A 55,733-nucleotide genomic window follows, 5' to 3' on the forward strand; every position below is an offset into this window, starting at 1 on the left:
CGGGCCAGCATGAGCCGGCGGGGTAACTGCTGGGACAATGCGGTGGCCGAACGCTTCTTCCTAAACCTGAAGATGGAGCGCGTCTGGCGACGGGACTATGCCAATCACGGCGAGGCCACCCGGGACATCACCGACTACATCGTCGGCTTCTACAACGAGCGCCGAAGGCACTCGACCCTGGGCTACCTGTCGCCCAACGCCTACGAGCGAAAATGGACAGCCGAAACACCGATCGAGGTGTCCGAAATCACTTGACCACTACAATGCCGATAATTATCCGGCATTCTTTTATCCGTGACCCTAGGATTAATGAAGCCAGATTCATGAAGCAAGGATAGAATCTTTATCGCATCATCTTCATCCGATGGCTTCATCGCTCGCCCAAATACCACAAGGCTAAACCGAGACGGAAGAGCCTTTAGGTGGTCGCGCAGTTGGTCGAACTCCAGTTCGAAATCAAGGTCGACAAAGCTTCTCAAGACATCCAAGAACGAGGCACAGTCAAACCCCATCTCAATCGCCAGATCCTCCGCTCGCTCCTTAGAAAAAGATTGCATCGCGTATTCTGCATCAGTCGAGGCAATCCTATCAGCACCCCTGGCTTTTGCTGCTGAAGCTAGATGATGAACCAGCTGAATCATGTCTCGTGGACGCTCTCTGGAGGATTTCAATAGAAATTGCTCCCAGCTACGTCTTTCGGTGCTCGTCGGCAGGTTCATCCAGTCTTCTTCAAAGAAATGAAGAAACGGCGGGCGTCCACTGCAGCCACCTGAGTATGCGGCTTTCTCGATCCTCTTATTTAGTATTGTTTTCATTAGGCGCTCGGGCGCTCTCATCGAAAGCACTAATGGACGGAAATGATCAATTTGGTCTCGCTGGCCTTTTTCATTTCTAAGTAATCGCATCCACACCTCCGTCCGAAGGGTGACAATGCATTTGATGTTTGGGCTCGTTGATGTCAGTTTTCGAACCGCAAGAAGTAGGCCCCAAATCCTATTCAAATGATTGGGATCGTCTAATGTCGCCACTTGGTCGGTATCGTCGAGAAGTAACAGAAAAACTTTTTCTTCATCCAGAAGATGATTTTGGATAGTCTGAGCAAGTTCACTCTCTGAGGATGAGGTTTTAGCAAGATCCGCAGCAAGTGACTTTGCGTCGATCCTTCCGGCTGAGGTTGATATTTTGCTTAGAACCGAAAGAAGCTTGCCTACCCAGTCCGCTTCACGAGAACCTTTTGCCACAGATTCGTTATATAGTTTGGCCGCCGGCCCCTTAAGGTACCCCGATAGATTCTGCGCAATTCCCGTCGCCACGGCGTCCAAGAAGCACGAGTACATGTTTCTTTTAATGGTTGCGACATCGCTAACTCCTTGCATTACGCTAAGCTCGATGTCGTCGGGTCGCAAGAAAAGCGTAGGAATCCTCTTCTTCTTGGCGGCGTTGAACAGCCACTCCAAAATGGCCGTCTTCCCTATACCCTTGTTGCCGACGATTATGCGTGGGCTTCCAGAAGGAATAGCCAACACTTCGGGGAGTTGTTCGGGAGACACGAAAATATCTTTCAGAATATTCCTGTCTCCCTCGGTTGTCCCGGTAGGGAAGTACTTAATCAGTGAATCTAACTGGCTCATTGATAGATCCTTAATAGTCGGCCCAACAGTGATTAGATAGCGCGCACTCATATTTGTTGAACGAGCTCGCTATATATCCAGAATTATGCGCCTTCAGAAATGATCGTAGTTTCAGGTTCTTGGGGCGCTTGGGGTGCATGGGTGGCGTTAAATCCTGGATAGGCTGCAGCGAAGACATGTTGTGCGAGGCGGTAGGGTGGATCTGCGCCGGCTTACATGGCAGTGTGGTTGATTCTGGCACGGGCGTTGTGGGTTTGAGAACCGCTCGGTGGATGGTCCGATTCGCGGCGTATGTGGAGCCGGTCAGTCGAGAAAGGCGACGGATTTGACTAGCGCGTGGGCACGAGCGCCGGGCTGGAGCTTAAGGCGGTCGGTCGATAGCCGCGTCAGCTCCGCCATCAAAGTCTGCCCATCGTCCTGCCGGCACACGGCAAGCACGCGGGCCGGCCCGTGGTGCCCAGGCGCCTCATCCAACGACTCGATCGTGACGGGGATGATGTTGAGGATGGAGACGTCCTGGGGCGGGGACAGGGCGATGGAGACGTCGCGGGCGTCGATGCGCAGACGGGCCCGGCGTCCGGCGCCGTTGGTGGCGCCTGGTGTGGACGGTACGCGGTATTGCGCTTCGGGCGGGCCGAAGGGGTGCAGGCCGTGGGCGTCGGCCGGGCCGAGCTCGCCTTGCAGGACGGAGACGGCGCCGTCGTCGCGGAACAGGGGGGAGTCGGCGCGGGCCAGTGCGTCGCGCAGGGGTTCCAGGCGTTCGAGCTGGCCGTCGTGCATGAAGGCGACGCGCGTGGCGAGGCGTTCGACCTCGTCGGGGGCGTGGGTGACGAGCAGGCTGGGGATGCCGGTCTCCTCGGAGAGGCGGGCGAGGAAGGGCATGATCTCGCGCTTGGTCTGGGTGTCCAGGGCGTTTAGCGGTTCGTCGAGCAGCAGCAGGTCGGGGCTGGTGAGCAGGGCGCGGCCGAGGGCGACGCGCTGGCGCTGGCCGCCGGAGAGCTGGTCGGCGCGGCGCTCCAGCAGGTCGTCGATGCCGAGCAGGCGGGCGACCTCGTCCAGGTGCAGGCGGCGCAGGGGCTCCGGCGTGCGCTTGTAGCCGTAGAGCAGGTTGCCGCGCACGGACAGGTGCGGGAGCAGGGTGGATTCCTGGAACACGAGGCCGACGCGGCGGCGGTGCAGCGGGATGAAGGTCTTGCCGGACTGCCAGGCGGTATCGCGAAAGTGCACCTCGCCGCCGGGCGGGTGTTCCAGCCCGGCGATGATGCGCAGCAGCGTCGTCTTGCCGCAGCCGGAGCGGCCGAACAGGGCGGTGACGCCCTCCAGCGGGAAGGCGGTGTCCACGTCCAGCGCGAAGCCGGGGCGTTCCAGCAGGGCCATTATGCGCAGGGTGTCGGGCTCGGGCCGGGTCACAGGCGCACCGTGTCGAAGCGGCGGTTGATCGCGTAGACGATGAACAGCACGGCGAAGGCGAAGATCAGCAGGCCGAAGGAGAGGCGGTGCGCGGAGTCGAAGTCCATCGCCTCGGCGTGGTCGTAGATCAGGATGGACAGCACCTGGGTCTCGCCGGGGATCGCGCCGCCCAGCATCAGGATCACGCCGAACTCGCCGAGGGTGTGGGCGAAGGCGAGCGTGGCGGCGACGATGAAGCCGCCGCGGGTCATCGGCAGGATCACGGTCACGAAGCGGTCGATGCGTCCGGCGCCCAGCGAGCCGGCGATCTCCACCGGCCGGCGGCCGAGGTTGGCGAAGGCCTGCTGCAGCGGCTGCACCGCGAACGGCAGGGAGTAGATCACCGAGCCGATCAGGATGCCCTGAAAGGTAAAGGCCAGGTGGTTCAGGCCCCAGCTCTCCAGCGTACTGCCGACCGGCCCGGCCGGGCCGAGCAGCACCAGCAGGTAGAAGCCGAGCACGGTGGGCGGCAGCACCAGCGGCAGGGCGACGAGGGCCTGCACCGCGGTGCGCACGCCGGGGGAGCCGCGCCCGTTGGCCAGCCACCAGGCGATCGGCGTGGCGATCACCAGCAGGATCAGCGTGGTGTAGAGCGCGAGCTTGAGGGTGACCTCGATCGCCATCCAGTCCGTGGGGCTCAGGTCCAGCATTCTGCTATTCGCTCCCGGGCATCTCGAAGCCGTAGCGCTGCATGATCTCGCGGGCGGTGTCGCGGCCCATGAACCCGGCGAAGCGGTGCGCGGTGTCCTTGTCCGCGCCGCGCCGGGTGATCACGAAGCCCTGAGTCAGGGGTTCGTGCAGCGCGTCGTCGATCAGGTGGTGTGGGTGCTCGGCGAGATCGGGAAACTCCGCGAGCGACAGCGCGATGATGCCGATGTCCGCGCCGCCGGCCTGCACCATGCGGGCGGTCTGGGCGATGTTGTCGCCGTTGACGATCTTCGGCTGCAGCTCCTCCCAGACGCCGGCGGCCTTCAGCGCCTCCTTCGCGCGCACGCCGTAGGGGGCGTGCGTGGGCGAGGCGATGGCCACGCGGCGGATGTCGTCGCGCGTCAGGTCTTCCAGCGTCAGCTCGGAGGCATCCATGCGATTGCTCCACAGCACGATGCGGCCGATGGCGTAGACGGATGGCTCGGTGACGGCGGCGCCCTCCGCGTAGAGCCGCTTCGGGTAGGCGATGTCGGCGGAGAAGAAGATGTCGTAGGGTGCGCCGTTCAGGATCTGCGTGGTCATGCGCCCGGAGGAGCCGTAGGTCACACGCACGCGGTCATCCGGATAGGCCTCGCGGTAGGCCTCCAGGATCTCGTCCAGCGCAAAGCGCAGGTCGGAGGCGGCGGCGATGGTCAGCGGGCCGGAGGCGTGCGCCAGGCCGGGCAGCAGCAGGGCGAGCGTCAGGAGCAGGGCGCGCAGGTGCATGGTTGGGTTCTTCCCTGTGGTTCGGTCCTGGTGGCGTCGGGCCCTTGCGCGCAGCACTCGCCCTGCGGTCCTTGTGCATCGTCGCTGCGCCGCGCGCCGTGACGGGGCCCGAGGATATGCATCTCGTTATGTTTGTGTTTGCATATCGACGGGCGCAATGATGCGGCGGCCGGGCGGGGGCCGTCAAGACCCGCCCGGGGTCAGGGTTCGTAGTCGTCGGCGAGGAAGTCGGCGAAGGCGTGCAGTTCGTCGCGCAGAGCCTCGCAGGCCTTGCGTTCCATGTCGCGGTAGCGCGCCAGCACGGTCTCGCCGAAGTCGGTGATCTGCGCGCCGCCGCCGCCGGAGCCGCCCTTGGCGGTGGCGATCACGGGTTCGCGGAAGCTCTGGTTCATGGTCTCGACCAGGTCCCAGGCGCGGCGATAGGACATGCCGACATGACGGGCTGCCGCGGAGATCGAACCCTGCTCGCGGATCGCCTCCAGCAGCATGGCCTTGCCCGGCCCCATGGCGGTGACCTCGCCCAGCAGCACGCGCAGGCGCGGGGTCTGTGCGGGGTCTTTTGGGTCGCCGGAATGGTGGGTGCTCATGCGGACTGGCCTGGGGTTTGCGTGCAGGGGGTGCGGATACAGGGTGGTTACGAAATGATACCCCGGAATTGCAGGAGGCCAGCACTCTGGCCGATGGGTGCCGATCCGGCGCCCTATCGGCCAGGTGCTGGCCTCCTGCGGGGATATTGAGGGCCGGGGTGCGATACCCCGGCCTCCGGTTCAGGCCTTGCCCTGGAGCTGCGGGATCACGGCCTCGTTCTCCAGCGTGGAGGTGTCGGATGTGATCTCCTCGCCCTTGGCGATGGAACGCAGCAGGCGGCGCATGATCTTGCCGGAGCGGGTCTTCGGCAGGCCGTCGGCAAAGCGGATGTCGTCCGGCTTGGCAATCGGGCCGATCTGGTCGGCGACCCAGTTGCGCAGGTCCTTCACCATCGCCTCGGCCTCGTCGCCGGTCAGGCGGTCGCCCTTCAGGATCACGAAGGCGACGATGGCCTCGCCCTTTACGTCGTGCGGGCGCCCGACCACGGCGGCCTCGGCCACCGCCTCGTGCGCGACCAGGGCGGATTCCACCTCCATGGTGCCGAGGCGGTGGCCGGAGACGTTCAGCACGTCGTCGATGCGGCCCATGATCCAGAAGTTGCCTTCGGCATCGCGGCGCGCGGAGTCGCCGGCCAGGTAGTACTTGCCGTCGAACTTGGGCCAGTAGGTGTCCTTGTAGCGCTGGTCGTCGCCCCAGACGGTGCGCAGCATGTGCGGCCAGGGCTTCTTGATGACCAGGTAGCCGCCCTGGTCCGCCGGCAGGCTGTTGCCCTGCTCGTCGACCACGTCGGCGTCGATGCCGGGCAGGGCCTGGGTGCAGGAGCCGGGCACCAGGGTGGTCGCGCCCGGGATCGGGGCGATCATGTTGGCGCCGGTTTCGGTCTGCCACCAGGTATCCACCACCGGGCAGCGTTCGCCGCCGATCACGCGGTAGTACCACATCCAGGCCTCGGGGTTGATCGGCTCGCCGACCGTGCCCAGCAGGCGCAGCTTGGACAGGTCGTACTGCGCGGGGATGTCGTCGCCGGCCTTCATCAGCGCGCGGATCGCGGTGGGCGCGGTGTAGAACACGGTGACCCCGTGGGCCTGGCACATCTTCCACCAGCGCCCGGCGTCGGGCACGGTCGGCACGCCCTCGTAGATCACCTGGGTGGCGCCGACCGCCAGCGGGCCATAGGCGACGTAGGTATGGCCGGTGATCCAGCCGACATCCGCGGTGCACCAGTAGACGTCGTCGCCCTGCAGGTCGAACACCCACTGGTTGGTGACGATCGCGCCCAGCAGGTAGCCGGCGCTGGAATGCTGGATGCCCTTGGGCTTGCCGGTGGAGCCGGAGGTGTAGAGCAGGAACAGCGGGTGTTCGGACTCGACCCATTCCGGTTCGCAGTCCACGGATTCGCCGTCCACGGCGTCCTCCCACCAGACGTCGCGGCCTTCTTGCATGGTCACGTCGTTGCCGGCGCGCTTGCACACCACGACCTTCTCGACATCGCCCGGGTTGGAGTCCAGGGCCTTGTCCACGTTGGCCTTGAGCGCCACGGTCTTGCCGCCGCGCGCGCCGCCATCGGCGGTGATGACCAGCCGCGCCCCGGAGTCCACGATGCGGTCGCGCAGGGCATCCGCGGAGAAGCCGCCGAACACCACCGAGTGGATCGCGCCGATGCGGGCGCAGGCCTGCATGGCGATCACGGCCTCGGCGTTCATTGGCATGTAGATGACGACGCGGTCGCCCTTCTCCACGCCCATGCCCTTGAGGGCGTTGGCCAGCTTGCCGACCTCGTTGTAGAGATCGCGGTAGGTCAGGTGGCGGGTCTCGCCGTTCTCGGCCTCGAAGATGATCGCGGTCTTGTTGCCGCGCACCTCGAGGTGCCGGTCGATACAGTTGTAGGAGACGTTCATACGCCCGTCGGCGAACCACTCGTAATGTGGCGCGCGGGAGTCATCCAGGCCCTGGGTGAACTCGGTCTTCCAGTCGATCTTTTCGCGCGCGAGATCGCACCAGAAGCCCTCATGGTCGGCCGCCGCCTTCTGGTTCAGGGCCTCGAGATCCTCCGGTTTCAGGCGCGCTTTTTCGGTGAACGCCGCCGGGGGCGCGAAGTGGCGCGTCTCGGTAAGGGTGGACTCGATGTTGTCACTCATCAGGGCCTCCGGAAAGGTTTTGCGGATTCGGTTGAGTAGGGGGCGGCACGGCCCCCCGTTGGTGGGTGCGAGGATAGCATGCGAACCGCCCGCTGGCCGCGCCTACCAGAGCCACGCGGGGCGGAACAGCACACGCCCGAGCGGCAGCTGGCCGTCCGGTGACTGCCGGCTGAGCAGGGCGGCGAACAGCTCGCCCGCGGCGATGGCGTCGAACAGGGCGTCATGCGCGCGGTAGGCCGGCAGGTTGTAGCGCGTGCGCAGGGTGTGCAGGCGCAGCCCGTGCGCCGGGATCGGCTGGCCGGCGCGGCGCAGGGCGGTCTCCGCCAGGCGCAGGGTATCGACAATGGGCAGCGGCGGGCGCACCCCGTACAGCCGCTGGCAGGCGCGTTCCAGAAAGCCGATCTCCAGGGCGGCGTGGTGCGCCACCATGATGCGCCCGGCGAGCGCGCGGAACAGGGCCTCAAGGGCGGCCTCCAGCGCGATGCCGCCGGCGGCGCGCTGATCGGTGATGTGGTGGATGACCGCGCTCGCCTCGGGGACCGGGCCCTCGGCGCGGACCAGGCGCTGATCGGCGGTGGCGAGGTCGATGCACGGGCCGTCCATGGCCACCCAGCCGATGCTGAGGATGCGGTCGCGCTCCGGGTCCAGTCCGGTGGTCTCGAGGTCCACGGCGAGGAAGCGGCTGTGGGCGACGGCCTGCCCGGCGGTGGGCAGCGGGGTCTCCAGGGCCGCGCGCAGCGGGCCGGGCGGGCAGCGCCGCGCAGCCTGGCGGCGGCGCCGGCAGAAGCGCCAGTGGCCCGGGGGGCGGCGCCAGTCGGAGGGCTCGACCGGGCAGACCATCAGCGCGTAGCGGCCGTCATCCGCGCACCCGTTCGGCGTTGGCCAGGGCGGACTTGCGGGTATCGCTGACCAGGCGGAACGCGGTCTTCAGGTGGTTGCGCTCCAGGGTGGACAGCGTGCTCGGGTCGAGGGCGTTGTCGGGGGCCTGGCCGTTGCGGATCTGTCCGGCCTGGTGGCGTGCGCGCAGGCCGGCGATGTACAGCCAGGCATCGACCAGGTTGGCGGCCGTGTTTTCGCTGATCACGCCGGCCTGGGCGGCGGCGTGCAGCCGCTCTACCGTGCCGCGGGCCTCGCTGCCCGCGTTCAGGGCGAATACGCGGGCCATGGCCACGAGCGGCAGCAGGCCGCGCATCTTCAGGTCCAGGGTGTCGGCGTGTTCGCCGCTGGCCTCCAGCACGAACTGGCGGAAGAAGCCGAGCGGGGCGGGCAGGTCGCGGGCCTGATCGGCGAGGGCGGAAAGCAGGGCCTCGTGGCGCCGGGCGGTGGTCAGGGCGTGCTGGCGCAGGGGCTCGAACAGGCTGGCATCGCCGTGGATCACGCGCAGGTCCAGGTAGTGGCTGGCCAGCATGGCGTCGCGCGGGGCCGGGTGGTGCAGTACGCGTTCGAGCTCGCGCGCCCAGTCTGCGGCGCTGCGGCGCCAGTCGGGGTGGGTGGGGTCGACATCGCCCGGGCAGGCGCGGATGCCGCAGGCGTCCAGCCCGGCGCGGATCTGCTGCGCGAGCCGTTCGAACCAGGTGTCGGCGTCTGTCGGCGCGCTGTCGGCGATGATCAGGGCGGTGTCCTGATCGGTGAACACCGTCTGCTCGTGGCGGCCCTGACTGCCGCTGGCCAGCCAGGCAAACGCGCACGGGGCGCTGCCGTGGTCGCGCTCGTACAGCTCGATAAGGCGCTGGGTCAGGGTGTCGATCACGGTGGTGAGCGTCTGCGTGATCTGCACGGCATCGGCGCCGGTGTCCACCAGCTGTACCTGCAGCCGGGGCAGGGCCTGCATGATCCCCTGCAGGGCGGTCAGGTCGTCGGCCCGGCGCAGGTCGCGTACCAGGTACACGGCGCTGGTGCCCTGGTGGCGGATCAGGTCGGTGCTGGAGAGGATGCCGGTCAGTGCGCCGTCGTGCTCCTGCACCACCGGCAGGTGGTGGATGTCGTGGCGGGCCATCCGCAGCAGGGCCTCGAACGCGGGCGTACTGCCAGTCACGGTGGTCAGCGGCGTGGCCATGAATTCGGCCACTGGCTGTTCCGGGTCCTGTTCGCGGGCCAGGGCCCGGCGCAGGTCGGTATCGGTGAGGATGCCGGCCGGCTCCTGCGGCCGTTCCGGGGGGTGCAGCAGCAGGGCCGAGATGTCGGACCGGTCCATCAGCCGTGCCGCCTCGCGCAGGCTCAGGGTTGTCAGGCCCCGCACCGGGTCGGGTGTCATCAACGCGCGCACCGGGGTGGTCAGCAGGCCCTGGGTGGCGTCACCGGCCGCGCCGCGGGGCGCGCCCAGGGGGCGCGGGGCGTCGCCGGCGAGGAACTCGGCAATGGCGCCATCCCGTGCCGACAGGGCCTGCGCGCGGTCCAGCGGCAGGTGGTAGACCAGGCTGTCCTCGGTGACCGGGCCGAGCCGGTGCCCCGGTGCTGCGGGCACATGGAAGGCATCGCCTTCGCCGAGGCGGTCCTGCAGGGTGTCGTTCGCGTCGCGGATCTCCACGCTGCCGGTGCGCAGGATCCACAGCCCCGCCTCGGCGGCGGGCGGAAAGTCGCTGCCGGCGCGCAGGTAGCGCAGGGTCAGCTGGCGCACGAGTGCGCTGCGGCTGGCCGCCGGAAGCGTGGCCAGGTCCGGGCACTGGTCGAGGAATTCGCGGATCTCTTCAAGTTCGCCGTTCATCTGCGAGTCCGTGCGGGGCGGGCTGGCCGGGGCAACCGGCAATCGACCCGCGTGGGGTCGATTGCCGCTTGGCCCGTAAGGTTGGACAGGGCATTAAGGGAACGGCCCGGGGAGCCCAGGCCGATCCTTTCGTGCGTGATGTGAAATGACCATCCAGTCATCACATGGGTGACCCCGCCATGCCGGTCGGACCGGGCATGACGGGGCCTTCCATCAGGCTTCCGAGCGCGGTACGCGCACGCTCTCCACCAGGTCCTGGATGTCCTTCGGCGGCTCGGCGGTGAACTTCATCACGATGTAGGCGGTGATGAAGTTGAAGGCCGCGCCAATCGCGCCGAAGCCGGTCGGGTTCACGCCCAGCAGCCAGCCGTCCGGGTTGTCCGGGAGCATCGCGGTGCCGGAGAAGAAGAACCAGCCCTTGTACGTGAAAATGTACAGCAGGGTGGTCCCGAGACCGACCAGCATGCCGGCGATCGCGCCTTCCTTGTTCATCTTCTTCATGAAGATGCCCATCATCAGGGTCGGGAACAGCGAGGCCGCGGCCAGACCGAAGGCCAGTGCCACCACCTCGGCCGCGAAGCCGGGTGGATTAAGCCCCAGATACCCCGCAAACAGGATGGCGACCGCCATGGCGATACGTCCTGCCATCAGCTCGTTCTTCTCGCTGATTTTTGGCATGAATACGCCCTTCAGCAAGTCGTGCGAGATGGCCGACGATATGGCGAGCAGGAGCCCCGCCGCGGTCGACAGTGCGGCGGCGATACCGCCCGCTGCCACCAGTGCGATCACCCAGCTTGGCAGACCGGCTATCTCGGGGTTGGCCAGCACCATGATGTCGCGGTCGAGGGTCACGATCTCGGAGCCTTCCCAGCCGTATTCCTCTTCCGCCATCGCGGCGAACTCTTCGTTGGCGTCGTTGTAGTACTGGATCACGCCGTCTTCGTTCTTGTCCTCGAACGCCAGCAGACCGGTCTGCTCCCAGCGCTCCATCCAGGCTGGCTTGTCCGCGTGGGCCAGGTGGCCTTCCTCGGTACCGATCTCGCCCGGATGCACGGTGTTGACCAGGTTCCAGATGGCCATCGCACCGACCGCCGGGGCGGTGGTGTAGAGGATGCCGATGAACACCAGCGCCCAGCCGGCGGACTTACGCGCATCGCGCACACGCGGAACGGTGAAGAAGCGGATGATCACGTGCGGCAGACCCGCGGTACCGATCATCAGCGCCAGGGTCAGCAGGAACATGTTCATCAGGCTCATGCCGCCCACCGCTGTGTAGGCATGGAAGCCCAGATCCACCATGGTCTTGTCCAGCGCATCCAGCAGGTAGGTATCGGAGCCCTGCAGGGTGGAGCCGAGACCCAGCTGCGGGATCGGGTTGCCGGTCAGGGTGATGGCAATGAAGATCGCCGGCACCGTGTAGGCAAAGATCATGATCACGTACTGCGCGATCTGGGTGTAGGTGATGCCCTTCATCCCGCCGAGCACGGCGTAGATGAACACCACCGCCATCCCGGCGATCAGGCCGGTGGCCAGCGGCACCTCCAGGATGTTGGAGAAGGCGATGCCGACCCCGCGCATCTGCCCGATCACGTAGGTGACGGACATCACGATCAGGGAGATCACCGCGATGATGCGCGCGGCCTTCGAGTAGAAACGATCACCGATGAATTCCGGCACCGTGAACTTCCCGAACTTGCGCAGGTACGGGGCCAGCAGCAGCGCCATCAGCACGTAGCCGCCGGTCCAGCCCATCAGGTAGGCGCCCCCGGTAAAGCCGAGGAACGCGATCAGGCCGGCCATGGAGATGAACGACGCGGCCGACATCCAGTCCGCGGCGGTGGCCATGCCGTTGGCGATCGGGTTGATGCCGCGCCCGGCAACGTAGAACTCGCTGGTGGAACCGGCGCGCGCCCAGATGGCGATGCCGATGTACAGGGCGAAGGTCGCCCCGACCACGAGCAGGCTTAGAGTCTGTTGATCCATGACAGGCTTACTCCTCGTGGACGTTGAACTTGCGATCCAGCACGTTCATGCGCCAGGCATAAACGAAGATCAGGATGATGAAGGTGTAGATCGACCCCTGTTGTGCGAACCAGAAGCCCAGCGGATAGCCCCCCAGCTGGAACGCGTTCAGGGGCTGGGCGACCAGGATGCCCAGCACGAACGACACCAGGAACCAGATAGCCAGGCAGATGCCCAGCAGACGCAGGTGCGCCCGCCAGTACGCCTGCCGGCTCAGGTCTTCTTGTGACATGACGATGCTCCTCTCGTAAGGTTTTGTTGTTTGCCGTGGTCCTTCACAGCTGGTACTGCACCTCAAGCTGTCCCTGCAGCTTGCGGGCCTGCCGGAAACTCTCCTTGAGCACCCGTCCCTCCAGGGCGCCCAGTTCTTCCGGCCGGATTCGGTTGTCGTCTTCGCGCCCCTCGCGCAGGGCCTTCTGCTGTGCGCGCAGGCGCAGCATCTGCAGGTAGCGCAGCGCCGCGTGGTAGTCGCGGGCATCGGTTTCGCGCATCACCTCCGCGGTAACCGCCTGGTCCAGGCGGTCGTGGGTGCGCGTCGCCGGCAGTTCGGCGGCCAGTGCGATGACGCGCGCGGCGTCGACAAAGGGCGTGAGCCCCTGCTTCTTGATGTCGATGCCCTCGGCGCCGCTCTTGATCTCGCCGAACAGGCCCAGCGGCGGCCGGAACATCTGCTGGTTGGCCGCCATCTGCCGGCGGAAGCGGCTGTTGAACGCGGTCTTCTGCAGCAGCCGGGTGCGCAGGGCCTCAACCGGGCCGGCTTCGCCGTCCACCGCGCGCAGGTCGAAGAAGATCGTGCTCTTGAGCAGGTGCTCCGGGGTGCCCTGCTCGATCCAGCGGGTGAAACGCTGGTCCCACTCCGGAGCGCTCAGGCAGCACTCCGGATTGCCGGCCATGATGTTGCCGGGGCACAGGGTGAAGCCGCATTCCGCCAGGGCCTGGTTCACGGCCTTCGCGTAGGGCAGCAGGCGCTCGCGGATGGCGTCCGCATCACCGGCCTCGGCATCGAACAGGATGCCGTTGTCCTGGTCGGTGACCAGGGCCTGTTCCTCGCGAGCCTGGGAGCCAAACGCCAGCCAGGTGAAGTCGATGCCCTCGATGCTCGGGTGTTCGCCGCGCAGCAAGGCCAGCACGCGGCGGGTGGCGTGCTCGTTGAGGCGGGTGATCAGGCGCAGCACCTGGTCGGCCTCCGCGCCCTGGCCAACCACGGCCTCGATCAGGCGCGGCACCTGGCGCAGGCGTTCGGCGATCGCGGCGACCGAGTCGGCGCGGCGGATCTCGCGCACCAGGCCATCCAGGGTCAGCGGCTGGCTGGTCAGCAGGTCGCGCTCGCCGAGCACGCCGACCAGGCGGCCGTCGCGTACCACGCACAGGTGGGTCATGCCGTGCTCGGTCATCGCCTCGATGCCCTCGAAGCCGGGGGCGCTTTCCTCCAGCGCGACCGGGTCGGGCGTCATCACCGCGTGCAGCGGGGTATCCAGGTCGACGTCGGCTAGGGCCACGCGCGAGAGCAGGTCGTGCAGGGTGAAGATGCCGACCGGGCGCTGCGCGTCGTCCGTGGCCACGATGGAGCCCACGCGTTCGTCGCGCATGGTGGTCAGTACCGCGCGCAGCGGGGTGTCCGGGCGGCAGGTGATCGGGCCGCGCGGAATGCGCAGGGCCAGCGGGGTGTTCAGCTGGCCGGCGCCGGCGTCACGGGCGGCCAGCGTGTCCATGCCCTGCTGCAGGCGGTCCAGCAGGTTGGCCAGGCGGCGCGTGCAGAAGTCGTTGAAGACGCGCGAACGGGCGCGCAGGCGGTCGAAGTCCTCAAGGCCCAGTTCCAGGCAGACGGTGTCCTCGGCGGCGCGATGCACGGTGTGGACCGCGCGCCGGCCGAGCAGGGCGCCGATCGGGAAGCATTCGCCGGGGATCAGCTCCCAGGCCTTGCCGGAGAGCTGTTCGTCCTCGCTCGGGGTTTCGCCGCGAATACGGCCCTGGCGGATGATGTGAAAGCGCTGGGCGGGGCCGGCCTCGGGATCGGTGATGCGGGCCCCGCGGGGGTAGAAGCGGCTCTCCAGGCGCGGGATCAGGAAATCCAGCGCATCCGCCTCGAGCTGATCGAATGGCGCATGGGTGCCCAGAAACTCGCGGGTGCTGTCGAGCGCATCGGACATGGCGTGGACGGTATCCCCTGAGTGATGGTGGTCACGGTTTGGGGTGCCGATGCAAGTTGTACGCCAATCTTTTGGGGGCCTGGAATCAGGTGCTTGGCGGGGGTGTCGTGGGGCGTGACGTTACGTTGCGTAACGGGGTGTTACACAAGGAAACAGCCCCCGACGGAGGAACCGCCAGGGGCTGTTGTGTGGGGGCTGGTGCGGGCTCAGGCCGCCTGCGCCAGGCCTTCCTGGCGGCCCGGCCGCGACTGCTTCAGGGTGACCAGTTCCTCGGCGCTGGTCGGGTGCAGCGGGATGGTCAGGTCGAAGTCGCGCTTGGTCGCGCCCATACGCACCGCGACCGCGAAGCCCTGCAGCATCTCGTCCACGTTCGGCCCGATCATGTGGATGCCGACGACCTTCTCGTCATCCCCGGCGCAGACCAGCTTCATCGCCACCGGCGGCAGCTCGCCCTCGGCGAAGGCACGGTCCAGGCCACCGAACTCGGTTTCGTAGATGCGCACCGAGTCGCCGTGCTGGTCCACTGCCTGCGGTTCGGTCAGGCCGACCATGCCGGCGGTGGGGTGGGTGAAGGTGACGGTCGGAATCTGGTCGTAGTCCACCGGCACCGGGTTCGTCTCCGGTGCGTACCAGTGGTCCGCCAGGCGCCGGCCGGCCGCGATCGCCACCGGGGTCAGCGGACCCTTGCCGATGATGTCGCCCAGCGCATAGAGGCCCTCGACGTTGGTGGCCTGCCATTCATCGACCGGGATGATGCCGCCGCGGGCCATCTCCAGTCCGACCTCTTCCAGGCCCATGTCCGCCGTGGCGGGCTTGCGGCCTACCGCCCACAGTACCTTCTGGTACGGACCCAGTTCCTGACCGCCTTCCAGCTTCACGGTCACGGCGCCGGGCTTGCCGCCCAGGCCGGCGACCTTCACACCCAGGTGGCGCCCGATGCCCTGATGCGCCATATGGCGATCCAGGGTGTGGGAGATCAGCGGGTCGAACATCTCCAGCACGCGGTCCTCCATCGCGACCACGTCGGTCTTTACGCCCATCGAGCGCAGCATCCCGGCCATCTCCAGGCCAATGTAGCCGGCGCCAATCACGGCGATGGATTCCGGCAGTTCGGTCCACTCGAAGAAGTCATCGGAGGTGGCGCCCAGTTCGGCACCCTCCAGCGGCGGCACGATCGGCGCCCCGCCCATCGCCAGCACGATGCGCTCGGCGCTGTATTCGGTGCCGCTGTCGCTGACCACCCGGCCCTTGCCGGCCATGCGGGCGCGTTCCGGGATGTGGGTCACGCCGAGCTTCTCCAGGTGCCCGGCCCAGAAGGTGTTCAGGTTCTTCAGCATGGCCTGGCGACGTTCGGCCAAGTCGCCGTAGCGGATCCCCTGAACCTCGATATCGACCGCGAATTCACCGGCCTGACGGGCGTGGCTCATGTGCTCGGCCGCGTACCAGGTGAGTTTCTTGGGTACGCAGCCCTCGTTCACGCAGGTGCCGCCCAGCGGCTTGGGATCGAACACGGCGACGCGCGCGCCGTGCGGGGCGGCACGTTCCGCCACGGCCAGGCCGCCGCTGCCGCCGCCAATCACGATGATGTCGTAGTGTTCCATGTCGGTTCCTCGAAGGGTTCGGTGAAAATGGTACATAACGACCGCATTCCGTGCGGTCGCCAAGATCTGCCATCCGTGTCCGGACGTCCGGGTGTGACGGCATCCGGACACGGATGGCCACCCAGTGATCGGGTGACCACCCGGGGCGGGACAGAACCCGCCCCGAGGGGCAGACGACTTACGCCGCCTTCTTCTCGCGGGAGATCCACTCCTGCAGATCGTCCGAGCCGCCGATGCGGTGGCCGCCCACGAACACCTGCGGGACGGTCATCGCGCCGGTGGCGGCGCGCAGGCTGCGCAGGCTGGCGTCGCGGCCCAGCACGATCTCTTCATAATCGAGACCGGCGTTCTCCAGCATCTCCTTGGCGCTGGCGCAGTACGGGCAGCCCGGCTTGGTGAAGACGACCACGTCTTCGGGGCAGGCCGCATCCGGCGCGACGTGGGCGAGCATGGTGTCGGCGTCGGAGACCACGAAGGGGTCGCCCGGCTCGTCCGGCTCGATGAACTGCTTCTCGATCACGCCGTCACGCACCAGCATGGAGTAGCGCCAGGAGCGGTGGCCAAAGCCGAGGTCGCTCTTGTCGACCAGCATGCCCATCTGCTCGGTGAACTCGCCGTTGCCGTCGGCGATGAAGGTCACGCGGTCGGCCTGCTGGTCGGCCTGCCAGGCCTCCATCACGAAGCCGTCGTTGACCGAGATGCAGACGATCTCGTCGATGCCGTGCTGCTTGAGCACCGGCGCCAGTTCGTTGTAGCGCGGCACGTGGGCGGAGGAGCAGGTCGGGGTGAACGCGCCCGGCAGGGCGAACACGACCACGTTGCGGCCGTTGAACAGGTCTTCCGAGCGGACGTCGTTCCAGTCGTTGTCCTTGCGGCAGCGGAAGGTGACTTCCGGGACGCGCTGGCCTTCGCGATTTTCCAGTTCCATTTCGATGATCTCCTTAGTCGATCGTGAACAAACGGTTGTATTACGAGAGAGAAGTCTTTTTTCGGGCGGGTGATTCCCGACCACGAGGCTCAAGATAAGGGTCTTCTTATGATTGATCCAGTTTTTGTTCTCTATCTACTCGTTAGTTTCTTTCTATGGAGTGTGCCGGTTGCGGAGAGCGGCTACCGCTTTTGTCGGCCCCGGCGTTCGGGGGTGCCCGCGTGATGCGAGGTTGACGCGTTCGCCGGAAATGCGGAAGCTTGCCGCCCGGATTCGGGAACCGCCCGAATCTCGGACCGCGTTATGGTGGTCCGTATCAGTCCCCTCGCGACGACAGGTTGTGAACCCCGCCAGGCCCGGAAGGGAGCAACGGTAGCAGCTGCGTCGGGCGCCGGGGTGTGGCGGGTGCGGGCCACCACCCTATTCCCTGCGGCCCAGACCCCTGCGGTGACGACGCCGCATCCGGGCCCGCGGCAGACTCGATTGACGGGGGATGCATGAGTCACCAGGTTCTGGCCCGCAAGTGGCGTCCCGCGCGCTTCGAGGACCTGGTCGGGCAGCCGCATGTCGTGCGCGCCCTGTCCAACGCCCTGAGCGGCGACCGTCTCCATCACGCCTATCTGTTCTCCGGCACGCGCGGGGTCGGCAAGACCACGCTGGCGCGCATCCTGGCCCGCTGCCTGAACTGCGAGACCGGGGTGACCCCCACGCCCTGCGGTGAATGCCGTTCCTGTGTCGAGATTGCCGAGGGCCGCCACCTGGACCTGATCGAGGTGGATGCCGCCTCGCGCACCCGGGTGGACGACACCCGCGAGCTGCTGGACAACGTCTCCTACGCGCCGACCACCGGGCGCTTCAAGGTGTACCTGATCGACGAGGTACACATGCTCTCCGAGAAGAGCTTCAACGCCCTGTTGAAGACGCTGGAAGAGCCGCCGGACCATGTGAAGTTCCTGCTCGCGACCACGGACCCGCAGAAGCTGCCGGTGACCGTCCTGTCGCGCTGCCTGCAGTTCAACCTCAAGCCGATGCCGCCGGCCATGATTGCCGAGCACCTGGCGCGCGTACTCGCCGCCGAGGGGGTGGAGGCGGAGCCGGGCGCGCTGCTGCGCCTCGGCGAGGCGGCCGAGGGCTCGATGCGCGACGCGCTGAGCCTGACCGACCAGGCCATTGCCTACGGCGGCGAGCGCCTGAGCGAGGCGGATGCCTGCGACATGCTCGGGTTGCTGCCGCGAACCCGCCTCGCCGGGCTGCTGGATGCCGTATTCGCCGGGGACGGACCCGGCCTGCTGCAGGGGCTTGCCGAACTGGATGCGCTGGGGCCGGACTGGTCGCGGCTGCTGGACGAGCTGGCCGCGCTGGTGCATCAGGTCGCGGTGCGGCAGGTGGCGGGCGGCGAGCCGGAGGCCGGCGAGGAGGCCGAGGCCTGGGCGCATGCGGTGGCCGGCCGGGTGGATCCGGAGACGGTCCAGCTGGCCTACCAGATCCTGGTCCACGGGGTCCGTGATCTGCCGTATGCACCGGATGCGCGCATGGGGGTGGAGATGACCCTGCTGCGCCTGCTGGCGTTTCGTCCGGAGCCGCCCCCGGCGGCGGGCGAGACCGCCCGACCGGCGCCGGTTAAAACGGACGCGGCGCGTGGCCCCGGGTCTGCGCCAGCGGCGCCTCGTCCGCAGGCGCCTGCATCGGCGAACCCGGCGCCGCCCGCGGCCCCCGCGCGCGCGCCGAAGACCAGCCCGAGTGCCGGCCCGGAACCTGATCCAGTCGCCGACCCGGCACCCGCGGCCGCAGCCCCGACCGCGGTGCGCGAGCCTGGAGCGGAGCCGCCCGCGGCGGTGGAGCATGCGCCCGCCCCTGCAGCGGCCCCGCTGGCGCCCGGCGCGGCCTTCGACTGGAACCGCTTTGCCCTCGGGCTGCCCGCGGGCACGGTGCGCGAACTCGCAAAGCACGCGGAGCTGCTCCAGCATGACGCCGAGCGTGTGGTCCTGGCGCTGGCGCAGGGCACGCCCTGTACCGATCGTGCCAAGACCCGCCTGAAGGAGGCGCTGGAACAGGCTCTGGGGCACTCGTTGCGCCTGGAGATTGTCGACCGGTCGGGGCCTTCCGATACGACGCCGGCGGCCCAGCTGGCCGCAGCCTCGGCCCGGCGTCAGGCGGGGGCCGAGGCGAGCATGCGCGAGGACCCGGTGGTGCAGGCCCTGGGGCAGGAGTTCGGGGCCGAGCTGGGCGCGGTGCGTATCCGAGAAGACCGGGCGGGCGACACGGTGGACGGCGACGCGCCGCTGCCTGCGCGCCAGCAAGACGCGGATTGATCGGCAAGTTCGGGGTGTGCGCGGTGCGGCATCATCCAGTGCAGCGTTGCCCCGAAAATTGAATCACAACCCCTGCGCGTGGGCGTGGGGCAGGAGAGCGAAATCATGATGAAAGGTGGCATGGGTGGCCTGATGAAACAGGCCCAGAAGATGCAGGAAGACATGCAGAAGGTGCAGGCGGAACTGGCCGAGATGGAGATCGAGGGTCAGTCCGGCGGCGGCCTGGTCAGCGTGGTGATGACCGGCAAGTACGCGGTGCGCCGGGTCAAGATCGACCCCAGCCTGTTCGACGACGACCGCGACATGATCGAGGACCTGGTGGCGGCCGCGATCAACGATGCGGTGCAGAAGGTGGAATCCACCACCCAGGAACGCATGGGCAGCCTGACCCAGGGCCTGGGTCTGCCGGCCGGCATGAAGCTGCCGTTCTGACGCGCATGCCAGGGGTTCGCTGATGGATGCGGAACTGGACGAGCTGGTCCAGGCGCTGCGCTGCCTGCCCGGGGTGGGTGCGAAATCGGCGCGGCGCATGGCGCTGCATCTGCTGGAGCGCGACCGCGAGGGCGCCCGCCGGCTGGCGCGGGCCGTGGATGACGCGGTGGCGCGCATCGGCCACTGCTCGGTCTGCCGCACCCTGACCTCGGCGGAGACCTGCAGCCGCTGTGCAGATCCGGAGCGCGATGCGCGCGTGGTCTGTGTGGTGGAAAGCCCCGGTGACGTGCTGGCGATCGAGTCTGCCACGGATTTCGGGGGGCGCTTTCATGTCCTGCTCGGGCGGCTCTCGCCGCTGGACGGCATCGGGCCGGAGGAGCTCGGACTGGATCGACTCGAGGCGCGCCTGCAGGCCGAGGGGGTGGAGGAGCTGATCCTGGCCACCAACACCTCGGTCGAGGGCGAGGTCACAGCGCACTACCTGGCCGAGATGGCGGCCCGCCACGGGGTGCGCACCACGCGCATCGCCCAGGGCATCCCGAGCGGTGGCGAGCTGGAATACATCGATGCGGGGACCTTGGCGCACGCCCTGTCGGGTCGGCGCGAATATTGATACATGGTAATATTGGATAGTGGGAGTGACGGCATGAGCGACTGTGTGTTCTGCAAGATCGTGGCGGGGGAGATCCCGGCCCGGGTGGTATTCGAGGACGACACAGTACTGGCGTTTGAGGACCTCAACCCGCAGGCGCCCACGCACGTGCTGGTGATCCCGAAAAAGCACATCGCCACGCTGAACGATCTGAGCGCGGAGGATGCGCCGGTCATCGGGGCCATGGCCCGTGCCGCGGCCGGGATCGCACGCGATCGCGGATTTGCGGAAAACGGTTATCGAACCGTGATGAACTGCAACCAAGACGGTGGGCAGACGGTCTACCATATACATATGCATGTCCTCGCGGGACGTGCGCTGAATTGGCCCCCGGGATAGGGCAACTCAAACCGGGCCAGGGCAACAAAAACAGGGACCAGCGGTGTGACGCGACTTCGATCGATCGGTGCAGCCAAGCAAGGGCCGCAGGCGAACTGCCTGCGGTCTTTGTGTGTGCGTGCGGTCGGGTCGCTGGCGGCGCTGCTGGTTGCGGGGCTGGCGCTGGGCGCCGCCACGGCCTCGGCCGATGAGCGCTACTCGTTGCTGGTGCCCCCCGAGGCCGGGGAGGCACCGGAGGTGGCGGCGCTGAGCGACGCCTCCGGCGCCGCCCAGCGCGAGTCGCAGTCGCGCTATCACCTCTCGGTACGCAGCACGCACGATACCGCGGCGCTGGACCAGATCGACAACACCTTCGGCGGTTCGCGCCTGTTCGAGGCCGTGGGTGGCTACCGCCAGGAAATTGGTGGTGGCTTCGGCTATGGGCTGAACGTCGGGGTGGGCGTGGAGACCCGTTCGGACTGGAGCGATCTCGGCCCGGCCAGTGAATCCACCGCCTATTTCACCGACTTCAGCTTCGGGCCCACGTTTGCATCCGGTCGATTCGACAGCCAGTTCCGCGTGGGGCTGCGCCAGTCGCTGTCCGGCGAGTCCGACGGGCTTGGTTTCGGCTACGGTGATCGCTCCCGCGACGTGGGCCGGACCATGGGCTATCTGAGCCTGGACGGGCGCATGCGCCTGCAAAACCGGTCCGAGCTTTCCCTGAGTCTGTATTACGACGACTACTCCCTGAACGCCGCCGACGACTGGATGGCGGATCGCCTGGAGTTCGAGGGGGCCAGCCGCGATCGCGCCTCCTCCGTGATCGGCCTGGAGATGGGCCTGACCTTCTGATCCCGGCCCCCGCCGCGACACCTTCCACTGCTAGTCCGAAAAAACACTTCAAGAGTGTTAACAGGAAGCTGGGAAGGCTGGAAGAAATGCCCGTTTTAATGCGCTGAGCCGCGCCGGGGTCGTTCGCAGGGCTTACTCGAACAAGCGGTTTTTAGTCCCTTTCCCTTCCAGTCTTCCCTGCTTCCTGTAAACCGATTTTTTGGTTTTCTTGTGCGTTACGTGGTGGAACCGTTACCCGCGGGCGCGGGTCTGGGCGGGGATCTCGGTGGCGAGCTCGTGCCAGGCCTGCAGCCGCTCCGCGGGGAGCTCGCCGGCCTCGATGGCGGCGCGAACGGCACAGGCCGGTTCGGTCTGGTGGCGACAGTCGCGGAAGCGGCAGGCCACGGCCCGTTCCGCGATGTCCGGGAAGCCGCGCTCCAGGGTGTCCAGGGACGGGATCTCGGGCGTGAAGTCGCGCACGCCGGGCGAGTCGATCCAGGCCCCTCCGTTGGCGAGCGGGTACCACTGCGCGGTGACCGTGGTATGGCGGCCCTCGCCGGAGGCGGCGAGATCGCCGGTGGCCGGCGCAATAGCGTCCGCGATCCCGTATTGATCGAGCAGGGCCGCCACCAGCGAGGACTTTCCGACGCCGGACTGACCGACCAGGATATTGGTGTGTCCGGCCGCGGCCGCGGCCAGCTCGTCCAGCCCAAATCCGGTTCTGGCGGAGACGTACAGCGGATCGAGGTCCAGTTCGCGATAGGCGGCCAGCCAGTCGAGGGGCGCGGCGGGGCCGGTATCCTGCTTGTTCACCAGCAGGCGCGGGCGTGCGGGGAGGTTCAGGACCGCGACCAGAAAGCGGTCGATCAGGTTACGTGACGGGGCGGGTTCCGGGGCGATCACGATCCATACGCAGTCGATGTTGGCGGCGATCACCTTGCGCCGTCCGAAGCCGTCCCGCCGAACCAGGACGTTGTCGCGGTCGAGCTGACGCGCGACCTCTTCGCCCGCTGCGTCCAGCTCCACGCGGTCGCCACAGGCGAGGTCGCGGAAGCGCCGGTGCAGCCGCAGGCGTCGCGGTGGCTGGTGCTCCACCGCGATGTCGGCCATCTGGTTGTGGCGGGCGAAGACCCGGGCGACCCGGCTCAAGCCGGGGCTCCGGGACGGGGGTTAGTCGAACAGGGCATCGATACGCGCGGCACAGATGAAGTCGTTCTCGCTGAGACCGCCAATGGCGTGGGTGGAGAACTCGACGGCGCAGCGGTTGTAGCCAACCGCCAGATCGGGGTGGTGGTCTTCGGTGTGCGCGATCCAGGCGACCGCGTTCACGAACGCCATGGTCTCGTGATAGTCCTTGAACTTGAAGCAGCGCTGGATGCTCCTGGCGGCTTCGTCCAGGCCCCAGCCGTCGTCAAGCTGGCTCAGGGCGCGCTCGGCGTCCGACCGCGGCAGGGGGTCGGTGAAGCCCTCGCAGGACTGACAGTGGCGGGTCTTCAGGTCACTCATCGAACTGGTAGTACTCGGCGTTGAGATAGGCGACCACGGCGTCCACCTCGTCGTCGAACCAGTTGGTGCCGAGGTTGACGTTGCAGTTGTTCACCTGGGCGACGAGTTCGTCATGCGAGCCGACCATGCGGTTCTCGCGGGTGTACAGCCCGGAGCCGTCCCCGCCGACCATGTCGGCATGGCAGCTGATGCAGTTGTCGCCGTGCAGTTCCTGCCCGGCACGAATGTCGTCGGCCAGCGCGGCGTTGGCGCCGGCCAGGCTCAGGGCCAGCGCGGCGGCGCCGGCGGCTATGGGTGCATGGGTGCGTCGCATGATTCCCTCCTTGTGGCGGGGGTTGGGTTTCGGGGCCACAGGCCTCGCATCCATGATGATAGACTCCCGGCGCAGATGAAAGGTCCGGGCCCGCGCGCGAGGACCGGTGCCGAAGGAGTACGTGACATGGCCGTGAATGCCGAAAACCTGATCTGGATCGATCTCGAGATGACCGGTCTGGAGCCCCAGACCGACCGCATCCTGGAGGTGGCGACCATCGTCACCGACAAGTATCTGAATATCCTCGCGGAAGGCCCGGTGGTCGCGGTCTACCAGCCGGCCGGTGTGCTGGAGGCCATGGACGAATGGAACCAGCGCACCCACGGGACCTCGGGGCTGATCGAGCGTGTGCGCAACAGCTCCGCGGAGACCCGCGATGCGGAGCAGGCCACGCTGGAGTTCCTGGCGCAGTACGTGCCGAAGGGGGCGTCGCCGATGTGTGGCAATTCGATTTGCCAGGACCGGCGGTTCATGGCGCGTCTGATGCCCGAGCTGGAGCAGTATTTTCACTACCGCAACCTGGATGTCTCGACGCTGAAGGAGCTGGCGCGACGCTGGGCGCCGGATGTGATTGCGCAGTTGCGCAAGAATGCCTCGCACCAGGCGCTGCAGGATATTCGTGACTCGATCGACGAGCTGCGGCTGTATCGCGAGCGCTTTATCCAGCTGCCGCCCGCCTCCCAGAACTGACCCGGCCCTCGGGCACCCGTAGTGCCCGCACTCGACTTTCGACCCTCCTTCGTTCGCCGTTGGGTGTTCCGCGTGGCATTGATTTGCCGCCAGCCACAGCAGCGCAGGCGGTGGACCGTGGACATGCAAGCACCCGATGTCCAAGCAGGCCAAGCCACAACAAGGCAGACGGCGGGCCGGGGCGCCACGAAGCCCGCGTGCCGGGCTCGCGGCTAGTCCAGGCGCAGGGAGTAGTCGATCGCGTGCAGGTGCTTGGTCAGCGCACCCACCGAGATGTAGTCCACACCAGTGGTCGCCACCTGCACCAGGGTATCCGGGGTGATGCCACCGGAGGCCTCGGAAACGGCCCGCCCGCGGATGCGCCGGACCGCCTCGATCAGGTCCGCATGTGCGAGTTCGTCGAGCATGATCACGTCGGCGCCGGCCTCCAGGGCCTGATCCACCTCGTCGAGGTTCTCGGTTTCCACCTCGACCCAGCGCCCGGCACCCAGCTCGCGGGCACGCGCAACGGCCGCGGCGATGGAGCCGCAGGCGGCGATGTGGTTTTCCTTGATCAGCACCGCATCCCAGAGCGCCAGGCGGTGGTTGTAGCCGCCGCCGCAACGCACCGCGTATTTCTGCCCGTGGCGTAGGCCCGGCAGGGTCTTGCGCGTATCCAGGATGCGACTTTGCGTGCCTTCCAGGCGCGCGACCCAGCGCGCCGTCTCGGTCGCGGTGCCGGAAAGCGTCTGCAGCAGGTTGAGCGCGCTGCGCTCGGCGGCCAGCACCGCGCGGGCGGGGCCTTCCAGGGTGGCGATTACCACGGGTTCGCGCGCCACCGGGACGCGGGTACCCTCGCTCACCTGCCAGTGGATTCGGGTTTCGGGCGCGAGCTGGCTGAAGGCACGTTCGAACCAGGCCTGTCCGCAGACGACTGCGGTCTCCTTCAGCAACAGGGTCGCGCGGGCCACGCGTTCGGCCGGGACCAGGGAGGCGGTCAGGTCGCCGGCGAGGCCGTCCGGTCCAAGGTCCTCCGCGAGCGCGGCCTCCACTTCGCGCACCAGCATGGCGGTATCCGGCCGCGCGGGGCCCTGGGCGAACGGGTCCCGTGGTGCCGTCACGGGCTGCGGTTTATCCGCCATGGTGGTCCGGCATCGGGCGCCGGTGCACGTAGTCGTCGCGCAGCTTTTTCACCAGCCCGGCGAGCAGGATCAGCGCGATCAGGTTGGGCGCGGCCATCAGGATGTTGGCGATGTCGGAGAAGTTCCAGACCATGCCCAGCGGGATGGTGGCGCCGATCACGATCAGGATCACGAACACGATGCGGTAGGGCATCACCGCGCCCTCGCCGAACAGGAAGTACGCCGAGCGGTCGCCATAGTAGGACCAGGCGATCATGGTGGAGAAGGCGAACAGCATCAGGCTGATGCCCACCAGCATGGCGCCGAACGGGCCCAGCGTGGAGCTGAAGGCGGTGGCTGTCAGCGAGGCACCGACCACGTCGTCGGCGCGGTCGATGTAGGCGCCGGTCACGACAATGGCCAGGCCGGTGAGGGTGCAGACCACGATGGTGTCGATGAACGGCTCCAGCATGGCCACCGAGCCCTCGCGCGGCGGATCGCCGTTCTTGGCCGCGGCGTGGGCCATGGCGGAGGAGCCGAGGCCTGCCTCGTTGGAGAACATGCCGCGCGCGACGCCGTACTGGATCGCCAGGCCAATCGCGCCGCCGCCGGCCGCCCACGGGTTCAGGGCCAGGTTCAGGATGGTGCCGACCGCCGCGGGCACGGCCTCGATGTTGGCGACGATGACCACGAAGGCCCCGAGCATGTACACCACGGCCATGAACGGGACGATGGCCGATGCGATCATCGCGATGCGCTTGACCCCGCCGATGATCACCAGCGCCACCAGAATGGCCATGGTCAGGCCGATGATCAGCGCCATCCAGCCCATGATCTCATCGTTGGCGCGCAGGTCGGGCACGATGAAGGTCAGGCCGTCGACCACCGAGTTGGCCTGCACCATGTTGCCGATGCCGAACGAGGCGATCAGCGTGAAGGCGGCAAACAGGATCGCCATCTTCTTCATGTTCAGCCCGTGCAGCAGCGTGAACATCGGGCCGCCGGCGATGCTGCCATCCGGGGCGATCTCGCGGTAGCGCACGGCCAGGGTGGTCTCGGCAAACTTGGTGGCCATGCCGAAAAAGGCGGTGACCCACATCCAGAACAGGGCCCCGGGGCCGCCGAGCGCGATGGCCGTGGCCACGCCGGCGATGTTCCCGGTGCCGATGGTGCCGGAAAGGGCGGTGGAAAGCGCCTGGAACGGCGAGATCTGACCGGCACCGCCACTGCGGCCGTCGGTGCCGCGCAGCGCGCGCCAGCCCTCGCGGAACGCGACCACCTGCACCAGGCCGAGACGAATGGTGAGGTAGAGCCCGGTCCCCAGCAGCAGGATCAGCGTGATGGGGTTGCCCCAGAGCAGGCCGGCGGTGTTGCCGAGGAACTGGTCGATGGTGTCGAGCATCGGAGGGTCCTTGTGGTCTGGGATAAGCGGGTGCGGCGCTGGTTGAAAACTCTACCGCGCGCAGGCGGGGTTTACGATAGGTTCGACCGAACGCGGCGATAGTGCGCGTCTGTGGAACGCGGCGCAGCGGCGTGGCTCAATAGGGCGGAGCGACAATCAAGGACGACACATGAGCCAGTCTTCATCTGAGGCAGTCGAACACGATCACGGCAAGCCCGTACCCCGGATCTTCCTGTTTGGGTCGCTGGTCGCGCTGGCGGCCTTTATCTGGCTGGTCAGCCTGCTGTGGCCCGCACTGGAAGCCCGCATCGCCGGCCTGAGCACCCTGCAGATCGGTGTGCTGGCCAGCCTGGTGGCCGGCCTGATGACCGCGGTCGGTGCGCTCCCGATCTTCTTCCTGCGGCGGATCAGCGCGTCGGTCGAGGACGCGATGATGGGCTTCGGGGCCGGGGTGATGCTGTCCGCCACCGCGTTCGAGCTGGTGCTGCCTTCGGTGGAGCAGGCCGAGGCCCAGTACGGCGGCGTCGGCATGGCAATCCTGGTGCTGTCGGTAGGCATGGCACTCGGCGGCGGGGCGTTGCTGGCGCTGCACAAGCTGGTCCCGCACGAGCACTTTCATATCGGTCCGCAGAGCGGGGCCGACCCGGCGAAGATCCGGCGGGTGTGGCTGTTCATCTTTGCGATTGCGCTGCACAACCTGCCGGAGGGGCTGGCGGTCGGGGTCGGCTTCGGCGGCGAAGAGGTCAGCGATGGCGTGACCCTGGCGATCGCGATCGGTCTGCAGAACATGCCGGAGGGGCTGGTGGTGGCGATTGCGCTGCTGTCGCTGGGCTACAGCAAGTGGGCCGCGTTCGGCGTGACGCTGCTGACCGGGCTGGTGCAGCCCATCGGCGGGCTGATCGGGGCCGGTGCGATCACCCTGATGGAGTTCCTGCTGCCCTGGGGGCTGGCCTTCGCGGCGGGGGCGATGCTGTTCGTCATCAGCCACGAGATCATCCCTGAATCGCACCGCAAGGGTCACGAGGCGCAGGCGACTGTTGGCGTGCTGGTCGGCTTCGTCGCGCTGCTTGCGATCGATCTCGCCCTGTAGCGCATCGCGTGGTAACGGCACCCGCAATGGGTGCTCGGGGCGGGTGGCGGAAAGCCGCCGCTGCACGTCCGGGCTTTCGCTCGGGAGATATTTTGGTCTACAATTAAATCTGTCTGCGGGTGGCTGATTCGGCCCGCACACCGTTCTGGAAGAGTTCTGCGATCGCTTAGCGATTGGCAGACGCCGAAGGCGCAACATCCGCCCGGAATCGCTCAGGCTACCGGACCGGAACGGTGCAGAAGACACACTCTGGAGAGCGGCCGGCGACGGCCCACCGAAGGGGGCGGCCCTGCAGCGAGTAATCGCTGGCACGGCGCAAACTCTCAGGTTTCAGGACAGAGGGGCGGCCAGCAGATAATCCCTGCTGGCCGCCCCTTTTTTTATGCCCGGCGCGCGGCGCCCGGGCCTCGCGGTTCCACCGGCACGGCCGGGGGCCGACCACGACACGGACGCAAGGCGGGAACACGATGACGACGTTGAAGACAACTCCCCTCCATGCCGCGCATCAGCGTGCGGGGGCCAAGCTGGTCGACTTCGCCGGCTGGGAGATGCCGCTGCACTACGGCTCCCAGATGGAGGAGCACAAGATGGTGCGCGCCGGGGCCGGCATGTTCGATGTCTCGCACATGCAGGTCGTGGATATCCATGGCCCGCAGGCGCAGGCCTTCCTGCGCTACCTGCTGGCCAACGACGTCGCCAAGCTGAAGACCGAGGGCCGCGCCCTGTACAGCTGCATGCTGAATGAGGCCGGTGGTGTGATCGACGACCTGATCATCTACTGGACCGGGGGCGCCAGTTACCGCGCGGTGGTCAATGCCGCGACTGCCGAGGGCGATATCGCCCACATGCAGCAGGTGGCCAAGGACTTCGACGTGAACGTCGAGCCGCGCCCGGAGTTCGCGCTGATCGCGATCCAGGGCCCGCAGGCGGTGGAGAAGACCCTGCCGCTGTTGCCGGATGACCTGCGTAGTGCCGGGGATCTCAAGCCGTTCTCCGCGGTCTGGAATGACACCTGGTTCGTCGCCCGCACCGGCTACACCGGCGAGGACGGCTTCGAGGTGATGCTGCCGGCGGCCGAGGCCGATGGCTTCTGGGAACAGCTGAAGGCTGCCGGCGTGAATCCGATTGGCCTGGGCGCGCGGGATACGCTGCGCCTGGAGGCCGGCATGAATCTCTACGGTACGGACATGGACGACCAGACCAATCCGCTGACCGCAAATCTCGGCTGGACCATCGCCCTGAAGGACGCCGAACGCGACTTTATTGGTCGCAAGGCCATCGAACAGTCAAAGGCCGCGGGCGTGCCGGAGCGCATGGTCGGTCTGGTGCTGGAGGGGCGCGGCGTGCTGCGCGGCGGCACCCGCATCGAGACCGAGGCCGGCGACGGCGTGGTGACCTCCGGCAGCTTTTCGCCCAGCCTCGGGGTGTCGGTCGCCTTCGCGCGGATCCCGGCCGGGGTTGAGGCCGAGGAGCTGCACGCGGACATCCGCGGACGCAAGCTGCCGGTGCGCGTGGTGAAGCCGGTGTTCGTCCGCAATGGCGAGCCGCAGATCGAACTGAATCGCTAACGAATTATTGCCTCATGCCGCGTGTGCCGGACTACACTGCGCAGGCGGGATCCAATCGAAAAAGGAAGACGTCATGAGCGAAGCACCGAAGGACCTGAAGTACACCAAAAGCCACGAATGGGTACGCCAGGAGGCCGATGGCAGCGTGACCGTGGGCATCACCGATCACGCGCAGGAACTGCTGGGTGATCTGGTGTTTGTCGAGGCCCCGGAGACCGGCAGCAGCGTCGAGGCCGGCAGTGCCTGCGCGACCGTCGAATCGGTCAAGGCCGCCTCGGACATCTATGCGCCGATCTCCGGCGAGGTGACCGAGATCAACGAAGAGCTGGCCGACAGCCCGGAGAAGGTGAACGAGTCGCCATTCGCCGATGGCTGGTTGTTCAAGGTTCAGCCCTCCGACGCCGGCGAGCTGGACGCGCTGATGGATGCCGACGCCTACGCCGCGCACGTCGAGGCCGAGTCCTGAGGCAGACCTGGCCGGATCGGCCCCGGTCGCGTCTGGCCGGGGCCCTAACGAACTTCGCCACCGCAGGCGAGAGCGAGACCTGATATGCCGTTTATCCCGCATACCGAAGAAGATATCCGCGCCATGCTCGACAGTATTGGCGCCGATTCCGTCGAGGACCTGTTCGACGAGATCCCTGCCGATCTGCGTTCGCCGCCGCTCACGGGGATCCCCGAGGGCGAGAACGAGATGGGGATCACCCGCCTGATGCAGGAGCGGGCGGCGAAGGACGGCATGCCATCGAATTTCATCGGGGCCGGTGCCTACGAGCACCATATCCCGGCCGCCGTGTGGCAGATCGCCACCCGTGGCGAGTTCTACAGCGCCTATACGCCGTACCAGGCGGAGGCCAGCCAGGGCACGCTGCAGCTGATCTACGAATACCAGACTATGATCAGCCGCCTGACCGGCATGGAGGTCTCCAACGCCTCCCTCTATGACGGCGCCTCCGCCCTGGCCGAGGCCGTGCTGATGGCGGTGCGGGTGAACCGCCGCTCCAAGGCCAAGCGCGTGCTGCTGCCGGGCGCCCTGCACCCGGACTACCGCAAGGTGGTCAGGACGCTGATCGGCAACCAGGGCATCGAGCTGGTGGAGCTGCCGTTTGACGAGACCTCCGGCCAGACCCCGGTGGACGCGCTGGCGCCGTATGCCGACGAGGACGTCACCGCCATGGTGATCAGCCAGCCGAATTTCTTCGGCATCCTCGAGGATGTGGACGCCCTGACCGGCTGGGCCGAGGAACGCGGCATCCCGGTAATCGCCGTGGTGAATCCGGTCTCGCTGGCGCTGCTGAAGCCGCCGGGCGAGTGGGGCACCAACGGCGTCGACATCGTGGTCGGCGAGGGCCAGCCGCTGGGCGCGCCGCTGTCCTCCGGTGGGCCGTACTTCGGTTTCATGACCACGTTGAAGAAGCACATCCGGCAGATGCCGGGGCGCATCGTCGGTCGTGCCGAGGACGCCGATGGCAAGCCCGGCTTTGTACTGACCCTGCAGGCGCGCGAGCAGCATATCCGCCGCTCCAAGGCGACCTCGAACATCTGCACCAACCAGGGCCTGGTGGTGACGGCCGCGACCATCCACATGTCCATGCTGGGTGACGAGGGTCTGACCCGCGTGGCCGAGGCCTGCTATGCCAACACCCACGCACTGGTGGAAAAGCTGGCGGCCAAGGGCATCAAGCCACGCTTTACCGGCGATTACTTCCACGAGGTCGCGCTGGACTTCGGCGGTGACGCCGCCGGCCGCGTGCAGGCCATGGCCGACGCCGGTGTGCTCGCGGGCTTCGAGCTGGGCCGTGACTACACGCAGCTGGACGGCTGCGTGCTGGCCTGCGCCACCGAGACCAAGACCGAATCCGACCTCGAGCAGTACGTGACCACGTGGGAGCAGGCCGCCTGAGGCGGTTCGATTCCCCGGGTCAACGACACCACGCGCCATACAACCAACGCCGGGAGGCAACCATGGCCGAAATCAAGCTGCAAGGTAACCCGATCAACACCAACGGCGACCTGCCGCATGTGGGCTCGCCGGCCCCGGACTTCAAGCTGACCAACAAGGATCTGCAGGATGTCTCGCTGGCCGACTTCGCCGACAAGCGCAAGCTGATCTCCATCGTGCCCAGCCTGGACACGCCGGTCTGCGCCGATTCCACGAAGAAGTTCAACGAGATGGTGGCCAGCCGTCCGGATCTCGAGATCCTGATCGTCTCCGCCGACCTGCCGTTCGCGATGAGCCGCTTCTGCGCCGCCGAGAACCTCGAGCGCGTGACCGTCCTGTCGATGATGCGCGACCGCAACTTCGCCAAGGACTACGGCGTGCTGATCCAGGACGGCCCGCTGGCCGGGATCACCGCCCGCGGCGTGGTCGTGCTGGATACCGACAACCTGGTGATGCACGCCGAGCTGGTCTCCGAGATCGGCGACGAACCGGACTACGACGCCGCGTTCGCGGCCCTGGATGACCGGGCCAACCTGAGCCCGACCCAGTAACCGGCGCGGAGAACCACTGCGCCGCCGGCGGCCGGGCCCGAGCTCGGCCGTCGTCACCCGAATACGCAAGCGAGAAACCGCTATGAGCACCACAGACGCCCATCTGATCTTCGAACGTTCCCGTGCCGGCCGCTCGGCTGTCGCCCAGGCACCGCGCGACCACGCCGCGACCCGCATCCCCGCGAATCTGCAGCGCAAGTCCGCGCCGGGTCTGCCGGCCGCCTCGGAACTGGACGTGGTGCGCCATTACACGCGGTTGTCGCAGAAGAATTTCTCCATCGACACCCAGTTCTACCCGCTGGGCTCGTGCACGATGAAGTACAACCCGCGTGCCTGTAACAGCCTGGCCATGCTGCCCGGCTTCCTGAACCGGCATCCGCATGCCCCGGCCAGCCACAGCCAGGGCTTCCTGCACACCATGTTCGAGCTGCAGGAGATGCTGAAGGAAGTCACCGGCATGAAGGCGGTGTCGCTGGCGCCGATGGCCGGTGCCCAGGGCGAATTCACCGGCGTGGCCATGATCCGTGCCTACCACGACGCCCGCGGCGATACCGAGCGCCGCGAGATCATCGTCCCGGATGCCGCGCACGGCACCAACCCGGCGACCGCGATCATGTGCGGCTACGAGGTGCGCGAGATCCCCACCGATGCCAGCGGCGACGTGAATATCGAGGCGCTGAAGGAGGCCGTGGGCCCGCAGACCGCCGGGATCATGCTGACCAACCCGTCCACCGTGGGCGTGTTCGAGCGCCGTATCTCGGAGATCGCGAAGATCGTGCACGACGCCGGCGGCCTGCTGTACTACGACGGCGCCAACCTGAACGCGATCCTCGGCAAGGTACGCCCGGGCGACATGGGCTTCGACGTGATCCACATGAACCTGCACAAGACCTTTTCCACGCCGCATGGCGGGGGCGGTCCGGGTTCCGGGGCGGTGGGTGTGGGCGAGCGCCTGCTGCCGCACCTGCCGGTGCCGCACGTGATCGAGGACGGCGCCGAGGGTTATCGCTTCGCGACCGAGGCGGACTACCCACAGACCATTGGTCGTCTGGCCGGGTTTGCCGGCAATGCCGGGGTGCTGCTGCGGGCCTATGTGTACATGCGCATGCTGGGGCGCGAGGGCATGCAGCGCGTGTCCGAATTCGCCACGCTGAACGCCAACTACCTGGCGCGCGAACTGGAACGGGTCGGGTTCGATCTGGCCTATCCCGAGCGCCGTGCGACCCACGAGTTCATCGTCACGCTGAAGAAGCAGGCGAAGGAACGCGGTCTGACCGCAGGCGATGTCGCCAAACGCCTGCTGGACCATGGCTACCATGCGCCGACGACGTACTTCCCGCTGCTGGTGCCGGAATGTCTGCTGGTGGAGCCCACCGAGACGGAATCCAAGGAAAGTCTGGACGGTTTTGTCGAGGCGATGGCCTGCATCCTGGCCGAGTCGGAGAACGACATGGAGACGATCAAGGGCGCACCGCACACGCTGCCCAATCGGCGCTTCAACGAGGTCGCCGCTGCCAAGGCGCTGGATGTGGTGTTCGAGCCGCAGGAGAGCACGGGCGACAGCGCGCCGCGCACCGGTACGCACGGCTGACCGGGTCGTTCCAGCCCTGAGGCCCGCAGTGGGCCTGGTGCCCCAGCGCCCCCGTTGTTCGGGGGCGCTGGCGTTTCTGCGCGGGATGGACGCCGTTTTGTGGGGTTGAACGGGAAACCAGACTCGTTATCTGGTAGTTTCTGGATTCATTCTATTACTGTCCTGCCAGGCCCGAGGGCAGGGGACCGTTCCGGCGTGTCCAGCGAATAGCTCCCGCAAGAGGGGCAAAGACGGGCAAGGAACGCGAGACAATGAGCGAAATTTGTGCCATCCACGGCTATGCGGCGCTGTTCGACTATGCGCCGGTGGGACTGGCCGAGATGGACACCGAGGGCCGCATCCTGCGCGCGAATGCGAGCCTGGCGGCGCTGCTGGGCTGTGCCACGGCAGACCTGGTCGATGCCCCGCTGCAGGCGCATGTATTCCCCGAAGACCGCGCGTACTGTCAGTCCCGGCGCCAGGTGCTGCTGCAGGGTGGCTGCGATCACTGTCATTTCGAGCTGCGCCTGCTGGATCCGGACGGACAGCCGCGCTGGGTGGAGATCACCAGCAGCCGCATCCCGGCGACCGCGGACTGTGCCGAGGCCATTCTGGTCGTGATCGCCGATATCGCCGCACGCAAGGCGGCCGAACAGCGCGCCGAGACGCTGTTGCGGGCCAGCCCGGCGGTGATCTACACCATGAGCCCCGACAACCTCGGGGTCATGACCTGGATGAGCCCCAACGCCGAGACCGTGACCGGCTGGACGCCGGACCAGGTCACCGGCGAGCCGGACTGGCTGGCCACCCATGTGCCGGCCGAGGATTATCGCCGCAGTTTCGCGCAGATCCAGCGCTGGCTGGCCGAGGGCGGGCAGGGCGTCTGTCACCTGAGCTATCGCCAGCGCAGGTCCGATGGCCGCTGGCAGTGGCTGGAAGACCAGGTGACCGCGATCCGCGATGCCCAGGGGGCCGTCGTGGAACTGGTCGGGGCGTTCCAGGATGTGGGGGCGCGCCTGGAGACCGAACGCCATCTGGAGAAGATCGCGCACAACCTGCCGGGCGTGATCTACCAGTATCAGCAGTATCCGGACGGGCGTGGCCTCTTCCCGTATGCCAGCGAGGGCATGACCGAGGTCTACGGGGTTACCCCGGAGGCGGTGATGCGTGATGCCAGCAGCGTGTTCGAGGTGATCCACCCGGACGACGTTGACCTGGTGGTCGCGAGTATCGAGGCCTCGATGCGGAGCCTTGAGCCGTGGCGCCAGCGCTACCGCGTGCGTCACCCCGAGCGTGGCGAGATCTGGCTGGAAGGCCACGCCAGCCCGGAGGCCATGGACGATGGCAGTGTGCTCTGGCACGGCGTGCTCCTGGACATCACCGAGCGCGTGCGCGCCGAGGAGGCCCTGCACCAGCGCGAGCAGGAACTGGCGGAGGCCCAGCGCATCGCGCATGTGGGCAACTGGGTATCGGATTTTGTCCGCAACGAGATTCGAGGGTCGGACGAGGTGTTCCGGATCTTCGGTATTCGGCGGGGCGAATGGCCTGGGACCCACGAGGCGTTCCTGCAGACCGTGCATCCCGAGGATCGCGAGCGGGTGCAGGGCGAGATCAATGCGGCGCTGGCGGGCAACGGCTGTTTCGACAGTGTGCATCGCGTGCTGCGGCCCGATGGCCGGGAACGCGTGGTCCACGAACGTGGCTATGTGGAGTTCGATGACCACGGGCGTGCCCTGCGCATGGCGGGGACCGTTCAGGACATCACCGACCGCCACCGCATGGAGCAGGAGCAGCGCCTGCTCGCGGCGACCTTCGACAGCAGCCAGGCGATCTTCATCACCGATGCCGAGGGGACCATCCAGCGGGTCAACGCCACCTTTACCGAGCTGACCGGCTTTACCGATGCCGATGCCGTTGGCAGCAACCCGCGCATCATGAACTCCGGGTGCCAGGAACCGGCCTTTTACGAAGAGATGTTCCGGACCGTGCGCGAGCGTGGCCACTGGTCGGGCGAGGTCTGGAATCGGCGCAAGGATGGCAGGATCTTCCCGCTGCACGAGATCGTCACCGCGATCCGCGATACCGAGGGCGCGATCGACTACTACATTGCCGTGTTCCACGACATCTCGCGGCAGAAGGAGCTGGAGGCGGCGCTGGAGCACCAGGCCTTCTACGACCCCCTGACCGATGCCGCGAACCGTGGCCACTTCGAGGCCGTGCTGGAACAGGAGGCGCAACGCGCCCAGCGGTACCAGCAGCCCTGCTCGCTGGTGATGCTCGACCTCGACCACTTCAAGCGGATCAACGACACCCACGGCCACGATGTGGGTGACGAGGTACTGCGGCGCGTTGTCCACGCCAGTCGCGAGCGCCTGCGCGGTACGGACGTGCTGGGACGCTGGGGCGGGGAGGAGTTCATGGTGCTGCTCCCGGGCACCGACGCTGAGGCGGCCGCTCGGGTGGCGGAAGACCTGCGGCGGCAGGTGGCGGCGCTCGATTTCGAACGGGTGGGGCGTGTGACCATCAGTCTTGGCGTGGCGCAGTGCCAGCGCGGCGAGGCCATCAAGGACTGGATCAAGCGTGCCGACGACGCGATGTATGCGGCCAAGCGTGAAGGGCGGAACCAGGTGCAGCCCGCGCCGGCACCCGATGCCCCGGACGCCCATGGCATCTAGTCAGCTGGGCGGCCCCGCCCGCGTGCTCCGCGCCTTTGTCTATTCCTGGCGCGGGCTGCGCGCGGCATTTCGTCACGAGGCCGCGTTTCGTCAGGAGCTGGCGCTGGCGGTGGTGCTGCTGCCGCTGGCGCTGTGGCTGGGTCAGGACGGCGTGGAACGGGCCCTGCTGGCGGCCAGCGTGCTGCTCATCCTGGTGGTGGAGCTGCTCAATTCGGCGGTCGAGGCGGCGATCGACCGCTTTGGTGACGGTCACCACCCGCTCTCGGCGCGGGCCAAGGACATCGCCTCGGCCGCGGTGCTGGTCAGCTTTCTGCTCGCCGCGCTGGTCTGGGCCCTGATCCTGCTCTGATCGCCGCAGGGCATGCATGCCCTTCTCCTCGGGCATCCCGGCCGCCGCGTTCCCCTTGTTCATGTCATCGTGGCCGCTGCGGCACCCGCGTCTGTGTCATCCCGGCCGGAGCGAAGCGTAGAGCCGGGATCTCCGGCGCCGGGGGCGCCACGAGGCGTAAGATCCCGGGTCACCGCTTCGCGGTGCCCGGGATGACAGGGCTTAGGGGGTGGCACCCGGCCAGGAAACGGCAGGGCGGCGCATTCAGGGCCGTGTGGCGGTCAGCGCGCGTCCGGTGCCATGCAGTCGGTGAAACCGTCGGCCATGCCCTGCATCAGCTCGAACCAGGCGTCCGGGCCGGGCTCCAGGTCCGCGCCGATGGGGTCGAGCATGCCGAGTCGGGTAGCGGTCCCGGCGGCCACGGTCTCGGCCAGGGCCGGCCGGAATTGTGGCTCGGTAAACAGGCAGGCGACATCGCCCTCGGCCAGGCGCGTGCGCAGTTCGGCCAGGCGCCGTGCGCCCGGCATGCGCGAGGGGTCGATGCTGATGGAGCCGGCCGCGTTCAGGCCGTAGTGGCGCTCGAAATACTGGTAGGCGTCGTGGAACACCATGAACGGCTGGTCGCGTACCGGCTCCAGCTGTTCTGCCAGCGTGGCATCCAGCGTATCGATACGTTCCAGCAGACGCTCGCGGTTTTCCCTGATCGCCGCGGCATGTTCCGGGCTGTGCTCGGCGAGGTGGTCCGCGAGCTGGTCGACGATTGCGCGGGAGATGCCCGGCGACAGCCAAATGTGGCTGTCGTGGTCGCCGTGGGTGTGCCCGTGGCCATGTTCATCTCCGTCTGTGTGCTCATGCCCGTGCGCATGCCCGTGGTCGTCGGCGGCGGCGGATTCGGCGTGCTCGGACCCGTGCGCGTGCTGGCCGTCGTGATCGTGGCCGTGTCCGTTGCCATGGCCATGGTCATGGCCGTGGTGGTCATGATCCTCTTCGTGGGCATGCGCGTCGGATTCGGTGTCGCCGTGATGGTGGTGGCCTTCCCAGACCCCGCCGCTACGGCCTTCCAGCAGGTCCAGGTCAAGGTCGTGCATCAGGCTGATCACGGTGGCGCGGTCGGAGATCCCGCGCAGGGGCCGTTCGAGGAAGCCTTCCAGCTCCGGGCCTACCCAGATGACCAGGTCGGCCTGTTGCAGGCGGCGCGCCTCGGAAGGCCGCATCGCGTAGCCGTGGGGTGATGCGCTGGCCGGGACCAGCAGTTCGACCTCGTGGGTATCGCCGGCCAGTGCGGCAACCAGACTGTGGACGGGTAGAATCGAGGTAACGATGCGCGGGGTGTCGGCCTGCGCGGGCGCGGCGAGCCCCAGCAGGAGCGCCAGGCTCAGCAACAGGGCAGGGAGTTTGGGGCGGCGGGCGGCGGAACACATGGGCGGATTCTCCATCGATATTATTAACGTTATACTATATCAATATGATCCGAAAAAGCCCTCCCCAGCCCTCTGCAACGGAAATTGACGCAACGCCCTTGCTGGCGGCCCGCGACGTATCGCTGGAGCGTGCGGGTCGGGTGATCCTGGATCAGGTCTCCGTCCAGGTGCGACCGGCCGAAGTGACCGTGGTGATCGGGCCCAACGGCGCCGGCAAGACCTCCCTGTTGCGCGTCCTCCTGGGGCTGTGGAAGCCCGGCAACGGCCGGGTGCAGCGCCGACGCGGCCTGCGCATCGGCTACATGCCGCAGCGCCTGCAGATCGAGCCGGTGCTGCCGCTGTCGGTGCGGCGCTTCCTGACGTTGCGCCAGCGGGCCCCGGAGTCGGTGCTGCGGGAACGGCTCGAACGGGTGGGTGTCCCGCACCTGCTGCACAAGCCGGTACAGTCGCTCTCCGGTGGCGAGATGCAGCGGGTCCTGCTGGCCCGCGCGCTGCTCAATCGGCCGAACCTGCTGGTGCTGGACGAGCCGGCCCAGGGCGTGGATATCGTCGGCCAGGGCGAGGTGTTCAAACTGATCGACGATATCCGCCACGAGACGGGTTGCGGCGTGCTGATGGTCTCGCACGACCTGCATCTGGTCATGGCGGGGGCCGATGCGGTGATCTGCCTGAACCAGCATGTGTGCTGTACCGGCCGGCCGGAGGAGGTTTCACGGCATCCCGAGTACCAGCGCCTGTTCCCGGAGACGGACATGCAGGGTATCGGGGTTTACCGGCACGATCACGACCATGTGCACGATGTGGCCGGGGAGGTGCACGAGCACCACGCCGGCTGCGCGCATGGCCACCACGGCCACGGGGGAGGCAACCGGTGATGGAGGGGCTGCTCGACGACTTCCTGGTGCGCGCGCTGCTGGCGGGGCTGATGGTGGCGGCTGTGGCCGGGCCGCTGGGGGCCTTCGTGGTCTGGCGACGCATGGCCTATTTCGGCGATACCGTGTCGCACTCGGCCCTGCTTGGCGTAGCCCTCGGGGTGCTGCTGGGGCTGAACCTGAACCTGATGGTCACGCTGGTGTGCGTGGCCATCGCGATCCTGCTGGTGCTGCTGCAACGGCGCCAGGAACTGGCCGCGGACACGCTGCTCGGGATCCTTGCACACAGCGCGCTGTCGCTGGGGATCGTCGCGATCACCTTTATCGAGGGGCTGCGGGTGGACCTGATGGCCTACCTGTTCGGCGATATCCTCGCGGTCGGGACCGGGGATCTGCTGTCGATCGCGATCGGCGGGGCGGTAGCGCTGCTGTTGCTGGTGCTGCTGTGGCGCCCGCTGCTGGCGCTGACGGTGCACGAGGAACTGGCGCAGGTGGAGGGCGTGCCGGTGCTGCTGGTCCGGCTGGGCCTGATGCTGCTGATCGCGCTGGTGATCGCGGCGGCGATGCAGGTCGTCGGAGTGCTGCTGATCACTGCGCTGATGATCATCCCGGCGGCCAGTGCGCGGCGCTTCGCCTCCACCCCCGAGCAGATGGCGATCCTCGCGGCGGTGATCGGCATGCTGGCGGTGGGTGCCGGGTTGTGGGGCTCGTTCCAGTACGACACGCCGACCGGCCCGACCATCGTGGTCGCCGCGATGCTCGGCTTCATCCTCGTCCACCTGCTGCCCGGCCGCCTGATCCCCCACTTCGGCGGCCGCTGAACCCGTCTCTTCACCACAAAGACACGAAGAAGCCCCGGGTCAAAACCAAAAAGCGTGAACAGGAAGAAAAGAAGTCTGGAAGGATTCTGAAACCGGACGGTGCCTGCGGCGCCGGTCTGTGCGCGCCGGTTCACCCTGATTTACATCATTCTTCCAATCTTCTCATCTTCCTGTTGCCGCCCTTGAGCCGGGTTTTTTCGTGTCGGATTGAAAGGCGTGCCGGGGCGTGGTCAGCGGGTGCGGCGTTCGAGGCGTTCGAGGCGTTCGAGGCGTTCGAGGCGTTCGAAGGTGAAGGGGCAGGCGTGGCGGTCGTCGGCTTCGTGGTGTTCGGACCAGACGACGTCCCAGTCCGCGGGGTCGATCGCTGGGAAGAAGGTGTCCCCGGCGTGGCACTCGTGCACGCGGGTCAGGTGCAGGACGTCGGCGCGTGGCAGGGCCTCCTCGAACAGACCGGCGCCGCCGATCACGAAGGCCGGGCCCGCTTCGATGCTGGCCAGGGCCGCGTCCAGATCCGGGTAGACCTCGACGCCGTCGGCGCGCCAGTCCGCCTGGCGGGTCAGGACCAGATTGCGCCGCTTCGGCAGCGGGCGCCCGATGGACTCGAAGGTGCGCCGCCCCATGATCATCGGGTGGCCGTTGGTTACGCGCTTGAAGTGCTGCAGGTCCTCCGGCAGATGCCAGGGCAGGTCGTTGTCACGGCCGATCACGTGATCCGGATCGAGCGCGACCATCAGGTGGATCTCGGGCTGGGGCATGGGGACTCCGGCAGCGATCAGATGGCGATGGGGGCCTTGATCGGGGGGTGGGAGTGGTAGTCGCGCACCTCGATGTCGTCGAAGGTGAAGGCGAACAGGTCGGTGACGTCCGGATTCAGGTGCAGGGTCGGGAGCGGCAGCGGCTCGCGTCCGAGCAGTTCTTCGACCTGGTCCTGGTGATTGTGGTAGAGGTGGGCGTCGCCGAAGGTGTGCACGAAGTCGCCGGGCTTCAGGCCCGCCACCTGCGCCAGCATGTGGGTCAGCAGGGCGTAGCTGGCGATGTTGAAGGGGACGCCGAGGAAGACATCGGCGCTGCGCTGGTAGAGCTGGCAGGACAGCCGCCCATCGGCTACGTAGAACTGGAACAGGGTGTGGCAGGGGGCCAGGGCCATGCGCCCGGCCGCGGCGTTGGCCTGCGGCGAGACCGATTCGTCCGGAAGGTCCGCGACGTTCCATGCACTGATGATGTGACGCCGGGAATAGGGCCGGTTTTTCAGGTTGTCGACCAGCTCCGCCAGCTGGTCGTGGCCGGCCCAGTTGCGCCACTGTGCGCCGTAGATCGGGCCGAGGTCGCCGTCCTCGGTGGCCCACTCGTCCCAGATGCGCACCTTGTGCTCGCGCAGGTAGCCGATGTTGGTCTCGCCGCGGATGAACCACAACAGCTCGTGGATCACCGATCGCAGGTGGGTGCGCTTGGTGGTGACCAGCGGAAAGCCGTCCGCCAGGTCGAAGCGCATCTGGTAGCCGAACACCGAGCGGGTCCCGGTGCCGGTGCGGTCCGGGCGATCCGAGCCGTGGTCGCGGATGTGGCGCACAAGGTCCAGGAACTGCTGCATGTCAGGGGGTCTCCGGGGTGGGGCGCGCACCGGGCAGCGGGTTGCGCCGCGACCAGATGATCAGGGCCACGCCGAACAGGATGACCGGCAGGGTCAAAACCTGCCCCATGGTCAGCCAGTCGAAGGCGAGATAGCCGATGTGGGCATCCGGCACCCGCACGAATTCCACCGCAAAGCGGAAGCTGCCGTACAGAGTCAGGAACAGACCCGAGATCAGCCCGGTGCGGCGCGGCTGTCGCGAGACGACCCACAGCACCACGAACAGCACCAGCCCCTCGAGAAAGGCCTGGTACAGCTGCGAAGGGTGGCGCGGGATGTAGTCCGCGGCCGGGAAGACCATGGCCCAGGGCAGGTCGGTGGGCTTGCCCCACAGCTCGCCGTTGATCCAGTTGCCGATGCGGCCGGCGCCGAGGCCGATCGGGATCAGCGGGGCGATGAAGTCGGTCAGGCGGAAGAACGGCTGGCCAATCCTGCGGGCATACAGCCAGCAGGTGACCAGCACCCCGGCGAGCCCGCCGTGGAAGGCCATGCCGCCCTCCCAGACGCGGAACAGACTGACCGGGTCGGCCAGTGTGGCGTCCAGATTGTAGAACAGGGCATAGCCGAGCCGGCCGCCGACCACGACTCCGACCACGCCCCAGAACAGCAGATCGCCGACCTGCCAGGGGTGCAGCGGGTCCCAGTCACGGGTGCGTGTGCGCCATACGCCCAGGGCCCAGAAGGCGACGAAGCCGATCAGGTACATCAGGCCGTACCAGTACAGGGTCAGGGGGCCGAGGGACAGGGCGACCGGATCGATAAACGGGTGCGTGGGCATGGGCGCTTGCGGATGAAAAACCGGCTGCACATGCTACCCGCAAGGGACGATCCGTGCACCTGATCGGCCTTCAGAAGACCCCGCGCAAGGAGCCGTGCAATGAATCGACTGGCTGGAGCCAGCAGCCCCTACCTGCTGCAGCACGCCGAGAACCCCGTGGACTGGTACCCCTGGGGCGAGGAGGCGCTGGAACGCGCCCGTCGCGAGGGCAAGCCGATCCTGCTGTCGATCGGCTACTCCGCCTGCCACTGGTGCCACGTGATGGCGCACGAGTCCTTCGAGGACCCGGACACCGCCGCGGTGATGAACGAGCGGTTCGTCAACATCAAGGTGGACCGCGAGGAGCGCCCGGATCTCGACCGCATCTACCAGAACGCGCACATGCTGCTGTCGCAGCGTCCCGGGGGCTGGCCGCTGACCGTCTTCCTCACGCCGGACCAGGTGCCGTTCTTTGCCGGGACGTACTTCCCCGATTCCCCGCGCCACGGCCTGCCGTCGTTCGTGGATCTGATGACGCGGGTTGCCGATTTCCTCGCCGAGCACCCCGACGAGATCCAGCGCCAGAACGAATCGCTGCAGCAGGCGCTGGGTCGGATCTACCGCCCCGCCGGCGGTGCGATCCCGGCGCTGAGCGTGATCGACAAGGGGCGCGCGGAACTGGCGAAGACCTTCGACGAGCAGTTTGGCGGCTTCGGGGATGCGCCCAAGTTTCCGCACCCGGCCTCGCTCGAGTGGCTGGCTTGGCATGCGGCGCGCCATGGCGATGCCGAGGCCGACCGCATGCTGGGGCGCACCCTGGACGCGATGGCCGCGGGTGGCATCTTTGATCAGGCGGGGGGTGGCTTTTGCCGCTACTCGGTAGACGCCCGCTGGATGATCCCGCACTTCGAGAAGATGCTCTACGACAACGGCCCGCTGCTGGGGCTCTACGCCGAGCGCGCGGCCGGCGGCGATCTCCGCGCCCGGCGGGTGGTGGAACAGACGGTCGCCTGGCTGGAGCGCGAGATGCGGGATGGGTCCGGGGCGTTCTACTCGAGTCTGGACGCGGACTCCGAGGGCGAGGAGGGGCGCTTCTACGTCTGGGATCCGGTGACCGTGGAGGCGTTGTTGCCGGAGGACGAGTGGGCCGTTGCCAGTCGCGTTTGGGGGCTTAATGGCCCGGCCAATTTCGAGGGACGCTGGCACCTGCATGAGGTCGTGCCGCCGGCGACCGTCGCGGAGGCGCTGGGGATCGACGAGGCGGAGGTGAACCGACGGCTGGATCAGGCGCGGGAACGCCTGCTGGCGGCCCGCGAGGACCGGGTGCGGCCGCACCGGGACGAGAAGATCCTGGGTGCCTGGAATGCCCTGATGATCACCGGGCTGGCGCGGGCCGCGCGCGCCCTGGAGCACCCGGAATGGCTGCACTTGGCGCGTGATGCGATGTCCGCTGTGCGCGAGCGGCTGTGGCGCGACGGCCGGTTGTACGCCAGCGTTCGCGAGAGGGCGACCGGCGCGATGCCGCGCGCCTATCTCGACGATCACGCCCTGTTGCTGGAGGCCACACTGGCGTTGCTGGAGGCCGAATGGGACAGCGACCTGCTGGGCTGGGCCGTCACCCTGGCCGATACCCTGCTGGCGGAGTTCGAGGACCGCGACCACGGCGGTTTCTTCTTTACCGCCCGCGATCACGAGGCGCTGATCCAGCGACCGAAGGTGTATGCCGACGATGCGATGGCCAACGGCAACGGTATCGCGGCGCAGGCCTTGCAGAAGCTCGGGTTCCTGCTGGCCGAGCCACGGTACCTCGAGGCGGCCGAGCGCACCCTGGCCAATGCCGGCCCGATGATCGAACAGGCCCCGGTGGGTCACATGAGCCTGCTGATGGCGCTGGACATCCACTACCAGCCGCCGGCCCTGGTCGTGCTGCGCGGGGCGACTGGTGACCTGCCCGGGTGGCAGCAGCGCCTGCGGGCGCAGGCTGCCCCGGTCTGGGCGTTCGCGATCCCGACCGATGCCGGCAACCTGCCCGCCGCGCTGGCGGAGAAGGCCGCCCCGGAGACGGGTGTGCGTGCCTATGTCTGCCGCGGCCTGCAATGCGAGGCGCCTGTGACTGACCCTTCGGCGCTGGACAGCGCGCTCTCACAGGGTTGAAACGCCTGGTCGCGTACCCACGGTAGAATGAGTCCGATGGTAGGAGCCTGCTTGCAGGCGAAGCCCCTGCCAAACTCCGACATGGGCAGGGGCTTCGCCTGCAAGCAGGCTCCTACGAAGACATCCAGATCATTGCAAAAGGGAAGGTTCGAATGAGCGAGAAGAAGCTGATGGATTTCGTCGCCGAGGCGCGCAAGAACGTGAAGGAGATTGCCCCGGCCGATCTCGCCGAGAAGATGGAGGTGGGCGAGGACTGGCTGGTGGTCGACGTGCGCGAACCCTACGAGTTCGAGAAGATGCACGCGCCGAATTCGATCCTCGTGCCCCGCGGCCTGCTGGAAGGCGCGGCGGACCCGAATACGCCGCACCGCATCGATGCCCTGGTGAACGCGCGCGAGAAGCCGGTCGCGGTGATGTGCGCGACCGGCGGCCGCGCTGCTATGTCCGTGCAGCGGCTGCAGGAGATGGGCTTCACCAACGTGGTGAACATCGCGGGCGGCATCAAGGGCTGGGAGGCCGAGGACCTGCCGGTGGAATCCGGGGCCTACGCCGGCAAATTGCCGTAGCCATGTTTCGCGGGGCGGGGGCCGGTGTCTCCGCCCCCTATACCACCCTCTGCGGGTGCGTATCCGGCGGCGGGTTCATCCGGCCGTCATCGTTTCTACACGGTATGGTCAAGCGTGCGGCGTAGTCTCCGGGACAGTTCAACCGGAGGTCGCCACCATGACCGCACCGCCTCGCTCCCTGTCCGCGTCCTCCGCGGATGCCGAAACCGCCTATCGCGTCCACCTGGCCTCCAGTCCTGCGGATCTGGAAGCCGCACAGCGCCTGCGCCACGAGGTCTTCGCCGGCGAGATGGGCGCGGTCCTTCCGCACGCCCGTGCCGACCTTGACTGTGATCCCCTCGATGCCCACTGCCACCACTTGCTGGTGCGCGAGCGCCGCAGCGGCGACGTGGTGGCCTGCACCCGTATCCTGACCGAGGAAAGCGCCGCTACAGCCGGCGGTTTCTATTCCCTGTCCGAATTCGAGCTGGGCCCGCTGATGAACCTGCCCGGGCGGACCCTGGAGGTTGGCCGGACCTGCGTGCGCACGGGCCATCGGCAGGGTGCCGCGATCAACGCGCTGTGGACCGGCCTGGCGCAGTTCATGACGGCGCATCAGTACGACTACCTGATGGGCTGCGCCAGCCTGCCGCTCGGCGAACAGACGCCGGCCCAGCTGGCCTGGCTGCGGCTGTTCCATCGGGCCCCGTCGCGCCTGCGCGTGACGCCGCGGCGGCCGCTGCCCAATGCCCTGACCATCTGCCACGGCACCCCGAGCCGCAGCGGCCTGCCGCCGCTGCTCAAGGCCTATCTGCGCCTGGGTGCGCGGATCTGCGGCGAGGCCTGCCATGACCCGGACTTCAATGTCGCGGATGTCCTTGTCCTGCTGGATGTGCGCGCCATGCCGGACCGTTACCATCGGCACTTCCTGGGCGCTGCGGCGCCTGCAAGCCGAGGGTCGGAACATGGTCGGGAATCTGCGGGCGCTGGGTAGGCTGATGCGCATACTGCTTCACATGCTGGCGGGGGTCTGGCTGACCTGGCGCATGACGCGCCGCGGTGACGACTTCGCCCAGCGCAGCCGCATCCGCCGGGCCTGGTACGACCGCGCGCTGTGGATCGCCGGGGTCCGGTTCTGCGTCCATGGCCGCGTGCCCGAGCGTCCGTCGCTGGTGGTGGCCAACCATGTCTCCTGGCTGGATATCCCGCTGATCGGGGCCGTGGTCGATCCCTGTTTCCTGTCCAAGGCCGAGATCGCCCGCTGGCCGGTGATCGGCTGGCTGGCCCGGCGTCACGACACCCGCTTCATCGAGCGCGGGGGACATCAGGCCGCAGCCCACGTGGAGGCCATGCGCGAGGGACTGGAGGACGGGCGCCATTTCGTGGTGTTCCCGGAGGGCACCACCAGCCGCGGTGAATACGTGCGCCGCTTCCACCCGCGTCTGTTCGCCGCGGTAGCCGGTCGCGAGCATCCGGTGCAGCCGGTGGCGCTGGCCTACGAGCGCCCGGAGCAGGGCCCGGTGCCGGTGTCCTATGCCGAGGGGGATCACCTGATCGCGAACGTGTGGCGGCTGCTGGGCCGGCGCGAGACCCGCGTAGACCTGCACTTCCTGCCCGCGCTGGAGGCCACCGGCGCCGATCGGCGCGCGCTGGCCGATGGTGCCCGCGAGGCGATCGTCACGGCCCTGGCCCTTCCGGCGGATCCGCCGCCCAGCGGGCGGCGAACGCCGCTCGCCTCGTAACGACGACAGGGGAGGGGCCGGCACCATGCATGCAACCGTTACCGATTCACGACATTGTCCCCCTTCCCCGAATGCCCTCGACCTGGCGCTGGTCACCGAGACCTGGCCGCCGGAGGTGAATGGCGTGGCGCATACCCTGGCGCGGCTGGTGGAGGGTATGCGCGGGCGCGGGCATCAGGTGCAGGTGCTGCGCCCGCGACGGGCCGGCGAGGTCCGCGCATCGGCACCGGACACAGGATCGGCCCCGGAGGATGTGGTGTTCCCCGGCATGCCGCTGCCCGGCTACCAGGGCCTGCGCATGGGGCTGCCGGCGGCGCGACGCCTGACCCGGCTGTGGCGGGCGCGGCGTCCGGATGCGGTCTACATCGCCACGGAGGGGCCGCTCGGCCACTCGGCGCTGCGGGTGGCGCGAGGGCTGGGCATTCCGGTCGCCTCCGGCTTCCATACCCAGTTTGATGGCTATGCCGAGTACTACGGTGTCGGCTGGCTGACGCCCGTGGTGCGCGCACTGCTGCGCCGCTTTCACAATCGCTGCGCGGTCACGCTGGCGCCCACGCAGGCCCTGGCGGACGAGCTGGCCGGGCAGGGGTTCCAGCGGATGGCGGTGATGGCCCGCGGGGTCGACACCCGGCGATTCGCGCCGGCGCGGCGTTCGTCCGTGCTGCGCCAGCAGTGGGGCGTGGACGATACCACCCCGGTGGTGCTGTACGTCGGCCGGCTGGCACCGGAGAAGAATCTGCCGCTGGCCTTCGCCGCATTCCGGGCGCTGCAGCAACGCCTGCCCGCCGCGCGTCTGGTGCTGGTCGGCGACGGCCCGGCCCGCGCCGCCCTGGAACGAGAGCACCCGGATGCGCTGTTTGCCGGCCAGCAGGTCGGCGCGGACCTCGCCGGCTACTACGCCAGCGCCGACCTGTTCCTGTTTCCGTCCAGTTCCGAGACCTTCGGCAACGTGGTGATCGAGGCTCTGGCCAGCGGGCTTCCGGTGCTCGCCTTCGACATCGCGGCGGCGCACGAGCATGTGACCAGCGGGGTCCATGGCGCCAGCGTGCCGTTTACCGGCGCGGCGGCCGAGGATGCGGCGGCGTTCGTCGCCACCGCCGCGGCCCTGGGGGATGACCCGCAGGGCTGGGGCGAGATGGGCGCGCACGCCCGCAGTCATGCCCGGGAGCTGGACTGGGCGCAGGTGGTGAGGCAGTTCGAGGACATCTGCCAGCAGATCATCGAGGAGACGCGCGATGCGAGTGCTGCAATGGATGGATGAGCTGGAGCTGGCGGTCTGCCAGCGTTTCAATCACTACAACCGGCGCCGTTTCGTCAGCCGCTTCTTCGGGGCGGTGAGCCGCCTGGGTGACGGGGTGCTGTGGTACCTGCTGATGCTGGCGCTGCCGCTGATCCACGGGCCGCAGGCGGCCTGGGTCAGCCTGCAGATGGCGGTGGTGGGGCTGATGGCGCTGCCGGTTTACAAGTGGCTGAAGCGACGGACGAGCCGGCGCCGTCCCTGTCACCGGGATCGACCATTCACGCGCACGGTGGACCCGCTGGACGAATTCAGCTTCCCGTCGGGGCACACCATGCACGCGGTCGGGTTCAGCGTGGTGCTGGTGGCCTGGTTGCCGGTATGGGCCTGGCTGGTGCTGCCGTTTGCGGTCCTGGTGGCGGCCTCGCGCCTGGTGCTGGCCCTGCACTATCCCAGTGACGTGGCCATGGGCGCGTTGATCGGGGCCACAATGGCGGGTTCGGTGCTCTGGCTCGCCGGGTTGTTCTAGGGAGACGCTGACTTAATCGCACGTCCGCGTCTCCCTGCGGAAATCGCTCTCGTCATCCCGGCCGTAGCGCAGCGAAGAGCCGGGATCCCCCGTGTTGGGGATACCGCATCGCCTTGATCTGCCCCGGCGTCGGAGATCCCGGATAACCCGTGCGCGGTTCCCGGGATAGCGACAGACGGGAGGGGTCAGCCGCGCGAGGCGAGGGCCTCCTCGTTGTAGGCGGCATCGATGGTCACGATAGTCTTTTCCACCAGGCGGAAGCCCTCCACCGGGGCATCGTCTCCCATGTACTTCAGGCGCGTGGGCCCGATGGACTTGACGGCCTCGGCGCGTTCCAGAGTGGTGTCCGGGCTGTCGGCGCCGGCGCCGTCCATCAGTGCGACCAGCACCTCGGCGGCGATCGGGTTGCGGTGTTCCGCGTTGCGTGCCTTGGCCAGTGTCGCGGCCGGATCGCCGTCCAGGAACACGCCGTCCATGTGTTCATCCAGGTAGTGCAGCAGTTCGCTTAGCGTCATGGTGCGTCTCCCATTGGGTCTCGACATTCCCCACCACCGATCATGGCGACATGCGGGGACAAAACAAGGGGGGCTGGCGAAAGACGCCTAGCCCTGCTGCGCGTAGGCTGCCCGCGCCGCCGGCATGGCGCGGCCCGGGGTTACCGCACCCATGTCGGCCAGGACCGCTTCCAGCGCGGAGAGGCACAGCAGGACGTTCTTTTCGTTCGCCCCGTACCCCATCAGGCCGATGCGCCAGACCTTGCCGGCATACGGTCCAAGCCCGGCACCGATCTCGAGACCGTAGCGGTTCAGCAGTTCGCTGCGCACCGCGGCCTCGTCCACGCCTTCGGGGACGTGAATGGTGTTCAGCTGCGGCAGGCGATGCTCGGCATCGACCAGGAAGTTCAGGCCCATGGCCTCGAGGCCGGCGCGCAGCGCCGCGTGGTGCCGGCAATGGCGTGCCCAGCTCTGTTCCAGGCCCTCCTCGGCCAGGATCACCAGCGACTCGTGCAGGGCATACAAAGCGTTGATCGGCGCGGTGTGGTGGTAGGCGCGCTTGCCGCCCCCGCCCCAGTAGCCCATGACGAGGTTCAGGTCGAGGAACCAGCTCTGCACCTTGTGGCTGCGCGCCTGGATGCGTTCCACCGCGCGTTCGCTGAAGCTGACCGGCGACAGCCCAGGGGTGCAGGACAGGCATTTCTGCGAGCCGGAGTAGATGGCGTCCACGCCCCAGTCATCCACGTACAGCGGGCTGCCGGCCAGTCCGGTCACCGAGTCGACGATGGTCAGGCAGCCATGTTCGCGTGCCAGCCGGCACAGGGTCTCGACGTCCGAGCAGGCACCGGTGGAGGTCTCGGCATGCACGAAGGCCAGGACCTTCGCATCCGGGTTGCCCTTCAGCGCGTCCTCGACCTTCTGCGGCGAGACCGGCGCGCCCCAGTCGTCCTCGACCACCACGGCGGTGCCGCCGCAGCGCTCGACGTTTTCCTTCATCCGGGTGCCGAACACGCCGTTGATGCAGACGATCACCTTGTCGCCCGGCTCGACCAGGTTCACGAAGCAGGTCTCCATGCCGGCGGAGCCCGGGGCGGAGACCGGAAGGGTCAGGGCGTTGCTGGTCTGGAAGGCGTACTGCAGCAGGCCTTTCATCTCCTCCATCATGCCGACGAACACCGGGTCCAGGTGGCCGATGATCGGTCGGCTCATCGCACTCAGCACGCGCGGATTGACGTCGGACGGGCCGGGGCCCATCAGGGTGCGCTGCGGGGGGAGAAAGGATTGTGCCTGCATGGATCGCTCTACCTGATTGGAAAAAGGGGAATCTAGAACGCCCCCCGGGTGCGGGCAAGCGCCCCCACGCACTGGCGGGAGTTGCGCGGCCAGGCGCGGCGAGGCGCGGCATGACTGGCCCGACCGGGCCGAAGCGCCGGGTGCTCAGGGGCAGTGGCGGGCCAGCAGGGTCAGCCAGTGCTCGACCGGGGTTTCGGTGCCGCTTTGCAGATGGGTCTGGCAGCCGATGTTTGCGGTGACGATACGCCCCGGGGTGGCGGCCTCCAGGTGCTCCAGCTTGCGCTGGCGCAGGCGCCCCGACAGTTCCGGCTGGGTGATTGCGTAGGTCCCGGCCGAGCCGCAGCACAGGTGCGGCTCGTTGACCACCACGAGCCGGAACCCGGCGGCCTGCAGCAGGGGCTCCACGCGCCCCGCCAGGCCCTGGCCATGCTGCAGGGTACACGGCGCGTGCCAGGCCACTGGCGGGTGGCCGTCCGGGGCGCGGATACCCAGGCCGCGGATGGCATCGTCGTCGAACAGCTCCACCGGGTCGCGCACCTGAGCGGAGAATGCGGCCGCGCGCTCGGCGTAGGCGGGGTCGTCCGCCAGCAGGTGTCCGTAGTCGCGCAGCATCACTCCGCAGCCACTGGCGGTGCTGACCACCGCGTCCACCCCGCGTGTCAGTTCCGCCTGCCAGGCGTCGAGATTGCGGCGCAGACGCTGGCGGGTGCGGGCCTGTGCGCTCAGGTGGTGTTCCACCGCGCCGCAGCAGCCGGCGGCCGCGACCGAGACCACCTCGATCCCGCGTGCGGCCAGCAGTTGCCGCAGCGCGGCATTGATGCGGGCATCCAGGGCATCGTGCACGCAGCCGTCCAGCAGCAGCACGCGCCCGTGCTCGAAGCCGGGGGCGCGCTGGTGCGTCGGCGCCGGGGCGCCGCGAGCCGGGCGCCGGCGGGCGGGAATCCGGCGGGCGGGAATCCGGCGGCGCAGGCCGGGCGGCAGCAGCGGGCGCGCGAGGCGCCCCAGGCCAAGTGCGGCGCGAAACGGCCAGCGCGAGGGCAGGGCCCGCAGCAGCAGGCCGCGCAGCAGACGTTCGCGGAAGGGCCGCGGGCAGTCCTGCTCGACCACCTCGCGGCCGAAGGCCACCAGGTGGTTGTAGTCCACGCCCGAGGGGCAGGTGGTCATGCAGTTGAGGCAGGTCAGACAGCGGTCCAGGTGAGTTCGCGTGCTGGCGTTGCCCTCACCCTGTTCCAGCACCTGCTTGATCTGGTAGATGCGTCCGCGCGGGCCATCGAGTTCGTCACCCTGTTCCTGATAGGTGGGGCAGGTCGCGTTGCAGAACCCGCAGTGCACGCAGGCACGCAGCGCGTCCTCGGCGATGCGGGCCGCGGGGTCGTTCTCGAAGCGCGGGTGCAGACGGGTTTCCACGGACTCAGGCGCTCCGCCGTGCCGGCTGCGGGTAAGGGGGCAGCAGCGGGGCGAAAAACACCCCGTCGGGGTCCAGCGCGGCGCGGACCTCGCCTTCCAGCCGCAGCAGGGCCGCGGGACGCGGGTGCAGCCAGGGGGCCCCGGCCGGATCGCCGGACCACAGGCGGGCATGTCCCCCGGCCTCGGTGGCGGCGGCACGGACCGCGTCCGGTGCGGCGCTGGAGCGCAGCCAGCGTTCGCCCCCGGCCCAGTTCAGCAGCCATTCTCCGGGCAGATCCAGTGGCGCGGTCGCGGGGGGCAGGCTCAGGCGCCAGAGGCGGTCGCCGGCCGGCAATGATCGGGTCAGGAAGGGCAGGTGCCGGTCGCGCAGCCGGGTCCAGAAGGCGGGGCCTTCGCGGTCCGGTTCGCCGCCCAGGCGTTCCGCCGCCTCCTGCACCCCTTCCTGGCCACCCCCGAGGCGGATGTGGCAGACCCCGTCGGCCCAGGCCAGGCCGGAAAACGGCAAGGCCGACCGGCCCCAGTCCCGGGCCTGTTCGATGAAGGCTGCGGCCGTCATTTCCTGCCGCAACCAGGCCTGGTAGGCGGGGGCCGGAAGCAGCTTGAAGCTGACCTCCAGCAGCACCCCCAGCCCGCCCAGGCTGCCGGCCATCAGACGGGACACATCGAAGCCGGCGACGTTCTTCATCACCTCGCCGCCGAAGCGCAGGATCTCGCCGCGGCCATTCACGATGCGGGTGCCGAGGACGGCATCGCGCAGGCTGGCGGTCCACGGGCGCCGGGCACCGGACAACCCCAGGGCGACCATGCCGCCGACGCTGCTGGAGGGAGTTGGCTGTGCCGGTTCGAAGGGCAGCATCATGCCGACTTCCTCCAGTGCCGCCTGCAGCTCCACGACCGGCGTGCCGGCACGCACGGTGACCACCAGCTCACTGGGTGCGAGGTGCACGATCCCGTGGTGCGAAGCGACCTCGAGGGGCTGTACGTCGGCGTCAAAACCCGCGGGGAATGCCAGCCCGCGCTGGCTGCCGCCGCCGACGATCGCCAGGCGCTGGCCGGTGGTCGCGGCCACGCGGATGCGCTCGGCCAGGCGTGAGGACTGGTCGTTGCCGGTATTCATGCTCGTGAACGAATTAGCTTGTCTCGAGTTTCAGGCGTACCCGCTCGAGGCGTTTGCGTACCTCGCCGGCGAGATCCTCGACGCCGGGCTTGTTGACCAGCCCCATCACTGCGACGGGATCCATGAAGCCCACCGTGCAGCTGCCGTTCTCGTTGTCCTGTACCAGCACGTTGCAGGGCAGGAGCAGGCCGATGTTCGGATCGGCCTCGATGGCCTGGCGCGCGAGATGGGGATTGCAGGCGCCAAGGATGCGGTAGGCGCGATGATCCAGGTCCAGCTTCTTCTTGAAGGCGCCGGCCACGTCGATGTCGCTGAGGATGCCGAAGCCCTCATCGCCGAGGGCCGCCGTGGTGCGTTCGATCACGCCGGCGATGTCGCCCTGCACGATTACGTTGAAGCCATACTGGGGTTGTTCCATGGCAAGTCTCCGTTGATGTTCCATCAGGCCGAAAGTGCCGGGGCGTCGGCGGTCGGGCCGCTCCCCGGCGGTGGCGTACGTCGGCGCTGGTTCCAGGCCACCAGGAGCCCCAGAGCCACGGCCGGCAGATAGAACCAGTAGGGGCTTGGGCGCTCGGTGGGTACCAGCACGCCGGTGATCGTCCAGCCGCCTTCCAACCCTACCCGGCCGGCGGGGCTGCCGAAAGCAACCGTCTGGATCTGCGCCTTTCCTTCGCGGTCGTCGAAGCGGACGTTCAGGCCGGCATCCGCCAGGCGTTCCCGCGCCTCCAGCTCCGGGCGGCCTAGCGGGAACATCACCGTACGGGTGATCTCGCGGCCCTCCAGGTCGATGCCGGTGGCCTCCAGGCGCAGCGATTCCCGATCGGGGATGGTCGCGACCACCTCGAGCAGGGTCTCCGGGGGTTGCTGCTGATAGGGCGGGGCGATGCGATCCATCAGCACCGTCGGCACCAGCAGCACGAAGGCGACCACCATCAGCAGGGCGGATTCCCAGTAGCGGCTGCGGGTCAGGAACCAGCCCTGGGTGGCGGCGGTGAATGCCAGTATCCCGGCCAGCGAGCCGAGGAACACCAGGGCCAGCTGGAACACGTTGTCCACACCGATCAGCAGCAGCTGGCTGTTAAAGATGAAGAAGAATGGCAGCGCGATGGTGCGCAGGCTGTAAGCGAAGGCCTGCAGCCCGGTGCGGATCGGGTCGGCCTTCGCCACGGCTGCGCCGGCGAACGAGGCCAGTCCCACCGGGGGTGTCACGTCCGCCATGATGCCGAAATAGAACACGAACAGATGCGCGGCGATCAGCGGGATCAGGATGTCGTTCTGCGCGCCCAGCTCCACGATCACCGGGGCCATCAGGGTTGCGACCACGATGTAGTTGGCCGTGGTCGGCAGCCCGAGCCCCAGTACCAGGCTGATCAGTGCGGTCAGCAGCAGCACCAGCAGCAGGTTGCCGCCGGACAGGGTGTCGACCAGATCGGTCAGCACCAGCCCGACCCCGGTCATCGCGACGGTACCGACGATGATGCCGGCCGCGGCGGTCGCCAGGCCAATGCCGATCATGTTGCGTGCGCCGGTCTCGAAGCCCTGGAACAGCTCCCAGACCCCGATCCAGGCCGCCTGCAGCAGGCGCCCGCGACCCTGGAACAGCGCTACCAGCGGACGCTGGGTCAGCACGATGAAGATCATGAAGGCCACCGCCCAGAAGGCGGAAAGGCCGGGCGAGAGCCGTTCCACGACCAGGGCCCAGACCAGGACCACCAGCGGCAGCACGTAGTGCAGCCCGCCAAGCACCGTGGGCAGCACGCGCGGCAGGGGACGTTCCGGGTCCAGAGGCTCCGGTTCCGGCTCGTTCGCGGCCACCCAGAGCAGGGCCAGGTAGGCGGCGAACAGCAGCCCGGCGATGATCCAGGCGGCGGCGTCGCCGGCCACGGTCTTGATCCAGCCCAGCCCCCAGTACACCGCGGCGGCGAGGATGATCAGGCTGGAGACGGTGATCCCGAAGCTGATCAGGCGCCCGCGCCAGGTGGTCACGGTGGCGCGCTTGAGCCCCTCCATGCCGTTCTTGCAGGCCTCCAGGTGCACGATGTAGATCAGCGCGATATAGGCGATCAGGGCCGGCAGGATCGCGTGCTTGAGCACTTCCACGTAGGGGATGCCGACGTACTCGACCATCAGGAATGCGGCGGCCCCCATCACCGGCGGCATCAGCTGGCCGTTGACCGAGCTGGCCACCTCCACCGCGCCCGCCTTGTGCGGGGCGAAGCCGACGCGCTTCATCAGCGGCACGGTGAAGGTGCCGGTGGTGACCACGTTGGCGATGGACGAGCCAGAGACCACGCCGGTCATGCCCGAGGCCATCACCGCGGCCTTGGCCGGGCCGCCACGCAGGTGCCCGAGCAGGGAGAAGGCGACACGGATGAAGTAGTCGCCGGCGCCGGCGCGTTCCAGCAGCGCGCCAAACAGCACGAACAGGAACACGAAGCTGGTGGAGACCCCGAGCGCGATCCCGAACACGCCTTCGTTGGACAGCCACTGCTGCGCCATCGCGCGCGGGTAGCTGGCGCCGCGGTGCGCGATCAGGTCCGGCATGATCGGGCCGGCGAAGGTGTAGAACAGGAAGATCGCGGCGATGATGGTCAGGGCCGGGCCGAGCACGCGACGGGTCGCCTCCAGCAGCAGGATCAGGCCGATGCCGGCCATGATCAGATCCAGCTCGGTGGGGGCACCGGGGCGCGCCGCCAGCGCCTCGTGGAACAGGTACAGGTGCAGCGCGCTGAAGGCCGCGACCGCCGCAAACACCCAGTCGCCCAGCGGCACGCGATGGATCGGGTCATGGCCGCGCAGCAGCGGCCAGGCCACCGCCACCAGGGTGATGCCCAGCGCCAGGTAGACCTCGGCCAGGCGTTCCAGCCCCAGGAACTGCCACAGGCCAAGCGCGATCAGGCCCAGCCCGCCCCCGGCATAGAGGATGCCGATGGTGTACTGCCAGCCCTTTCCGCGGGCGGTCGGCCGCAGCGCCGGGAACAGCAGATAGCCGAGGAAGATCGCGAACGCCAGGTGGATCGAGCGGGCCTCGGTCTCGGAGACCACGAAGAAGTCGATCCAGTCGGCGAGCGGCGAGGCGATCCAGATCTGGAACAGCGACCAGGTGACCGCGGTCAGCCAGATCAGGCTGCGGGTGGCGCGCCCCGGGTGGCGACCCCCGGTCTCGAGTTCCTCGACCGTGCCCTCGTCGTTCGGTGGCTCCGGATGGCTGCGGTTAGCGTTCATTGATCAGCCCTGCCTCGCGGAAGTAGCGTCGGGCACCGGGGTGCATCGGGGCCGACAGGCCTTCGTCCACCATGCCCCTGCGTTCAAGACTGCCGAAGGCGGGGTGCAGGCTGCGGAAGGTCTCGAAGTTCTCGAACACTGCTCGGGTCAGCTCGTAGGCGGCGGTGTTCGAGGTGCGGTTGGAGGTTACGACCGTGGCACCCACGCCATAGGTGTGGATGTCCTCGTCCTGGCCGGGGTAGGTCCCGGCCGGGATCACGGCCGTCAGGTAGTACGGGGTGGATTCGATCAAGGCCTCCACCGCCGCGCCGCCGATGGATACCAGACGGGCGTCGCAAGTGGCGATGGGCTCCTGGATCGCGGCCGAGGGATGGCCGACGGAGAACACGAAGGCGTCTATGCGGTTGTCGCACAGCGCCTGGGACTGTTCGCGCGAGGGCAGCTCGGACACACGGCGGAAGGTGTCGTGGTCCCAGCCCAGCTCCTCCATCAGGTGCTCCATCAGCGTGCGCTGGCCGGAACCGGGGTTGCCGATGTTGACGCGCTTGCCCGGCAGGTCATCCAGACCCGCGATGCCCGCGTCGG

General features: G+C 67.9%; 52 protein-coding genes, 1 other RNA gene and 2 riboswitches (1 of these 55 running past the window's edge). Of the genes, 24 read left to right on the forward strand and 29 right to left on the reverse strand.

The genetic code is table 11. From position 1 onward, the window contains the following. The coding region (locus tag D000_RS0106065; RefSeq protein ID WP_018872648.1) for an integrase core domain-containing protein at positions 1 to 255 on the forward strand (255 nt) is incomplete at its 5' end. Here D000_RS0106065 and D000_RS14155 read toward each other — a convergent pair. The 13 genes from D000_RS14155 to D000_RS0106125 form a co-directional block, all read right to left on the reverse strand. Beyond that, on the reverse strand, positions 201 to 1,631 hold the full coding sequence (locus D000_RS14155; protein WP_155999233.1) for a P-loop ATPase, Sll1717 family: 1,431 nt from the start codon (positions 1,629 to 1,631) through the stop codon (positions 201 to 203). The two genes, D000_RS0106065 and D000_RS14155, sit on opposite strands and share 55 nt — an antisense overlap. 303 nt (positions 1,632 to 1,934) lie before the next feature. Then, a complete protein-coding gene (gene modC / locus D000_RS0106070; RefSeq protein WP_026279802.1) occupies positions 1,935 to 3,041 on the reverse strand; it encodes a molybdenum ABC transporter ATP-binding protein in 1,107 nt (368 codons plus the stop codon). Further along, positions 3,038 to 3,730: a molybdate ABC transporter permease subunit gene (gene modB / locus D000_RS0106075; protein WP_018138505.1), complete on the reverse strand. Its 693-nt coding sequence runs from the start codon at positions 3,728 to 3,730 to the stop codon at positions 3,038 to 3,040. The genes modC and modB overlap by 4 nt, the downstream gene beginning before the upstream one ends. A 4-nt stretch (positions 3,731 to 3,734) precedes the next feature. Beyond that, entirely contained in the window at positions 3,735 to 4,493 is a 759-nt protein-coding gene (modA, locus tag D000_RS0106080) for a molybdate ABC transporter substrate-binding protein (RefSeq protein ID WP_018872650.1), read from the reverse strand. A 200-nt stretch (positions 4,494 to 4,693) separates the two neighbouring features. Continuing rightward, positions 4,694 to 5,080, reverse strand: coding sequence for a winged helix-turn-helix domain-containing protein (locus tag D000_RS0106085; RefSeq protein ID WP_018872651.1), 387 nt, complete (start codon positions 5,078 to 5,080; stop codon positions 4,694 to 4,696). A 180-nt stretch (positions 5,081 to 5,260) separates the two neighbouring features. Next, positions 5,261 to 7,219, reverse strand: a complete 1,959-nt coding sequence (acs, locus tag D000_RS0106090) for an acetate--CoA ligase (RefSeq protein ID WP_018872652.1) — start codon at positions 7,217 to 7,219, stop codon at positions 5,261 to 5,263. A gap of 102 nt (positions 7,220 to 7,321) precedes the next feature. Further along, the gene (locus tag D000_RS0106095; protein ID WP_026279803.1) at positions 7,322 to 7,933 is read right to left on the reverse strand and encodes a 3'-5' exonuclease; all 612 of its coding nucleotides are present in this window, start codon (positions 7,931 to 7,933) and stop codon (positions 7,322 to 7,324) included. Between the two features lie 142 nt (positions 7,934 to 8,075). Next, entirely contained in the window at positions 8,076 to 9,923 is a 1,848-nt protein-coding gene (locus D000_RS0106100) for a putative nucleotidyltransferase substrate binding domain-containing protein (RefSeq protein ID WP_018872654.1), read from the reverse strand. A 213-nt stretch (positions 9,924 to 10,136) separates the two neighbouring features. Then, on the reverse strand, positions 10,137 to 11,906 hold the full coding sequence (locus tag D000_RS0106105; protein WP_018872655.1) for a sodium:solute symporter family protein: 1,770 nt from the start codon (positions 11,904 to 11,906) through the stop codon (positions 10,137 to 10,139). Between the two features lie 7 nt (positions 11,907 to 11,913). Next, the gene (locus D000_RS0106110; RefSeq protein WP_018866543.1) at positions 11,914 to 12,177 is read right to left on the reverse strand and encodes a DUF4212 domain-containing protein; all 264 of its coding nucleotides are present in this window, start codon (positions 12,175 to 12,177) and stop codon (positions 11,914 to 11,916) included. A 43-nt stretch (positions 12,178 to 12,220) separates the two neighbouring features. After that, on the reverse strand, positions 12,221 to 14,095 hold the full coding sequence (locus D000_RS0106115; protein ID WP_018872656.1) for a DUF294 nucleotidyltransferase-like domain-containing protein: 1,875 nt from the start codon (positions 14,093 to 14,095) through the stop codon (positions 12,221 to 12,223). A gap of 206 nt (positions 14,096 to 14,301) precedes the next feature. Continuing rightward, the gene (gorA, locus tag D000_RS0106120) at positions 14,302 to 15,696 is read right to left on the reverse strand and encodes a glutathione-disulfide reductase (RefSeq protein WP_018872657.1); all 1,395 of its coding nucleotides are present in this window, start codon (positions 15,694 to 15,696) and stop codon (positions 14,302 to 14,304) included. 178 nt (positions 15,697 to 15,874) lie between these two features. Next, positions 15,875 to 16,624, reverse strand: a complete 750-nt coding sequence (locus tag D000_RS0106125) for a glutathione peroxidase (RefSeq protein ID WP_018872658.1) — start codon at positions 16,622 to 16,624, stop codon at positions 15,875 to 15,877. Positions 16,625 to 16,938: 314 nt separating this feature from the next. Here D000_RS0106125 and ffs point away from each other — a divergent pair. The 6 genes from ffs (at position 16,939) to D000_RS0106150 (ending at position 21,190) form a co-directional block, all read left to right on the forward strand. Next, positions 16,939 to 17,035, forward strand: an RNA gene (gene ffs, locus D000_RS13810) — signal recognition particle sRNA small type. An 86-nt stretch (positions 17,036 to 17,121) separates the two neighbouring features. Continuing rightward, positions 17,122 to 18,936, forward strand: coding sequence for a DNA polymerase III subunit gamma/tau (dnaX, locus tag D000_RS0106130; protein ID WP_018872659.1), 1,815 nt, complete (start codon positions 17,122 to 17,124; stop codon positions 18,934 to 18,936). Between the two features lie 105 nt (positions 18,937 to 19,041). Next, a complete protein-coding gene (locus D000_RS0106135; RefSeq protein ID WP_018872660.1) occupies positions 19,042 to 19,368 on the forward strand; it encodes a YbaB/EbfC family nucleoid-associated protein in 327 nt (108 codons plus the stop codon). Positions 19,369 to 19,390: 22 nt separating this feature from the next. After that, positions 19,391 to 19,981 carry a recombination mediator RecR gene (gene recR, locus D000_RS0106140; RefSeq protein WP_018872661.1) on the forward strand — a complete coding sequence of 197 codons (591 nt, stop codon included), beginning with the start codon at positions 19,391 to 19,393 and terminating at the stop codon, positions 19,979 to 19,981. A 33-nt stretch (positions 19,982 to 20,014) separates the two neighbouring features. Next, positions 20,015 to 20,359, forward strand: coding sequence for a histidine triad nucleotide-binding protein (locus D000_RS0106145; protein WP_018872662.1), 345 nt, complete (start codon positions 20,015 to 20,017; stop codon positions 20,357 to 20,359). A gap of 114 nt (positions 20,360 to 20,473) precedes the next feature. Then, positions 20,474 to 21,190, forward strand: coding sequence for a hypothetical protein (locus tag D000_RS0106150; protein ID WP_018872663.1), 717 nt, complete (start codon positions 20,474 to 20,476; stop codon positions 21,188 to 21,190). A gap of 231 nt (positions 21,191 to 21,421) precedes the next feature. On the opposite strand, the gene rsgA is transcribed toward D000_RS0106150, so the two are convergent. From rsgA to D000_RS0106165, 3 genes are read right to left on the reverse strand one after another with little or no spacing between them, the layout of a single operon-like run. Further along, entirely contained in the window at positions 21,422 to 22,318 is an 897-nt protein-coding gene (rsgA, locus tag D000_RS0106155; protein WP_018872664.1) for a ribosome small subunit-dependent GTPase A, read from the reverse strand. A gap of 21 nt (positions 22,319 to 22,339) precedes the next feature. After that, a complete protein-coding gene (locus D000_RS0106160; RefSeq protein WP_018872665.1) occupies positions 22,340 to 22,675 on the reverse strand; it encodes a 4a-hydroxytetrahydrobiopterin dehydratase in 336 nt (111 codons plus the stop codon). Continuing rightward, positions 22,668 to 22,988 (reverse strand): cytochrome c, encoded by a 321-nt coding sequence (locus D000_RS0106165; protein ID WP_018872666.1) that lies wholly within the window; start codon positions 22,986 to 22,988, stop codon positions 22,668 to 22,670. The genes D000_RS0106160 and D000_RS0106165 overlap by 8 nt, the downstream gene beginning before the upstream one ends. Before the next feature lie 126 nt (positions 22,989 to 23,114). Between D000_RS0106165 and orn the strand changes: the two genes are divergently transcribed. Further along, positions 23,115 to 23,678, forward strand: a complete 564-nt coding sequence (gene orn, locus D000_RS0106170; RefSeq protein ID WP_018872667.1) for an oligoribonuclease — start codon at positions 23,115 to 23,117, stop codon at positions 23,676 to 23,678. 212 nt (positions 23,679 to 23,890) lie between these two features. Here orn and nadC read toward each other — a convergent pair whose 3' ends face one another. Next, on the reverse strand, positions 23,891 to 24,724 hold the full coding sequence (nadC, locus tag D000_RS0106175; protein ID WP_018872668.1) for a carboxylating nicotinate-nucleotide diphosphorylase: 834 nt from the start codon (positions 24,722 to 24,724) through the stop codon (positions 23,891 to 23,893). Between the two features lie 64 nt (positions 24,725 to 24,788). Then, entirely contained in the window at positions 24,789 to 26,180 is a 1,392-nt protein-coding gene (locus tag D000_RS0106180; protein ID WP_018872669.1) for a sodium:alanine symporter family protein, read from the reverse strand. Positions 26,181 to 26,349: 169 nt separating this feature from the next. On the opposite strand from D000_RS0106180, the gene D000_RS0106185 reads away from it, so the two are divergent. From D000_RS0106185 to D000_RS0106220, 8 genes are all read left to right on the forward strand, one after another. Then, positions 26,350 to 27,270, forward strand: a complete 921-nt coding sequence (locus D000_RS0106185) for a ZIP family metal transporter (RefSeq protein WP_018872670.1) — start codon at positions 26,350 to 26,352, stop codon at positions 27,268 to 27,270. A gap of 136 nt (positions 27,271 to 27,406) precedes the next feature. Next, positions 27,407 to 27,508, forward strand: a riboswitch (glycine riboswitch). A 1-nt stretch (position 27,509) separates the two neighbouring features. Continuing rightward, a riboswitch (glycine riboswitch) is annotated at positions 27,510 to 27,619 on the forward strand. Positions 27,620 to 27,737: 118 nt separating this feature from the next. After that, a complete protein-coding gene (gene gcvT, locus D000_RS0106190; protein ID WP_026279806.1) occupies positions 27,738 to 28,838 on the forward strand; it encodes a glycine cleavage system aminomethyltransferase GcvT in 1,101 nt (366 codons plus the stop codon). A 73-nt stretch (positions 28,839 to 28,911) separates the two neighbouring features. Beyond that, positions 28,912 to 29,304: a glycine cleavage system protein GcvH gene (gcvH, locus tag D000_RS0106195; protein ID WP_018872672.1), complete on the forward strand. Its 393-nt coding sequence runs from the start codon at positions 28,912 to 28,914 to the stop codon at positions 29,302 to 29,304. Between the two features lie 84 nt (positions 29,305 to 29,388). Then, on the forward strand, positions 29,389 to 30,741 hold the full coding sequence (gene gcvPA / locus D000_RS0106200) for an aminomethyl-transferring glycine dehydrogenase subunit GcvPA (protein WP_018872673.1): 1,353 nt from the start codon (positions 29,389 to 29,391) through the stop codon (positions 30,739 to 30,741). 62 nt (positions 30,742 to 30,803) lie between these two features. Then, complete coding sequence (gene tpx, locus D000_RS0106205) at positions 30,804 to 31,331, forward strand: thiol peroxidase (protein WP_018872674.1); 528 nt, start codon at positions 30,804 to 30,806, stop codon at positions 31,329 to 31,331. 82 nt (positions 31,332 to 31,413) lie between these two features. Next, a complete protein-coding gene (gene gcvPB, locus D000_RS0106210; protein WP_018872675.1) occupies positions 31,414 to 32,922 on the forward strand; it encodes an aminomethyl-transferring glycine dehydrogenase subunit GcvPB in 1,509 nt (502 codons plus the stop codon). Between the two features lie 251 nt (positions 32,923 to 33,173). Further along, entirely contained in the window at positions 33,174 to 35,576 is a 2,403-nt protein-coding gene (locus D000_RS0106215; RefSeq protein WP_018872676.1) for a PAS domain-containing protein, read from the forward strand. After that, entirely contained in the window at positions 35,566 to 35,925 is a 360-nt protein-coding gene (locus D000_RS0106220) for a diacylglycerol kinase (RefSeq protein ID WP_018872677.1), read from the forward strand. The genes D000_RS0106215 and D000_RS0106220 overlap by 11 nt, the downstream gene beginning before the upstream one ends. 260 nt (positions 35,926 to 36,185) lie before the next feature. On the opposite strand, the gene D000_RS0106225 is transcribed toward D000_RS0106220, so the two are convergent. Further along, the gene (locus tag D000_RS0106225; RefSeq protein ID WP_018872678.1) at positions 36,186 to 37,325 is read right to left on the reverse strand and encodes a zinc ABC transporter substrate-binding protein ZnuA; all 1,140 of its coding nucleotides are present in this window, start codon (positions 37,323 to 37,325) and stop codon (positions 36,186 to 36,188) included. A gap of 44 nt (positions 37,326 to 37,369) precedes the next feature. On the opposite strand from D000_RS0106225, the gene D000_RS0106230 reads away from it, so the two are divergent. Together D000_RS0106230 and znuB are read left to right on the forward strand one after the other, a co-directional pair. Then, positions 37,370 to 38,200 (forward strand): ATP-binding cassette domain-containing protein, encoded by an 831-nt coding sequence (locus D000_RS0106230; protein WP_051074943.1) that lies wholly within the window; start codon positions 37,370 to 37,372, stop codon positions 38,198 to 38,200. Next, positions 38,200 to 39,018, forward strand: coding sequence for a zinc ABC transporter permease subunit ZnuB (gene znuB, locus D000_RS0106235; RefSeq protein WP_018872680.1), 819 nt, complete (start codon positions 38,200 to 38,202; stop codon positions 39,016 to 39,018). The genes D000_RS0106230 and znuB overlap by 1 nt, the downstream gene beginning before the upstream one ends. 230 nt (positions 39,019 to 39,248) lie before the next feature. On the opposite strand, the gene D000_RS0106240 is transcribed toward znuB, so the two are convergent. Genes D000_RS0106240 through lgt form a run of 3 tightly spaced genes read right to left on the reverse strand, consistent with a single transcriptional unit; the run spans position 39,249 to position 41,426 of the window. Then, positions 39,249 to 39,773, reverse strand: coding sequence for a dihydrofolate reductase (locus D000_RS0106240; RefSeq protein WP_018872681.1), 525 nt, complete (start codon positions 39,771 to 39,773; stop codon positions 39,249 to 39,251). Positions 39,774 to 39,790: 17 nt separating this feature from the next. Next, entirely contained in the window at positions 39,791 to 40,609 is an 819-nt protein-coding gene (locus D000_RS0106245; RefSeq protein WP_018872682.1) for a thymidylate synthase, read from the reverse strand. A gap of 1 nt (position 40,610) precedes the next feature. Further along, complete coding sequence (gene lgt / locus D000_RS0106250) at positions 40,611 to 41,426, reverse strand: prolipoprotein diacylglyceryl transferase (RefSeq protein ID WP_018872683.1); 816 nt, start codon at positions 41,424 to 41,426, stop codon at positions 40,611 to 40,613. A gap of 99 nt (positions 41,427 to 41,525) precedes the next feature. On the opposite strand from lgt, the gene D000_RS0106255 reads away from it, so the two are divergent. From D000_RS0106255 to D000_RS0106280, 6 genes are all read left to right on the forward strand, one after another. Further along, a complete protein-coding gene (locus D000_RS0106255) occupies positions 41,526 to 43,559 on the forward strand; it encodes a thioredoxin domain-containing protein (protein ID WP_018872684.1) in 2,034 nt (677 codons plus the stop codon). A 152-nt stretch (positions 43,560 to 43,711) separates the two neighbouring features. Then, positions 43,712 to 44,125 (forward strand): rhodanese-like domain-containing protein, encoded by a 414-nt coding sequence (locus tag D000_RS0106260; protein ID WP_018872685.1) that lies wholly within the window; start codon positions 43,712 to 43,714, stop codon positions 44,123 to 44,125. Positions 44,126 to 44,282: 157 nt separating this feature from the next. After that, positions 44,283 to 45,098: a GNAT family N-acetyltransferase gene (locus tag D000_RS0106265; protein WP_018872686.1), complete on the forward strand. Its 816-nt coding sequence runs from the start codon at positions 44,283 to 44,285 to the stop codon at positions 45,096 to 45,098. A gap of 4 nt (positions 45,099 to 45,102) precedes the next feature. After that, complete coding sequence (locus D000_RS0106270) at positions 45,103 to 45,846, forward strand: 1-acyl-sn-glycerol-3-phosphate acyltransferase (protein ID WP_018872687.1); 744 nt, start codon at positions 45,103 to 45,105, stop codon at positions 45,844 to 45,846. Between the two features lie 25 nt (positions 45,847 to 45,871). Continuing rightward, positions 45,872 to 47,107 carry a glycosyltransferase family 1 protein gene (locus D000_RS0106275; RefSeq protein WP_018872688.1) on the forward strand — a complete coding sequence of 412 codons (1,236 nt, stop codon included), beginning with the start codon at positions 45,872 to 45,874 and terminating at the stop codon, positions 47,105 to 47,107. Next, positions 47,082 to 47,612 (forward strand): phosphatase PAP2 family protein, encoded by a 531-nt coding sequence (locus D000_RS0106280; protein ID WP_026279808.1) that lies wholly within the window; start codon positions 47,082 to 47,084, stop codon positions 47,610 to 47,612. The genes D000_RS0106275 and D000_RS0106280 overlap by 26 nt, the downstream gene beginning before the upstream one ends. Positions 47,613 to 47,797: 185 nt before the next feature. Here D000_RS0106280 and D000_RS0106285 read toward each other — a convergent pair whose 3' ends face one another. The 7 genes from D000_RS0106285 to D000_RS0106315 form a co-directional block, all read right to left on the reverse strand. Beyond that, entirely contained in the window at positions 47,798 to 48,127 is a 330-nt protein-coding gene (locus tag D000_RS0106285; RefSeq protein ID WP_018872690.1) for a hypothetical protein, read from the reverse strand. An 87-nt stretch (positions 48,128 to 48,214) separates the two neighbouring features. Beyond that, a complete protein-coding gene (locus D000_RS0106290; protein ID WP_018872691.1) occupies positions 48,215 to 49,399 on the reverse strand; it encodes an alanine--glyoxylate aminotransferase family protein in 1,185 nt (394 codons plus the stop codon). Between the two features lie 144 nt (positions 49,400 to 49,543). Next, complete coding sequence (gene glcF / locus D000_RS0106295) at positions 49,544 to 50,806, reverse strand: glycolate oxidase subunit GlcF (protein WP_018872692.1); 1,263 nt, start codon at positions 50,804 to 50,806, stop codon at positions 49,544 to 49,546. Positions 50,807 to 50,810: 4 nt separating this feature from the next. Continuing rightward, positions 50,811 to 51,923 carry a glycolate oxidase subunit GlcE gene (gene glcE, locus D000_RS0106300; RefSeq protein WP_018872693.1) on the reverse strand — a complete coding sequence of 371 codons (1,113 nt, stop codon included), beginning with the start codon at positions 51,921 to 51,923 and terminating at the stop codon, positions 50,811 to 50,813. Positions 51,924 to 51,936: 13 nt separating this feature from the next. After that, a complete protein-coding gene (locus D000_RS0106305) occupies positions 51,937 to 52,341 on the reverse strand; it encodes a DUF302 domain-containing protein (RefSeq protein ID WP_018872694.1) in 405 nt (134 codons plus the stop codon). A 23-nt stretch (positions 52,342 to 52,364) separates the two neighbouring features. Then, on the reverse strand, positions 52,365 to 55,148 hold the full coding sequence (locus tag D000_RS0106310) for a TRAP transporter permease (protein WP_018872695.1): 2,784 nt from the start codon (positions 55,146 to 55,148) through the stop codon (positions 52,365 to 52,367). Next, on the reverse strand, positions 55,138 to 55,733 hold the 3' portion of the coding sequence (locus D000_RS0106315; protein ID WP_018872696.1) for a TAXI family TRAP transporter solute-binding subunit. The gene runs 409 nt beyond the window's last position; only the last 596 of its 1,005 coding nucleotides appear in the window; the start codon falls outside the window, past its right edge; it ends in the stop codon at positions 55,138 to 55,140. Before D000_RS0106315 ends, D000_RS0106310 begins: the two co-directional genes overlap by 11 nt.

Source organism: Thioalkalivibrio sp. ALJ16, assembly GCF_000377345.1.
Lineage (GTDB): Bacteria > Pseudomonadota > Gammaproteobacteria > Ectothiorhodospirales > Ectothiorhodospiraceae > Thioalkalivibrio.

Excerpts from the sequence above, each read along its gene's own strand:
- D000_RS14155 (WP_155999233.1), bottom strand. The coding sequence starts at position 1,631 with ATGAGCCAGTTAGATTCACTGATTAAGTACTTCCCTACCGGGACAACC.
- modB (WP_018138505.1), bottom strand. The coding sequence starts at position 3,730 with ATGCTGGACCTGAGCCCCACGGACTGGATGGCGATCGAGGTCACCCTC.
- modA (WP_018872650.1), bottom strand. The coding sequence starts at position 4,493 with ATGCACCTGCGCGCCCTGCTCCTGACGCTCGCCCTGCTGCTGCCCGGC.
- D000_RS0106085 (WP_018872651.1), bottom strand. The coding sequence starts at position 5,080 with ATGAGCACCCACCATTCCGGCGACCCAAAAGACCCCGCACAGACCCCG.
- acs (WP_018872652.1), bottom strand. The coding sequence starts at position 7,219 with ATGAGTGACAACATCGAGTCCACCCTTACCGAGACGCGCCACTTCGCG.
- D000_RS0106100 (WP_018872654.1), bottom strand. The coding sequence starts at position 9,923 with ATGAACGGCGAACTTGAAGAGATCCGCGAATTCCTCGACCAGTGCCCG.
- D000_RS0106105 (WP_018872655.1), bottom strand. The coding sequence starts at position 11,906 with ATGGATCAACAGACTCTAAGCCTGCTCGTGGTCGGGGCGACCTTCGCC.
- D000_RS0106110 (WP_018866543.1), bottom strand. The coding sequence starts at position 12,177 with ATGTCACAAGAAGACCTGAGCCGGCAGGCGTACTGGCGGGCGCACCTG.
- D000_RS0106115 (WP_018872656.1), bottom strand. The coding sequence starts at position 14,095 with ATGTCCGATGCGCTCGACAGCACCCGCGAGTTTCTGGGCACCCATGCG.
- gorA (WP_018872657.1), bottom strand. The coding sequence starts at position 15,696 with ATGGAACACTACGACATCATCGTGATTGGCGGCGGCAGCGGCGGCCTG.
- D000_RS0106125 (WP_018872658.1), bottom strand. The coding sequence starts at position 16,624 with ATGGAACTGGAAAATCGCGAAGGCCAGCGCGTCCCGGAAGTCACCTTC.
- dnaX (WP_018872659.1), top strand. The coding sequence starts at position 17,122 with ATGAGTCACCAGGTTCTGGCCCGCAAGTGGCGTCCCGCGCGCTTCGAG.
- D000_RS0106135 (WP_018872660.1), top strand. The coding sequence starts at position 19,042 with ATGATGAAAGGTGGCATGGGTGGCCTGATGAAACAGGCCCAGAAGATG.
- recR (WP_018872661.1), top strand. The coding sequence starts at position 19,391 with ATGGATGCGGAACTGGACGAGCTGGTCCAGGCGCTGCGCTGCCTGCCC.
- D000_RS0106145 (WP_018872662.1), top strand. The coding sequence starts at position 20,015 with ATGAGCGACTGTGTGTTCTGCAAGATCGTGGCGGGGGAGATCCCGGCC.
- D000_RS0106160 (WP_018872665.1), bottom strand. The coding sequence starts at position 22,675 with ATGAGTGACCTGAAGACCCGCCACTGTCAGTCCTGCGAGGGCTTCACC.
- D000_RS0106165 (WP_018872666.1), bottom strand. The coding sequence starts at position 22,988 with ATGCGACGCACCCATGCACCCATAGCCGCCGGCGCCGCCGCGCTGGCC.
- orn (WP_018872667.1), top strand. The coding sequence starts at position 23,115 with ATGGCCGTGAATGCCGAAAACCTGATCTGGATCGATCTCGAGATGACC.
- nadC (WP_018872668.1), bottom strand. The coding sequence starts at position 24,724 with ATGCTGGTGCGCGAAGTGGAGGCCGCGCTCGCGGAGGACCTTGGACCG.
- D000_RS0106180 (WP_018872669.1), bottom strand. The coding sequence starts at position 26,180 with ATGCTCGACACCATCGACCAGTTCCTCGGCAACACCGCCGGCCTGCTC.
- D000_RS0106185 (WP_018872670.1), top strand. The coding sequence starts at position 26,350 with ATGAGCCAGTCTTCATCTGAGGCAGTCGAACACGATCACGGCAAGCCC.
- gcvT (WP_026279806.1), top strand. The coding sequence starts at position 27,738 with ATGACGACGTTGAAGACAACTCCCCTCCATGCCGCGCATCAGCGTGCG.
- gcvH (WP_018872672.1), top strand. The coding sequence starts at position 28,912 with ATGAGCGAAGCACCGAAGGACCTGAAGTACACCAAAAGCCACGAATGG.
- gcvPA (WP_018872673.1), top strand. The coding sequence starts at position 29,389 with ATGCCGTTTATCCCGCATACCGAAGAAGATATCCGCGCCATGCTCGAC.
- tpx (WP_018872674.1), top strand. The coding sequence starts at position 30,804 with ATGGCCGAAATCAAGCTGCAAGGTAACCCGATCAACACCAACGGCGAC.
- gcvPB (WP_018872675.1), top strand. The coding sequence starts at position 31,414 with ATGAGCACCACAGACGCCCATCTGATCTTCGAACGTTCCCGTGCCGGC.
- D000_RS0106215 (WP_018872676.1), top strand. The coding sequence starts at position 33,174 with ATGAGCGAAATTTGTGCCATCCACGGCTATGCGGCGCTGTTCGACTAT.
- D000_RS0106220 (WP_018872677.1), top strand. The coding sequence starts at position 35,566 with ATGGCATCTAGTCAGCTGGGCGGCCCCGCCCGCGTGCTCCGCGCCTTT.
- D000_RS0106225 (WP_018872678.1), bottom strand. The coding sequence starts at position 37,325 with ATGTGTTCCGCCGCCCGCCGCCCCAAACTCCCTGCCCTGTTGCTGAGC.
- D000_RS0106230 (WP_051074943.1), top strand. The coding sequence starts at position 37,370 with ATGATCCGAAAAAGCCCTCCCCAGCCCTCTGCAACGGAAATTGACGCA.
- znuB (WP_018872680.1), top strand. The coding sequence starts at position 38,200 with ATGGAGGGGCTGCTCGACGACTTCCTGGTGCGCGCGCTGCTGGCGGGG.
- D000_RS0106240 (WP_018872681.1), bottom strand. The coding sequence starts at position 39,773 with ATGCCCCAGCCCGAGATCCACCTGATGGTCGCGCTCGATCCGGATCAC.
- D000_RS0106245 (WP_018872682.1), bottom strand. The coding sequence starts at position 40,609 with ATGCAGCAGTTCCTGGACCTTGTGCGCCACATCCGCGACCACGGCTCG.
- lgt (WP_018872683.1), bottom strand. The coding sequence starts at position 41,426 with ATGCCCACGCACCCGTTTATCGATCCGGTCGCCCTGTCCCTCGGCCCC.
- D000_RS0106255 (WP_018872684.1), top strand. The coding sequence starts at position 41,526 with ATGAATCGACTGGCTGGAGCCAGCAGCCCCTACCTGCTGCAGCACGCC.
- D000_RS0106260 (WP_018872685.1), top strand. The coding sequence starts at position 43,712 with ATGAGCGAGAAGAAGCTGATGGATTTCGTCGCCGAGGCGCGCAAGAAC.
- D000_RS0106265 (WP_018872686.1), top strand. The coding sequence starts at position 44,283 with ATGACCGCACCGCCTCGCTCCCTGTCCGCGTCCTCCGCGGATGCCGAA.
- D000_RS0106270 (WP_018872687.1), top strand. The coding sequence starts at position 45,103 with ATGCGCATACTGCTTCACATGCTGGCGGGGGTCTGGCTGACCTGGCGC.
- D000_RS0106275 (WP_018872688.1), top strand. The coding sequence starts at position 45,872 with ATGCATGCAACCGTTACCGATTCACGACATTGTCCCCCTTCCCCGAAT.
- D000_RS0106280 (WP_026279808.1), top strand. The coding sequence starts at position 47,082 with ATGCGAGTGCTGCAATGGATGGATGAGCTGGAGCTGGCGGTCTGCCAG.
- D000_RS0106285 (WP_018872690.1), bottom strand. The coding sequence starts at position 48,127 with ATGACGCTAAGCGAACTGCTGCACTACCTGGATGAACACATGGACGGC.
- D000_RS0106290 (WP_018872691.1), bottom strand. The coding sequence starts at position 49,399 with ATGCAGGCACAATCCTTTCTCCCCCCGCAGCGCACCCTGATGGGCCCC.
- glcE (WP_018872693.1), bottom strand. The coding sequence starts at position 51,923 with ATGAATACCGGCAACGACCAGTCCTCACGCCTGGCCGAGCGCATCCGC.
- D000_RS0106305 (WP_018872694.1), bottom strand. The coding sequence starts at position 52,341 with ATGGAACAACCCCAGTATGGCTTCAACGTAATCGTGCAGGGCGACATC.
- D000_RS0106310 (WP_018872695.1), bottom strand. The coding sequence starts at position 55,148 with ATGAACGCTAACCGCAGCCATCCGGAGCCACCGAACGACGAGGGCACG.